This is a genomic window from Janthinobacterium silvisoli, from assembly GCF_014200725.1.
Classification (GTDB): Bacteria; Pseudomonadota; Gammaproteobacteria; order Burkholderiales; family Burkholderiaceae_D; genus Janthinobacterium.
Map to the genome: position 1 here is coordinate 515,413 of NZ_JACHCL010000002.1, position 55,811 is coordinate 571,223.

The 55,811-nt window shown below is 60.4% G+C and carries 58 protein-coding genes and 1 tRNA gene (2 of these 59 only partly in view); 19 read left to right on the plus strand and 40 right to left on the minus strand.

All coding sequences use genetic code 11. The annotated features are described in order from the left end of the window. The 5 genes from HDE75_RS12460 to HDE75_RS12480 form a co-directional block, all read right to left on the minus strand. Window positions 1-270, minus strand: the beginning of a protein-coding gene (locus HDE75_RS12460; protein WP_183677360.1) for an alpha/beta fold hydrolase. 783 nt of this gene lie to the left of the window's left edge; the window shows 270 of its 1,053 coding nt (coding positions 1-270); the start codon lies at window positions 268-270; its stop codon lies off the left edge, out of view. A 21-nt stretch (window positions 271-291) separates the two neighbouring features. Then, on the minus strand, window positions 292-711 hold the full coding sequence (locus tag HDE75_RS12465; RefSeq protein WP_183677359.1) for an organic hydroperoxide resistance protein: 420 nt from the start codon (window positions 709-711) through the stop codon (window positions 292-294). 156 nt (window positions 712-867) lie between these two features. Next, window positions 868-2,154, minus strand: a complete 1,287-nt coding sequence (locus HDE75_RS12470; RefSeq protein ID WP_260174003.1) for an ATP-binding protein — start codon at window positions 2,152-2,154, stop codon at window positions 868-870. Then, on the minus strand, window positions 2,151-2,891 hold the full coding sequence (locus HDE75_RS12475) for a response regulator (RefSeq protein WP_183677357.1): 741 nt from the start codon (window positions 2,889-2,891) through the stop codon (window positions 2,151-2,153). Before HDE75_RS12475 ends, HDE75_RS12470 begins: the two co-directional genes overlap by 4 nt. Continuing rightward, the gene (locus tag HDE75_RS12480) at window positions 2,884-3,027 is read right to left on the minus strand and encodes a hypothetical protein (protein ID WP_183677356.1); all 144 of its coding nucleotides are present in this window, start codon (window positions 3,025-3,027) and stop codon (window positions 2,884-2,886) included. The genes HDE75_RS12475 and HDE75_RS12480 overlap by 8 nt, the downstream gene beginning before the upstream one ends. Before the next feature lie 229 nt (window positions 3,028-3,256). Between HDE75_RS12480 and HDE75_RS12485 the strand changes: the two genes are divergently transcribed. The 3 genes from HDE75_RS12485 to HDE75_RS12495 all read left to right on the plus strand — a co-directional run bounded on the left by HDE75_RS12485 (window position 3,257) and on the right by HDE75_RS12495 (window position 4,637). Further along, complete coding sequence (locus tag HDE75_RS12485) at window positions 3,257-3,796, plus strand: thioredoxin family protein (protein WP_183677355.1); 540 nt, start codon at window positions 3,257-3,259, stop codon at window positions 3,794-3,796. A gap of 131 nt (window positions 3,797-3,927) precedes the next feature. Then, window positions 3,928-4,239: a type II toxin-antitoxin system MqsR family toxin gene (locus HDE75_RS12490; protein ID WP_183677354.1), complete on the plus strand. Its 312-nt coding sequence runs from the start codon at window positions 3,928-3,930 to the stop codon at window positions 4,237-4,239. Further along, complete coding sequence (locus HDE75_RS12495) at window positions 4,236-4,637, plus strand: type II toxin-antitoxin system MqsA family antitoxin (RefSeq protein ID WP_183677353.1); 402 nt, start codon at window positions 4,236-4,238, stop codon at window positions 4,635-4,637. The genes HDE75_RS12490 and HDE75_RS12495 overlap by 4 nt, the downstream gene beginning before the upstream one ends. Before the next feature lie 163 nt (window positions 4,638-4,800). Here HDE75_RS12495 and HDE75_RS12500 read toward each other — a convergent pair whose 3' ends face one another. After that, window positions 4,801-6,012 (minus strand): MFS transporter, encoded by a 1,212-nt coding sequence (locus tag HDE75_RS12500; protein WP_183677352.1) that lies wholly within the window; start codon window positions 6,010-6,012, stop codon window positions 4,801-4,803. 138 nt (window positions 6,013-6,150) lie between these two features. Between HDE75_RS12500 and HDE75_RS12505 the strand changes: the two genes are divergently transcribed. Both HDE75_RS12505 and HDE75_RS12510 read left to right on the plus strand, forming a co-directional pair. Further along, window positions 6,151-7,059, plus strand: a complete 909-nt coding sequence (locus tag HDE75_RS12505; protein WP_183677351.1) for a LysR family transcriptional regulator — start codon at window positions 6,151-6,153, stop codon at window positions 7,057-7,059. A 461-nt stretch (window positions 7,060-7,520) separates the two neighbouring features. After that, window positions 7,521-8,111: a VOC family protein gene (locus tag HDE75_RS12510; RefSeq protein WP_311735126.1), complete on the plus strand. Its 591-nt coding sequence runs from the start codon at window positions 7,521-7,523 to the stop codon at window positions 8,109-8,111. 66 nt (window positions 8,112-8,177) lie between these two features. On the opposite strand, the gene HDE75_RS12515 is transcribed toward HDE75_RS12510, so the two are convergent. Both HDE75_RS12515 and HDE75_RS12520 read right to left on the minus strand, forming a co-directional pair. Then, window positions 8,178-10,445 carry a carboxy terminal-processing peptidase gene (locus tag HDE75_RS12515; RefSeq protein WP_183677349.1) on the minus strand — a complete coding sequence of 756 codons (2,268 nt, stop codon included), beginning with the start codon at window positions 10,443-10,445 and terminating at the stop codon, window positions 8,178-8,180. Between the two features lie 332 nt (window positions 10,446-10,777). Then, window positions 10,778-11,683 (minus strand): LysR family transcriptional regulator, encoded by a 906-nt coding sequence (locus tag HDE75_RS12520; protein WP_183677348.1) that lies wholly within the window; start codon window positions 11,681-11,683, stop codon window positions 10,778-10,780. A gap of 181 nt (window positions 11,684-11,864) precedes the next feature. On the opposite strand from HDE75_RS12520, the gene HDE75_RS12525 reads away from it, so the two are divergent. Continuing rightward, window positions 11,865-12,515 carry a peroxiredoxin-like family protein gene (locus tag HDE75_RS12525; RefSeq protein ID WP_183677347.1) on the plus strand — a complete coding sequence of 217 codons (651 nt, stop codon included), beginning with the start codon at window positions 11,865-11,867 and terminating at the stop codon, window positions 12,513-12,515. On the opposite strand, the gene HDE75_RS12530 is transcribed toward HDE75_RS12525, so the two are convergent. Further along, window positions 12,516-13,100, minus strand: a complete 585-nt coding sequence (locus HDE75_RS12530) for a hypothetical protein (protein ID WP_260174004.1) — start codon at window positions 13,098-13,100, stop codon at window positions 12,516-12,518. A 117-nt stretch (window positions 13,101-13,217) separates the two neighbouring features. Between HDE75_RS12530 and HDE75_RS12535 the strand changes: the two genes are divergently transcribed. Beyond that, complete coding sequence (locus HDE75_RS12535) at window positions 13,218-13,496, plus strand: putative signal transducing protein (RefSeq protein ID WP_183677346.1); 279 nt, start codon at window positions 13,218-13,220, stop codon at window positions 13,494-13,496. 18 nt (window positions 13,497-13,514) lie between these two features. On the opposite strand, the gene HDE75_RS12540 is transcribed toward HDE75_RS12535, so the two are convergent. Then, the gene (locus HDE75_RS12540; protein ID WP_183677345.1) at window positions 13,515-14,066 is read right to left on the minus strand and encodes a thymidine kinase; all 552 of its coding nucleotides are present in this window, start codon (window positions 14,064-14,066) and stop codon (window positions 13,515-13,517) included. 319 nt (window positions 14,067-14,385) lie between these two features. On the opposite strand from HDE75_RS12540, the gene HDE75_RS12545 reads away from it, so the two are divergent. Together HDE75_RS12545 and HDE75_RS12550 are read left to right on the plus strand one after the other, a co-directional pair. After that, window positions 14,386-15,777, plus strand: coding sequence for a pyridoxal-phosphate dependent enzyme (locus HDE75_RS12545; RefSeq protein WP_409254911.1), 1,392 nt, complete (start codon window positions 14,386-14,388; stop codon window positions 15,775-15,777). Further along, window positions 15,774-16,955, plus strand: a complete 1,182-nt coding sequence (locus tag HDE75_RS12550) for a trans-sulfuration enzyme family protein (RefSeq protein ID WP_221291855.1) — start codon at window positions 15,774-15,776, stop codon at window positions 16,953-16,955. Before HDE75_RS12545 ends, HDE75_RS12550 begins: the two co-directional genes overlap by 4 nt. Before the next feature lie 58 nt (window positions 16,956-17,013). On the opposite strand, the gene HDE75_RS12555 is transcribed toward HDE75_RS12550, so the two are convergent. Continuing rightward, window positions 17,014-19,221, minus strand: coding sequence for an acylase (locus HDE75_RS12555; protein ID WP_183677344.1), 2,208 nt, complete (start codon window positions 19,219-19,221; stop codon window positions 17,014-17,016). A 39-nt stretch (window positions 19,222-19,260) separates the two neighbouring features. Further along, the gene (locus HDE75_RS12560) at window positions 19,261-20,097 is read right to left on the minus strand and encodes a hypothetical protein (RefSeq protein ID WP_183677343.1); all 837 of its coding nucleotides are present in this window, start codon (window positions 20,095-20,097) and stop codon (window positions 19,261-19,263) included. 123 nt (window positions 20,098-20,220) lie between these two features. On the opposite strand from HDE75_RS12560, the gene HDE75_RS12565 reads away from it, so the two are divergent. From HDE75_RS12565 to HDE75_RS12575, 3 genes are all read left to right on the plus strand, one after another. Next, window positions 20,221-20,664: a DUF2939 domain-containing protein gene (locus HDE75_RS12565; RefSeq protein ID WP_183677342.1), complete on the plus strand. Its 444-nt coding sequence runs from the start codon at window positions 20,221-20,223 to the stop codon at window positions 20,662-20,664. 140 nt (window positions 20,665-20,804) lie between these two features. Next, on the plus strand, window positions 20,805-21,320 hold the full coding sequence (locus tag HDE75_RS12570; RefSeq protein WP_183677341.1) for a DUF2939 domain-containing protein: 516 nt from the start codon (window positions 20,805-20,807) through the stop codon (window positions 21,318-21,320). A 53-nt stretch (window positions 21,321-21,373) separates the two neighbouring features. Beyond that, window positions 21,374-21,586: a hypothetical protein gene (locus tag HDE75_RS12575; RefSeq protein ID WP_183677340.1), complete on the plus strand. Its 213-nt coding sequence runs from the start codon at window positions 21,374-21,376 to the stop codon at window positions 21,584-21,586. Window positions 21,587-21,590: 4 nt separating this feature from the next. Here the strand turns inward: HDE75_RS12575 and HDE75_RS12580 are convergent, their stop codons facing one another. Continuing rightward, a complete protein-coding gene (locus HDE75_RS12580; RefSeq protein WP_183677339.1) occupies window positions 21,591-22,979 on the minus strand; it encodes an HD-GYP domain-containing protein in 1,389 nt (462 codons plus the stop codon). Window positions 22,980-23,458: 479 nt separating this feature from the next. On the opposite strand from HDE75_RS12580, the gene HDE75_RS12585 reads away from it, so the two are divergent. The 3 genes from HDE75_RS12585 (at window position 23,459) to HDE75_RS12595 (ending at window position 26,625) form a co-directional block, all read left to right on the plus strand. After that, window positions 23,459-25,765, plus strand: a complete 2,307-nt coding sequence (locus HDE75_RS12585; RefSeq protein WP_260174005.1) for a TonB-dependent receptor — start codon at window positions 23,459-23,461, stop codon at window positions 25,763-25,765. Window positions 25,766-26,083: 318 nt separating this feature from the next. Further along, window positions 26,084-26,356, plus strand: coding sequence for a type II toxin-antitoxin system Phd/YefM family antitoxin (locus HDE75_RS12590; protein WP_183677338.1), 273 nt, complete (start codon window positions 26,084-26,086; stop codon window positions 26,354-26,356). An 11-nt stretch (window positions 26,357-26,367) separates the two neighbouring features. Then, entirely contained in the window at window positions 26,368-26,625 is a 258-nt protein-coding gene (locus HDE75_RS12595; protein WP_183677337.1) for a Txe/YoeB family addiction module toxin, read from the plus strand. A 223-nt stretch (window positions 26,626-26,848) separates the two neighbouring features. On the opposite strand, the gene HDE75_RS12600 is transcribed toward HDE75_RS12595, so the two are convergent. The 12 genes from HDE75_RS12600 to HDE75_RS12655 all read right to left on the minus strand — a co-directional run bounded on the left by HDE75_RS12600 (window position 26,849) and on the right by HDE75_RS12655 (window position 35,937). Then, window positions 26,849-26,935: transfer RNA gene (locus HDE75_RS12600), tRNA-Leu, on the minus strand. Window positions 26,936-26,998: 63 nt separating this feature from the next. Next, window positions 26,999-27,244: a hypothetical protein gene (locus HDE75_RS12605; RefSeq protein ID WP_183677336.1), complete on the minus strand. Its 246-nt coding sequence runs from the start codon at window positions 27,242-27,244 to the stop codon at window positions 26,999-27,001. Further along, window positions 27,241-27,567 (minus strand): hypothetical protein, encoded by a 327-nt coding sequence (locus HDE75_RS12610; protein WP_183677335.1) that lies wholly within the window; start codon window positions 27,565-27,567, stop codon window positions 27,241-27,243. The genes HDE75_RS12605 and HDE75_RS12610 overlap by 4 nt, the downstream gene beginning before the upstream one ends. Beyond that, the gene (locus HDE75_RS12615) at window positions 27,564-28,079 is read right to left on the minus strand and encodes a glycoside hydrolase family 19 protein (protein WP_183677334.1); all 516 of its coding nucleotides are present in this window, start codon (window positions 28,077-28,079) and stop codon (window positions 27,564-27,566) included. Before HDE75_RS12615 ends, HDE75_RS12610 begins: the two co-directional genes overlap by 4 nt. Then, window positions 28,076-28,504, minus strand: a complete 429-nt coding sequence (locus HDE75_RS12620; protein WP_183677333.1) for a hypothetical protein — start codon at window positions 28,502-28,504, stop codon at window positions 28,076-28,078. The genes HDE75_RS12615 and HDE75_RS12620 overlap by 4 nt, the downstream gene beginning before the upstream one ends. 73 nt (window positions 28,505-28,577) lie before the next feature. After that, complete coding sequence (locus tag HDE75_RS12625) at window positions 28,578-30,425, minus strand: hypothetical protein (RefSeq protein WP_183677332.1); 1,848 nt, start codon at window positions 30,423-30,425, stop codon at window positions 28,578-28,580. Continuing rightward, window positions 30,425-31,255, minus strand: coding sequence for a hypothetical protein (locus HDE75_RS12630; RefSeq protein ID WP_183677331.1), 831 nt, complete (start codon window positions 31,253-31,255; stop codon window positions 30,425-30,427). The genes HDE75_RS12625 and HDE75_RS12630 overlap by 1 nt, the downstream gene beginning before the upstream one ends. A 159-nt stretch (window positions 31,256-31,414) precedes the next feature. Continuing rightward, entirely contained in the window at window positions 31,415-32,386 is a 972-nt protein-coding gene (locus HDE75_RS12635; protein WP_183677330.1) for a tail fiber domain-containing protein, read from the minus strand. Continuing rightward, the gene (locus HDE75_RS12640) at window positions 32,387-33,259 is read right to left on the minus strand and encodes a hypothetical protein (protein WP_183677329.1); all 873 of its coding nucleotides are present in this window, start codon (window positions 33,257-33,259) and stop codon (window positions 32,387-32,389) included. 7 nt (window positions 33,260-33,266) lie between these two features. Beyond that, on the minus strand, window positions 33,267-33,983 hold the full coding sequence (locus HDE75_RS12645; RefSeq protein WP_183677328.1) for a hypothetical protein: 717 nt from the start codon (window positions 33,981-33,983) through the stop codon (window positions 33,267-33,269). Next, the gene (locus tag HDE75_RS12650; protein ID WP_183677327.1) at window positions 33,980-34,264 is read right to left on the minus strand and encodes a hypothetical protein; all 285 of its coding nucleotides are present in this window, start codon (window positions 34,262-34,264) and stop codon (window positions 33,980-33,982) included. The genes HDE75_RS12645 and HDE75_RS12650 overlap by 4 nt, the downstream gene beginning before the upstream one ends. Continuing rightward, complete coding sequence (locus tag HDE75_RS12655; RefSeq protein WP_183677326.1) at window positions 34,261-35,937, minus strand: phage tail tip fiber protein; 1,677 nt, start codon at window positions 35,935-35,937, stop codon at window positions 34,261-34,263. Before HDE75_RS12655 ends, HDE75_RS12650 begins: the two co-directional genes overlap by 4 nt. On the opposite strand from HDE75_RS12655, the gene HDE75_RS12660 reads away from it, so the two are divergent. After that, window positions 35,918-36,121, plus strand: a complete 204-nt coding sequence (locus HDE75_RS12660; RefSeq protein ID WP_183677325.1) for a hypothetical protein — start codon at window positions 35,918-35,920, stop codon at window positions 36,119-36,121. The genes HDE75_RS12655 and HDE75_RS12660 overlap by 20 nt on opposite strands. Window positions 36,122-36,170: 49 nt before the next feature. Here HDE75_RS12660 and HDE75_RS12665 read toward each other — a convergent pair whose 3' ends face one another. From HDE75_RS12665 to HDE75_RS12695, 7 genes are all read right to left on the minus strand, one after another. After that, entirely contained in the window at window positions 36,171-37,640 is a 1,470-nt protein-coding gene (locus HDE75_RS12665; protein WP_183677324.1) for a hypothetical protein, read from the minus strand. Next, on the minus strand, window positions 37,637-40,927 hold the full coding sequence (locus HDE75_RS12670) for a hypothetical protein (RefSeq protein ID WP_183677323.1): 3,291 nt from the start codon (window positions 40,925-40,927) through the stop codon (window positions 37,637-37,639). The genes HDE75_RS12665 and HDE75_RS12670 overlap by 4 nt, the downstream gene beginning before the upstream one ends. Before the next feature lie 71 nt (window positions 40,928-40,998). Next, entirely contained in the window at window positions 40,999-41,409 is a 411-nt protein-coding gene (locus tag HDE75_RS27070; protein WP_465052546.1) for a phage tail assembly chaperone, read from the minus strand. Beyond that, on the minus strand, window positions 41,343-41,786 hold the full coding sequence (locus HDE75_RS12680; RefSeq protein ID WP_183677321.1) for a hypothetical protein: 444 nt from the start codon (window positions 41,784-41,786) through the stop codon (window positions 41,343-41,345). The genes HDE75_RS27070 and HDE75_RS12680 overlap by 67 nt, the downstream gene beginning before the upstream one ends. Before the next feature lie 76 nt (window positions 41,787-41,862). Next, window positions 41,863-43,068, minus strand: coding sequence for a phage tail tube protein (locus HDE75_RS12685; RefSeq protein ID WP_183677320.1), 1,206 nt, complete (start codon window positions 43,066-43,068; stop codon window positions 41,863-41,865). 319 nt (window positions 43,069-43,387) lie between these two features. Continuing rightward, a complete protein-coding gene (locus tag HDE75_RS12690) occupies window positions 43,388-43,921 on the minus strand; it encodes a hypothetical protein (protein WP_183677319.1) in 534 nt (177 codons plus the stop codon). A gap of 28 nt (window positions 43,922-43,949) precedes the next feature. Further along, window positions 43,950-44,378, minus strand: coding sequence for a MarR family transcriptional regulator (locus HDE75_RS12695; protein WP_183677318.1), 429 nt, complete (start codon window positions 44,376-44,378; stop codon window positions 43,950-43,952). A gap of 151 nt (window positions 44,379-44,529) precedes the next feature. Between HDE75_RS12695 and HDE75_RS12700 the strand changes: the two genes are divergently transcribed. Further along, a complete protein-coding gene (locus tag HDE75_RS12700; RefSeq protein WP_183677317.1) occupies window positions 44,530-45,252 on the plus strand; it encodes a S24 family peptidase in 723 nt (240 codons plus the stop codon). A 51-nt stretch (window positions 45,253-45,303) separates the two neighbouring features. Here the strand turns inward: HDE75_RS12700 and prpF are convergent, their stop codons facing one another. From prpF to HDE75_RS12730, 6 genes are all read right to left on the minus strand, one after another. Next, complete coding sequence (gene prpF, locus HDE75_RS12705; protein WP_183677316.1) at window positions 45,304-46,494, minus strand: 2-methylaconitate cis-trans isomerase PrpF; 1,191 nt, start codon at window positions 46,492-46,494, stop codon at window positions 45,304-45,306. A 96-nt stretch (window positions 46,495-46,590) separates the two neighbouring features. After that, a complete protein-coding gene (acnD, locus tag HDE75_RS12710; RefSeq protein ID WP_183677315.1) occupies window positions 46,591-49,185 on the minus strand; it encodes a Fe/S-dependent 2-methylisocitrate dehydratase AcnD in 2,595 nt (864 codons plus the stop codon). Between the two features lie 14 nt (window positions 49,186-49,199). Further along, window positions 49,200-50,354: a bifunctional 2-methylcitrate synthase/citrate synthase gene (gene prpC, locus HDE75_RS12715; RefSeq protein ID WP_183677314.1), complete on the minus strand. Its 1,155-nt coding sequence runs from the start codon at window positions 50,352-50,354 to the stop codon at window positions 49,200-49,202. A gap of 25 nt (window positions 50,355-50,379) precedes the next feature. Beyond that, window positions 50,380-51,267: a methylisocitrate lyase gene (gene prpB, locus HDE75_RS12720; protein ID WP_183677313.1), complete on the minus strand. Its 888-nt coding sequence runs from the start codon at window positions 51,265-51,267 to the stop codon at window positions 50,380-50,382. 360 nt (window positions 51,268-51,627) lie between these two features. Continuing rightward, a complete protein-coding gene (locus tag HDE75_RS12725; protein WP_183677312.1) occupies window positions 51,628-51,876 on the minus strand; it encodes a hypothetical protein in 249 nt (82 codons plus the stop codon). A 149-nt stretch (window positions 51,877-52,025) separates the two neighbouring features. Next, window positions 52,026-52,262: a hypothetical protein gene (locus HDE75_RS12730; protein ID WP_183677311.1), complete on the minus strand. Its 237-nt coding sequence runs from the start codon at window positions 52,260-52,262 to the stop codon at window positions 52,026-52,028. 190 nt (window positions 52,263-52,452) lie between these two features. Here HDE75_RS12730 and HDE75_RS12735 point away from each other — a divergent pair, with 190 nt between their 5' ends. Then, complete coding sequence (locus tag HDE75_RS12735) at window positions 52,453-53,310, plus strand: MBL fold metallo-hydrolase (protein WP_183677310.1); 858 nt, start codon at window positions 52,453-52,455, stop codon at window positions 53,308-53,310. 43 nt (window positions 53,311-53,353) lie between these two features. Here the strand turns inward: HDE75_RS12735 and HDE75_RS12740 are convergent, their stop codons facing one another. Continuing rightward, window positions 53,354-53,578 carry a hypothetical protein gene (locus HDE75_RS12740; protein ID WP_183677309.1) on the minus strand — a complete coding sequence of 75 codons (225 nt, stop codon included), beginning with the start codon at window positions 53,576-53,578 and terminating at the stop codon, window positions 53,354-53,356. An 89-nt stretch (window positions 53,579-53,667) separates the two neighbouring features. Continuing rightward, window positions 53,668-55,125: a M20/M25/M40 family metallo-hydrolase gene (locus tag HDE75_RS12745; RefSeq protein ID WP_183677308.1), complete on the minus strand. Its 1,458-nt coding sequence runs from the start codon at window positions 55,123-55,125 to the stop codon at window positions 53,668-53,670. 160 nt (window positions 55,126-55,285) lie between these two features. Here HDE75_RS12745 and HDE75_RS12750 point away from each other — a divergent pair, with 160 nt between their 5' ends. Further along, on the plus strand, window positions 55,286-55,811 hold the 5' portion of the coding sequence (locus HDE75_RS12750; protein ID WP_183677307.1) for a GNAT family N-acetyltransferase. Its footprint extends 17 nt past the window's final position; only the first 526 of its 543 coding nucleotides appear in the window; the start codon lies at window positions 55,286-55,288; its stop codon lies beyond the right edge, outside the window.

Here is a 55,811-nt window from a genome sequence, read left to right on the forward strand (position 1 = left end):
GATATCGTAGGGCCAGCCGTGCAGCAGGATCACGGGTTTTCCATCGCCAGGCCCCGCCTCGAAATAACCGACATCGAGTTCGCCGGCGCGTATCTGCTTGATGGGCGCCAGCGCTGGCGCCGGCAGCATGCGCCTGTCCACATCTGCACCTGCGGCCTGCGCCACCTGCATGAAAGGCAGTTGAGCCATCGACAGGCCAGCCGTCGCGGCGGCCCCTGTCAACAGATGACGGCGTTGATCATTAATCGCTTCAGACTGTTTCTTGAACATAGTTTGCTCCCGGCAGAAAAATCAGGCCAATAACTGCAATGTCACGTTGATATTACCGCGTGTCAGCTTGGAATACGGGCAGGTCTGGTGCGCGGCGTCGACCAGGGCCTGGGCCACATCAAGCGCCAGGCCGGGCAGGCGGATACCGAGCCGCGCCTGCAGCAGATAGGTCTCGCCCGTCATGCCCAGGTCCACTTCGGCATCGACCGACAGATCAGCCGGCAACGCGACTTTCAACTTGCCTGCCGCCTTGCCCAGCGCGCCGATAAAGCAGGCCGACCAGCCAGCGGCGAACAACTGTTCCGGGTTCGTGCCCAGTCCTGCACTACCGGGCGAAGACAGCTTGATATCGAGACGGCCATCATCGCTGCGCGATACCCCATCGCGTCCACCCGTGGTGTGGGTTTTACCGGTGTACAGAACTTGATCGACTTGATGCATGAGGGACTCCTGTTCAGAAAAAGGGCCGGCACGGATTGCCTGGCGCTGAGTCTTATTAGACGCCGCCCGTGTATCGGGGCTGTGTCACAACATGGAGCAAGTCGCGGGGAATGTATCTGGAGCGCAGCCAGATACAATCGGGTACAAAAGTCAGTGCTACGACAAGATCAAGCGCGCTTCCAGTCCACCATCGGGACGGTTGGCAAGACTGAGGCGCACATCGATGGCCTGCGCCAGCTGGCGCGCAATCGCCAGCCCCAGGCCCGTGCCGCCGCTGTCGCGGTTGCGCGATGTCTCCAGGCGGTAGAACGGCTGAAACACCGTTTCCAGCTTGTCCGGCGCGATGCCGGGGCCGCGATCGAGCACGCGTATCGTCACCACGCTGTCCGACGACTCCACGACCAGCTCGGCGCTGCCTGCGTATTTCAAGGCATTGTCGACCAGGTTGACCAGGATGCGCCGCAACGCCACCGGGCGCAGCAGCATGGGCGCGCCGATACGCCCGTTCAGGGTGACGTCCGCCGCCGCGTCGAGATAATCGCATAGCAGGCTGTCGAGCAGCGCATCGGGGTCGATGCGGCGCGGCTGCTCGGTGGCGCCATGCAGGGTGCGGGCATAGCTCACGCCTTCGCGCACCAGATGCTCCATCTCTTGCAAATTGCGCGTCAATGTGTCGCGCTGCTCGCCATCATCCATCAGGTCGGCCCGCAAACGCATGCGGGTGATCGGAGTCTGCAAATCGTGCGAAATGGCCGCCAGGATATGCATGCGCTCATGCATATAGGTGGCGATACGGTCCTGCATGGCATTGAAGGCAGTGGCCGCGCGCGCCACTTCCACCGGGCCATCTTCAGGCAGGCGCACGGCTTTCAAGTCTGGCCCCAGCGCATCGGCCGCGCGCGCAAGTTCAGCCAGCGGACGCGTGGCCAGGCGCACGCACCACCATGAAAACAGCGCCAGCAGCAGCAGTTGCAGCAGCAGCAGCGGAATCAGCCACGGAGAAACGGGCAAGCCCCGCGGCCGCAAATCGATGGTCAGCGGCGCGCCATCGCTGAGGCGCAAATGCACTTGCAAGTGTTCGCGCAAGCCCGGAATGGCGCTGGCCGTCAATGGATAATGCTGGCCGATGGAGCGCTCGATCGACGCCGCCAGCAATTCGGACAGATGCGCGTCAGGCGCCGCCCCCGGCAAGCCCGGCCCCAGCATGAAGCTGTAGGTGCGCCGCTCCAGGCGCGCCAGCCACTGCCCGCGCTCGCTGGCCGGCAGCCGGTCCAGCAAGGCCACCGAGCTGGCCACGTCCTGCTCCATATCGCCCAGCATCAAGGACCGCGTGGCCAGTGCGCGCTCGTAAAAAGTCACGCTAAAGGACAGGGCATAGGCCACGGCCAGGCCGCTCAAAGAAATCAGCATCAGGCGCGCAAACAGGCTGCGCGGCAGCCTCATGCCTCGCCCTCGCATACTTCCACGGTGCAGGTAAAAATATAGCCTTCGCTGCGCAGGGTCTTGATATAGCGCTGGCCACGCGCATCATCGCGCAGGCGCTGGCGCAAGCGGCTGACCAGCAAATCGATGGAGCGGTCGAACTGGTCCGTGTCGCGCCCCTGCGTCAGGTTCAGCAGCTGGTCGCGCGTCAGCACGCGCTGCGGGTGATCGAGGAATACCCGCAGCAGCCGGTATTCGGCACCGCTGAGCGCCACCATGGTGCCGTCGGCGTCGAGCAGGTGGCGGGCCGTGGTGTCGAGCTGCCAGTCGCCGAAACGCAGCAACTGCGTCACTTCCAGCGGCTTCATGCTGGGTGGCAGCATGCGCGTGCGCCGCAGCACGGCACGGATGCGGGCCACCAGTTCGCGCGAGGAAAACGGCTTGGCCACGTAATCGTCGGCGCCCATTTCCAGGCCGATGATGCGCTCCGTTTCTTCATCGAGCGCCGTCAGCATCAGTACGGGCACGCTGCGCCATTTGCCGGCGCGCAGCTCGCGGCATAGCACCAGGCCATCTTCGCCGGGCAGCATCAGGTCAAGGATCACCAGATCGACCGGCCCTTCTTCGAGCACGGTACGCATCTGGCGGCCATTCGCGGCAGCCGAGACCTGGAAACCGATCTTGCGCAAATAACTGCCCAGCAGGTCGCGGATTTCATGGTCGTCATCGACGATCAGGATGTGGTCGGGTTTATCCATCGCGGCGCTTGCCCGGCCGCAGGCGCGGCCCGCTGGCGTGGATGGTGGAGCAGTTGACGGGATGGCTCACTTCAAAACCGATACCGCCCAGCAGGAATACGGAAGTGGCGAAGATGCGCTTGACCGCACGTTTCAAAAAGCCTGCTTTATGTAGTGGCGGAGATGGAAGTTCTATATGCATGACGCGCTCTCTACGTTGGAAAGGCTACTTTATAGCGGAAGTCTAGCAAAGATTTATGTCCGACTGTATCTGCGGGCGCCGCCGATACAGTCCGCCGCATCGCCATGCACAGGGCGACACACGCCCGATACGTGGGACAGGCTCAATACGGTCATACATTCTTCCCCACTGAAAGGACTTGACCATGATCAGCGCCATCAAGAAATTGCTCATCGCCGCCAGCATCGTTGCCGGCAGCAGCCTCGCCATCACCGCCCACGTCACGCAGGCGGCGCCCCTGCAAGACCTGGGGCAAGCGCCCGCCCTGGCCGGCATCGAACACTGGATCAACAGCCCTCCGCTCAACATCGAACAATTGCGGGGCAAAGTGGTGCTGGTCGATTTCTGGACTTACACCTGCATCAACTGCGTCAACACCCTGCCCTACGTCCAGCAATGGCACGACAAATACAAGGGCCAGGGCCTGACCGTGATCGGCGTGCACACGCCGGAATTCCCATTCGAGCGCTCGACCAGCAATGTGGAAGCGGCCACCAAGCGCCTGGGCCTGACTTATCCTATCGCGCAAGACAACCGCTATGCCACCTGGCGCGCCTACCGCAACCAGTATTGGCCCGCGTTTTACCTGATCGATAAAAAAGGCCGCATCGTCTACCAGCACTTTGGCGAAGGTGATTATGCGGAAACGGAAAACACCATACGGGCTTTGCTGGCACAGCCTTGAGCGCTGTTTACCATCTGGCGCAAAGTGTGCCCCGCAGCAGGCGGCTACGCTAACTCATTATCCACATATTTTCATTAACCTACTTGCTAAATTTAACCAAGTAGGTTAAATTGATAAATAAGGAGCACCCCATGACCAGCTTCCTCAAAGCGACGCACAATCTGGCTGACATGCTGGTGTTGATACGACAGGGGCGCTACAAAACGACCAAAGTCGCCCGCGAAGGCGCTACCCGGCTGGGACTTGACCTGGACGGCATGATCGCCATCGTGCTCGATTTGCCCGATAGCGGCTGCTTTTATAAAACCATGGAATCGGAGAAAAATCCCGGCCACTGGATGGATGTGTATCACGCAGTCACACCGAACGATGAAGATGTGTATTTGAAATTAATGATACAGAATGGCGTATTGATTGTATCGTTCAAGGAGTTATCACCATGAAATGCGAAATCTGCGGTGCCGGCGAACTGGTGCAGGATGTACGGGACCTGCCCTACACCTACAAGGGCGAGACGACGGTGCTGCCGCACGTCGAAGGTGAATTTTGCACGGCTTGCGACGAATCCATCCTCGGGCCGCAGGAATCGCGCCGCACCATGGATCTGATGCTGGCCTTCAATAAGCAGGTCAATAGCGCCTCGGTCGATCCCCAGTTCATCCTCAGCGTGCGCAAGAAGCTGAATCTGGACCAGCGCCAGGCGGCGGAAATCTTTGGTGGCGGCGTGAATGCCTTCTCGCGCTATGAAAACGGCAAGACCAAGCCGCCACTGGCGACGGTCAAACTGTTGAAACTGCTCAACAATCATCCCGAGCTATTGCCTGAAGTCGTCGCTGCATAGAAATCAAGGCAAAAAAAAGCCCGCTACGGGAGCGGGCTGAATCTATTTCCTGTGAGGAAGTAGAGGAGACAGATGCATTATGCTGCGTTGCGCTATATCATTCCACTTTATCTTTATGATGATAGAAATACGGTCTGGTGATAATACTGGCGCATGCCGAATTTCAAGCCGTGCGGCGTGCGGTGAAGGGCAATAATTCTCCCAGCCAGTACAGCAGCGCCAGCCCAGGGAAAGCCATACCCATCAATAACGTTGCCTGCCATCCATAGCTGGCATAGACCCAGGCGCCCAGCGCCGAGCCGGCCGCACCGCCGGCAAAGAACAAGGCGAAATACAAACCGTTCAGACGGCCCCGCACTTCCGCGCCCAGGCTGAAGATGGCGCGCTGACCCAATACCAGATTGGCCGCCACGCCCATGTCAAGCACGATGGACGCGGCTACCAGCAAGCCCAGCGCCACATGCTTCGATGCGGGAACGAACATGGGCAATGCAAAGGCAGCGATCCCCAGCAGCAGAGCAATCGCCGTGGCCGGCAAGGTGTGGCCGGCGTCTGCCAGGCGGCCCGCGATGGGCGACGAGACGGCGCCCGCCATGCCGACCAGGGCAAAAATGGCGATACCTGTTTGCGACAAACCGAATGCAGGGCTGGCCAGCACCAGCGGCGTGACGGTCCAGAACAGGCTGAAGGCGCCAAACAGGCCCGCATGATACGCAGCGCGCCGGCGCAGCACAGGCGTGCCCAGCAGCAAATGCCACAGCGAGCCCATCAAAGCTGGATACGACATCGTGGAGACGGGTACCCGCAGCGGCAGCGCGCGCCGCAGCACGGCTGCCAGGACCAGCATCAGCACGGCGGCGCCGCCAAACACGAGGTGCCAGCTGGCATGCGCGGCGACCAGCGAGGCCACCGGGCGGGCCAGCATGATCCCCAGCAGCAAGCCACTGACGACCTTGCCCACGGTTTGCCCGCGCGTCGCTTCTTGCGACAGGTGCGCGGCGAATGGCACGATCACTTGCGCCGCCACCGAGCCCAAGCCGATGGCCAGCGCGGCGGCCAGAAAGACCACGGCGCCGGTGCTGAACGCAGCCACCGCCAGCGCCACGGCCGTTACCAGCAAGGCGGTGATGATCAGGCGGCGGTTTTCCAGCAAGTCGCCCAGCGGCACCACAAACAGCAAGCCCAGGGTGTAGCCCACTTGCGTCAGGGTGACGATCAGGCCGGCCGCCTTGGCCGACAAGCCCGTGGCGGCGCTGATGGGACCGACCAGGGTCTGGGCGTAATACAGGTTGGCGACGATCAGGCCGGAAGCGACTGCCAGCAGCAGCACCATGCCGGGCGAGATGTCCGATGTGTCTTGGGAGGCCTTGTTCATATTATTTCCTCGGTGAATATAGGTGAATAGCGATGAAGAACGATGACGCTATTGTAGGCAAACGCGCGGCAAAGATAATTAGGGCATAATGATCCTATACTTTTCACATTACATGAACAATCATCGGGAAACGCGGCAATGGACAAGATCAAGGCCATGCAAACCTTTGTGCGCATCGTCGAGGCCAACAGCTTTTCCAAGGCAGCCGAGACCCTGAACCTGCCCCGCGCCGCACTCACGGCTACCCTGCAGAAACTGGAAGCCTATCTGGGCACGCAGCTGCTGCAGCGCACCACCCGCAAGCTGTCGCTGACGCCCGACGGGGCCGAATATTTTCGCCATTGCACGGCCATCCTCGGCGCCGTCGATGCGTCGGAGCTGGCATTCCGGGGGCCGGAAGCGAATAAAGCCAGGGGCGTGCTGCGCATCAACTTGCCCAATACCGTGGGGCGCCGGCTGGTGTTGCCCCATATCGCGCAATTTCATGCCGCCTATCCAGACGTGGAACTGTTTCTGAGCCTGACGGACCGGCTGGTCGACCTGACACAGGAAGGTATCGATTGCGCGCTGCGCGTGGGAGACTTGCAAGATTCCGCGCTGATCGGCAAACAAGTGGGCACCATGCGCTTCGTCACCTGCGCCTCCCCCATCTATCTGGCGCACCACGGCACGCCGCACACCCTGGCCGACCTGGCTACGCATCAGGGCGTGATGCATTTTTCCGGCCGCACGGGGCGCGCCTTCGACTGGGATTTTGTGCAGGACGGCAAAGTGGTGCGCGTGCCGATGACGGGCGCCATCGCCGTCAATGACGCCGACGCCAGCCTTATCTGCGCTTTGCAGGGTCTGGGACTTTCCCAGTCTGGCCTGTACCAGGTGCGCCCCTACCTCGATAGCGGCGAGCTTGTAACCGTACTCGACGATTGTCCGCCTACGGCCATGCCGATCTCGCTGCTAACGCCCCAGGGACGCTTGAGCGCTCCCAAGGTGCAGGCTTTTGCCAACTGGATCAGCACCCTGTTTGCCGCCGATACGACTTTGCAATAGCGTGCAATAGTAAATACATACATTTCGGGCAAAAAAAAGCCCGCTGCGGGAGCGGGCTGAATCTATTTTCTTGGAGGAGAATAGAGGAGACAAGTCAATTATGCTGCATTGCCGCATACCGATCCAATTGATTGTTGGAATGATAGAAATACGCCTGACGCATAACTGGGCATAACTACCTTCAGTTCAGTTAATGCTTGACGCATTCCACGTCCTGGCACTAGACTTGACTCGTTGCATCAAGCAATCGTAAGCGTTTACGTCAACCAACGCGCAACCTGAATCAGCCGGCTTATTGCCAGGTTCATTCATAGCGCGTGGGAACGTTATGCTTGCCTCAATCGCCATCCATCGTGGCCATCCTCTGCTTGCGCGGAGACCAGACGCCTCTCCCTCCTGTGTTCCAGCCTGCGATGGCCATGCCATCGACTTGACCGTTGCCTGGCTGCAGCCGCTTGCACGTGCGCCTCCTGTCCTTCCCGCTGCGCATCACGACTACCGCCATGGCGCCGCCTGGCAAGTTCCACTACCTTCGACAGGAAAAAATCATGCATACCAACACCAAGCCAACATCGTCAGCCCAAGTGCCGCTCGGCATCAACCATCTGGTCCTCAACGTGCGCGACATCGACGAATCGCACGATTTCTGGTCCAATCTGCTGGGCTTTCGCCACGTCGGCACCTTTCGCCCGACGACGCCGGGCTCCACGCCACCGATGCGTTTCTACAGTGGCCAGCGCGACGGCAAGCTGCACCACCATGACATCGGTCTGTACCAGCCTCCCGGGTGGCAGGCCGGCGATGGACAATTGCTCAATCATATCGCCATCGAATACGCCAGCCGCACTGCCTGGCTGGCGCAGATCGATTTCCTGACGGCGCATGGCGTAAAACTGCATCGCCGCGTGGAGCGGGCCGCCACGCACAGCATTCATCTGTTCGACCCGAACGGCGTCGAGATAGAGCTGCTGTTCGAACTGCCGCGTGAACAGTGGGAAGCCGATATCGACGCGGCGCTCAATTTCCGTATCGAGAAACCGGTCACAGGTTAAAGCAGCCATAAAAAAACCTGGCTGACCCCATCGGGACAAGCCAGGTTCACGCTGCGTGTGCAGCGTTTACTTCGCCGTGGTAGCCGTTGCCGGCGCGCCCTTGGTATCGGTGGCGTATGGCAAGACCTTGGCGGCAAGGCGAGTATCGCCCTTGATCAGCGATACTTCATCGGCCAGGATGCGCGCCGTTTCGTTCAGCAGCACGTCCTTGGCGCTCTTCGCCGCCGTTTCCGCGTCGAGTTCGGTGCTCAGCGCACGCTCGTCACCCTGCAAGCCATCGTCCGTACGCAAGGCGCCCTTCACGGCAGCGATCTGCTGCTTGGCGGTCTTGCCGGCGGCTTTCTTGACGTCTTTCGGATCAGGAATCACCACCAGGTCATCGGCCGGATTGGAAATCTGCGCGATCAGGCGTTTTTCACGGGCCTTGGCGCGCGCATCCTGGGCATCGCGTTCCTTGCGGCGCACGGCTTCGTTCAGCGACAGCTGGTTATCCTTGCGCTGCTTGATGACCAGGGCAATATCATCCTGCAAGTACTGGAAGTCCTTGTCCTTGGCCACGCGCGCTTCATGCTTTTTATCGAGCAGCGGCACGATGTCCTTCAGGTCGCCCGTCGGCGTGTAGTTCGCCGGCTTGATGGACACCCAAGGCAAGGCATTGTCATAGCTCGACTCGCCAAAGTTTTCCGTATCCGACATGGCCGGCAGCTTGATGTCCGGCGTCACGCCGCGCAACTGCGTGGTGCCGCCATTGATGCGGAAGAATTGCGCCACCGTCATCTTCAACTCGCCGAAACGGGCCTTGTCGCTGCCGCCAAAACGGTTCAGGTCAATCAGGGTTTGCACGGTGCCCTTGCCGAAGCTGCCTTCACCGATCACCAGGCCACGGCCGTAGTCCTGGATGGCGGCGGCAAAAATCTCGGAAGCGGAAGCCGAACCGCGATTGATCAGCACGCCCATCGGGCCATCCCAGGCCAGGCCGGCGTTGGTGTCGCTCTCGGTATCGACCTTGCCTTCGGCATTGCGCTGCATTACCACCGGCCCCTTGTCGATGAACAAGCCCGTCAGGTCGACGGCTTCGTTGAGCGAACCGCCACCGTTGTTGCGCAAATCGATGAGGACGTTGTCAACCTTGTCTTTCTTCAGCTCGCCCAGCAGGCGGGACACGTCGCGCGTGGCGCTCTTGAAGTCCTTGTCGCCACGGCGGCGCGCATCGAAGTCCTGGTAGAAGGTCGGCAGCGAAATCACGCCGATGCGGCGCTTGATGCCATTTTCACGCACTTCGATCACGGATTTCTTCGCCGACTGCTCTTCCATGCTTATCTTCTTGCGCACCAGCGCCAGCACCGTGTGCTTGGCGTCCGGACCTGCATCGGCTGGCAGGATATCGAGGCGTACGGTGGAGTCCTTGGCACCGCGTATCAGCTGCACCACGTCGTCGATGCGCCAGCCCAGTACCTCGGTGATGGGGCCGCTATCGCCCTGCCCCACGCCGACGATGCGGTCGCCCACTTTCAGCTTGCCCGACAAACCAGCCGGACTACCGGGCACGATTTCGCGGATCACCGTGTATTCGTCGCGCGTTTGCAGTACGGCGCCGATACCTTCGAGCGACAACCGCATGGCGATATCAAAGTTTTCGGAAGCGCGCGGTCCCAGATAATTGGTATGCGGCTCGATCGACATGGCGTAGGCGTTCATGAAGATCTGGAACACATCTTCGCTATTGAGCTTGCGCGAACGCGTGACGTAGCTTTCATAGCGCTTGTCCAGGGTCTCGCGGATGGACTTGTCTTCCTTGCCTGCCAGTTTCAGGCGCAACCAGTCATTCTTGACGCGCTTGCGCCACAGGTCGCGCACTTCATCATCGTTCTTCGGCCAGGCGGCCTTTTCACGGTCCAGCTGATAGCTTTCGTCCTGCGTGAAATCAAATTTGGTCTTCAGCAGTTCGCGGGCATAAGCCATGCGTTCTTCAAAGCGCTGCTGGTACAGATTGTAGATGGCAAAAGGCGCGCTCAAGTCTTCACTATTGATGGCGTCATCGAGCTTGGAGCGCACAGGCGCAAAGCGGTCTATATCGGCCTGGACGAAGAATAGTTTTTCCGAATCAAGCGACTTGAAGTAGCGGTCGAAGATCTTTTCCGACATCGCATCGTCGAGCGGCATGGCCTTGTAATGGTAGCGCGACAGCACACGCGAGGCCCACAGGGCAGCCTGTGTTTGCTGGGCCAGCGGCTTCATCGGCGGCGGAGGAGCGGCACTCTTGTCCGTCTGCGCTGCGCCAACCTGGGCTGACAGGGCGAGCACCAGGGTGACCAGCATCATTTGCTTCTTCATCGGCTTCTCCGAAAATTATATAAATCAGTTGCCGCCAGCGCCGGGGAACCGGGCGCCAGCCAGCACAACACTAAGGGGACTCTATGACTGGTCTGAATATTATTCTACAGGGAACCACAGGGATCGTGTCCTATGCAGCCGCAGTTTCTGCCCGCCAGCTTAAGCGCTGATTAAAGAGCATGCCTGAAACTTTACAAAATAAAACATCGCTCAAGCTGGAAAAATAGCCGCATATGACTGACAGAGCCGATCTTCTTTTCGCCAAGCCATTGTATTAATTGATGTTTCCCTGCGCAAGCGAGACTTTCCAAAAAGAATGCCTTGCCACCGGTTCAGGCTGCAGCCCGCTGCGGCGGCGTCAACAGCAGTTGCTCGACAAATTCGATAAAGGCGCGCGCCTTGGCGCTGGCCATGCGTCCGCCCGGATACACCGCCCACAAATCCACCAGCGGCAAGTGCCAGTCATCGAGCACGCGGCACACCTGCCCGTCAAGCAATTCCGGGCTGAACATCCATTCCGATACGATAGTCAATCCCATGCCGGCCAGCACGGCGGCGCGCACTCCCTCGGCTGCGTTGACCCGAAACTTGCCAGTCAACGCCACCGATGCTTCTTCCTCGCCTTGCGTAAAAGTCCAGGCCGTGCCGCCACCGGGCTGGGCGTACACGATGGCCTGGTGCATCGCCAGATCAAACGGACTGGAAGGCACGCCGGCACGCGCAAAATAGGCATGCGTCCCCAGCACCACCCGGCGTGCCTGGGCGATGCGCCGCGCCGTCATGCCCGAATCGTTCAAACCACCCATGCGCAAGGCCACATCGATGCCATGTTCCAGCATATCGATATTGCGGTCGTCCAGCACCACATCGATGCTCACCTCTGGATGCCGGTCAAGGAATAAGGCCAGGTGCGGCAAGATGTGCAGCCGCGCAAACGTCACGCCGGCGCAGATGCGCAGCGGCCCGGACAGGCTGGCGCCGGCACCGCGCGCGGCCAGTTCCGCTGCATCGGCCTCGGCCACCGCGCGCCGCGCCCGTTCGTAAAAGCGCAGCCCTGCCTCGGTCGCCGTCAAACTCCGGCTCGACCTTAGCAACAACCGCACGCCCAGTTGCTGTTCCAGCTGGGCGATGGTTTTCGACACGGCCGGCTGGCCTATGCCGAGCAGCCGCGCCGCAGCCGAAAACGAACCGGCATCGACCACGGCGACAAAATTTTCCATTGCATTCAAGCGGTCCATACTGATCCTATTCCATATCGATATGAATCATAGCACTTGAGTGGAGTTAAATCGCCCATCCATTCCAACTAGGAATACTTACTAGTCCAGCCACCTGCCTGTTAAAGCCTGTTGCGCCATCGAATAATGACTGCAGCAGCACCACATCATTGATGAATTATTGATTAACAGGAGCAAGACCATGACACTGCAAGCCAAACTCGACGCATTCCGGGCCGACTTCATCGCCGGCAAACCGCCCTACAATACACCGCCGGAAATCCACCCGATTATGGCCCGCGCCACCGCGGAACTGATCGCCTCCGGCCTGGCCGGGCGTGCCTTGAAAGCCGGCGACCGGGCGCCTGCCTTCACCTTGAACGATAGCGAGGGCAAGCCGGTGTCATCAAATGACTTGCTGGCCCGCGGCCCGCTGATCATCACCTTTTATCGCGGCGTGTGGTGCCCGTACTGCAATATGGAGCTGCAAGCCCTGCAAGACGAGCTGCCAGCCTTCGTCGCCGCCGGCGCCAGCCTGATCGCCATTTCGCCGCAACTGGCAGCCAGCAGCCGCAAGTCGCAGCGCACCAATCACCTGACTTTCCCTATCTTGCATGACGCGGGCAACGAGGTCGCCGCCGCCTTCGGTGTACGCTACAGCTTGCCAGATTATCTGGTCGAACTGTACGCCTCACGCAAGAACGACTTGCCGGCCACCAATGGCGACGATAGCTGGAGCCTGCCGATGCCTTCGCGCTACGTGATCGCCCAGGATGGCACGATCGTCTACGCCGAAGTCAACCCGGACTACACACGCCGGCCGGAACCGCAAGACATGCTGGCAGTGTTGTAATCAGGCCGGCAGCAAGCGTGCCAGTTCCAGCCACTCGGGCCGGAACTGGCGCAGCAGCAAGAAAAGACCTGCGAACACAGGTATATACGGCCAGGAACGAACCGCGATCTTCCAGTCGATCAGGGATGGCCAGCAAGCCAGAAATTGCGGCGCCACCAAAAAGGCCAGCACGACATCGGTCAATTGAAAAGTCCAGCCCGGAGGCGTGCGCCACGCCGCCACGGCAAACGGCAGCGCCAGGATCAGGAATGGCGCCAGCGCAACAGGCGCCGCGTTATACCAGCGCACCCGGCGCAAGGTCACCGATCCCAGTTCCCAACCCTGCCCCACCCGGCGCGGCACAATGGTGAGCGATCGCGGTTGCGCCGCCGTCAGCAGGCCCATGCAGAAATGCGCCAGTTCATGGCACACGGTACCGGCCAGCGCGAAGACAAAAAAGAAACCATGGCGTGCCGACAGGAAGCGTATCAGCAGCGCCAGCAATAGCGACGGCGCCAGATAAATGCCAATATCGAGGTAATGGCATAGCAAGGGCGATAGCAGCGCATGGCAGTGGCTATGGAAGGTGCTTATCGTGGTGCTCATCCTGGAATCATACTGCGCCTGCCTGCCAGCAGCAGCACACAATCGATGGCGGCCCATGACAAGGCGCACGGGATGCTAATATAAGACTGCCCGGCCGGGCATGACCAGGGAGCAACAATGGATGAACAGAACGATTACTGCGTGATAGCCAGGCTGATGATACCCACCGACGCCCATGTCATACGGGGTTGCCTGGAAGCGGCCGGCATTCCCGTCATCCTCACGGACGACCAGCACATGCAGGCGAACCTGCTGCTGGCGCCCGCCATCGGCGGCGCGCGGATCATGGTGCGTGAAAGCGACCTGGCCAGGGCCAACGATATCCTGGCCGCCTACGAGCGGGGCGACCTGGCCTTGTCGGAAGATGCAGATGTGGGATTGCCCGCCGCAGAGTAAGCGGTCAGGCGAAGGAGCCTAGCGCGAATAAAAACAGCGCCCGCAAGCCTGGCGGTAAGCCTCGTTGCCGCCTATGCTGATCTGCTCGCCTTCGCGAATGCGGCGGCCCTGCTCGTCGACGCGGATATTCATGGTGGCTTTCTTGCCGCAGGTGCAGATGTTTTTCAGTTCTTCGATATCGTCGGCCAGCGCCAGCAGGTAGGCCGAGCCGGGGAACGGTTCACCCTTGAAGTCCGTACGCAAGCCATAGCAAATCACCGGCACACCCTTGACCTGCGCCAGCTGGTGCAATTGCTGCACTTGTCTGGTCGTGAGGAATTGCGCCTCATCGATCAGCAAACAAGCCACTTTCGGTATCTCGGCCAGGAAATCAGTGTCGGCATGAAAGATATCGACCTGGCGCTGCGGCCCCAGCCGCGAAGTGACCCGGCCCACGCCGTAGCGGCTATCGATGGCGGCCGTGTACAGGCGCACTTGCTGACCCTGTTCTTCATAGTTGTGCGCGACCTGCAGCAAGGCCGTCGACTTGCCCGCGTTCATCGCGGAATATCGGAAATAAAGTTTTGCCACCGTCGCCGCCCCGTCTGAATAATATTTGAATATTGTTTATTGCGTTTTTGAGGCGTAATTATAAATGGCAATGGCCTGCTTGAGACAGCGCAATTGCACGTCCAAGGCAGCGCAAGCCGCGCGGCAAGCCCCTGCGAAACGGTGCATACTGGCACGGCGAAACCCGCCCACCCACTGTGAGTTGATATGCACAAAATGTATAAGCAAGCACATAAACATTCGTTCGCGCAAGCTACCGACGCGCCTACACTCCGCCCTTTTGCGCGAAAAGCGGCCCGGGACATAATCCTGCGCGGCTGTTTCGATGACAGGAGCCACCATGAATGACCGTATGCCCTCCCCTGCCGAACCGGCAGCACTGTTCAAATTGATCGGCAATACCCCGCTGGTCGAAGTGACTAGGCTCGACACGGGTCCGTGCCAGCTGTTCCTGAAACTGGAATCACAAAATCCGGGCGGCTCCATCAAGGACCGTGTCGGCCTGTCCATCATCGAAGCGGCCGAAGCCGATGGCCGCTTGCAGCCTGGCGGCGTCATCATCGAAGCGACGGCCGGCAATACCGGCATCGGCTTGGCTTTAGTCGGCCGTATCAAGGGCTACCGCGTGATCCTGGTCGTGCCCGACAAAATGTCGACGGAAAAAGTACTGCACCTGAAAGCGCTGGGCGCCGAAGTGCACACCACGCGCTCGGACGTGGGCAAGGGCCATCCCGAGTACTACCAGGACTACGCGGCGCGCCTGGCGCGTGAGCTGCCTGGCGCCTTCTTCGCCGACCAGTTCAACAATCCTGCCAATCCGCTGGCGCACGAAACCACCACCGGCCCCGAAATTTGGGAGCAAAGCGGCCATGACGTGGACGCCATCGTGGTTGGCGTCGGTTCGTCCGGCACCCTGACGGGCCTGACCCGCTACTTCCGCAAGGCGCAGCCGAAGCTGGAATTCGTGCTGGCCGACCCGAAAGGCTCCATCCTCACCGAATACATCGAGTCGGGCAAGGTGTCCGACACCAGCGGCTCGTGGGCGGTGGAAGGCATCGGCGAAGATTTCATCCCCTCGATCGCCGACATGGGCGGCGTGCGCCGCGCCTACACCATCAGCGACCAGGAAAGCTTCGACTCCGCACGCGCCCTGCTGCGCGCCGAAGGTATCCTGGGCGGCTCGTCGACCGGCACCTTGCTGGCCGCCGCCCTGAAATACTGCCGCGAACAGACCACCCCAAAACGTGTCGTCACCTTCGTGTGCGACACCGGTACGCGCTATTTGTCGAAAGTCTATAACGATGGCTGGATGCGCGACCAGGGCTTGCTGCAACGGGCCGTTTCGGGCGACTTGCGCGATCTGATCGGCCGCCGCTACGACGAAGGCGACGTGGTCAGCGTGGCGCCCGGCGACACCCTGCTCACGGCCTTCAACCGCATGCGTTCGAGCGACCTGGCGCAACTGCCCGTGATAGCCGAGGGCAAGCTGGTGGGCATCATCGACGAATCGGACCTGCTGCTGCAAGTGTCGGGCGACGCCGCGCATTTTGCTTCGCTGGTAGGCGCCACCATGACCACCCAGCTCGAAACCCTGGCGCCGTCAAGCGGCCTGCCCGCCTTGCGTGCCACGCTGGACCGCGGCCTGACTGCCGTGGTGGCCGACGATGCCGTATTCTATGGCCTGATCACGCGTTTCGACCTACTCAACCACTTACGCAGGACACTATCTTGAGCAATTCACCTTCCCGCAAGAGCCAACTTGCCACCCGCGTCATCCATGCCGGCCAGTCGCCCGATCCATCGACGGGCGCCATCATGCCGCCGATTTACGCCACCTCCACCTTTGTGCAGGAAAGCCCCGGCGTGCACAAGGGACTGGACTATGGCCGCTCGCATAATCCCACGCGCTGGGCGCTGGAGCGCTGCGTGGCCGACCTCGAAGGCGGCAGCGCAGCGTTTGCCTTCGCCTCGGGCCTGGCGGCCATTTCCAGCGTGCTCGAATTGCTGGACGCGGGCGCGCACATCATCGCCGGCGACGATATGTATGGCGGCACCTACCGTTTGTTTGAGCGCGTGCGCCGCCGTTCGGCCGGCCACCAGTTCACCTATGTCGACCTGACGAATCCGGAAAACCTGCTGGCCGCCATCCGCCCTGAAACGAAGATGGTGTGGGTGGAAACGCCGACCAATCCGATGCTCAAGCTGGCCGACCTGCGCGCGATTGCCGACATCTGCCGCGAACGCGGCATCATCGCCGTGGCCGACAATACCTTCGCCAGCCCGCTGGTGCAACGTCCGCTGGAACATGGTTTCGATATCGTGGTCCATTCGACCACCAAGTACCTGAACGGCCATTCGGACATCATCGGCGGCATCGCCATCGTCGGCGCCGAAGAACGCCAGGCGGAATGGCGCGAGCAGCTGGGCTTCTTGCAAAACTCGGTGGGTGCGATTGCCGGCCCGTTCGACAGCTTCCTGGCACTGCGCGGCGTGAAAACCCTGGCCATCCGCATGCAGCGCCACTGCCAGAGCGCCCTGGCGCTGGCGCAATGGCTGGAACAGCAAAAAGAAGTGCGCAAGGTGTTTTATCCAGGCCTGGAATCGCATCCGCAACACGCGCTGGCCAAGCGCCAGATGGATGGCTTCGGCGGCATCATCTCGATCGACCTCGATACCGACCTGGCTGGCGCCCGCCGTTTCCTGGAACGCTGTGAAGTGTTTGCGCTGGCTGAAAGCCTGGGCGGCGTGGAAAGCCTGATCGAACACCCGGCCCTGATGACGCATGCCAGCATCCCGGCAGAACAGCGCGCCAAGCTGGGCATCGGCGACGGCTTGATACGCCTGTCAGTCGGCATCGAAGACATCGAAGACCTGCGCCACGACCTGCGTACGGCGCTCGACGCGATTTAAACGGGCGGTACCGGATTACTCGGCATGCCGCCGCTGATCCGGCACTGCGCTGGCCTGATCATTCCCCTGGCCGGTACCTGCGTTCCAGGTGCCGGTCCACCTCTTCCGGATAAAACAGCACGTCCTTGAATTGCCCGCGCGCATACATCGCCGCCTGGTCGCTGAAGTGCGGCGACTTGGGGTCGCCACTCTGGCCGCCCGCGAGGATGCTTTTTGCCTTGATGCGGGGGCCAAACTCCACTACCGCCACAAAACTGTTACCGCGCTCGCCATAAATCCTGCGCGTGCTGCTCTTGCTGCTCTGGCCATACGCGGCCAGCGCGCCCCAGTTACCCGACGCATAAGGCACGGGCAAGCTGGGCTTCGCATCATCGAATGGCTGCACCACCTCGCCCGTCAGGCGCTGGAAGCGGTTGATCTGGCCCCACGGCGTTTGCCAGCTGCCGAAATCGCGCTGCAATTTATCCGATGCGCTGGCTAATGCCGCCAGCCGCTGCCCGGCACTGACCTGCTCCGTCGCCATGAATTCGACTACCGGCACCTCCTGCTCGCGCGCCTGCCTGCCGGCGATATCGGCCAGCTCCTGGCCCCAGAATATGGCCAATGACGTGGCCGTGGACGTAAGCGAATAGCGCCAGTCCCAGGTCCGCAGCAGCGCGATCTTGCCGGCCAGCGCCAGCTTCTGCGCATCACCGGCTGGCAACGCATCCCAGGCGGCGAACAGCGGCGGCAACAGCGATTCAAACGCCGTCAGTTCACTGTCGTAAGCAGCGGCGATCAGGCTGTCCAGAGTAAAACCGGTCTTGTTCTGGAAGACTTTCACGGCATGCAAGCCGCGCGCATTTTCGCCATACACGGACATATAGGCTGGATAATCCTGCTGGCGCGGGCTATTTGCGCCCGCCGCCGAAAACGGCCAGTTGTTGGTATTTTGTATCCAGCCATTCTTGGGATTGAACAGGGTGATGGTTTGCGCCACCGTATGCAAGCCTTTCCACTCGGTGGCCGGGTCGCTGCCGTCGACCGGCTGCTTCCAGTTGAAACGCGGATCGCGCACGGGGATGAAATTGCCGTGGAAATAGGCGATATTGCCATCCGCATCCGCGTACACGGTATTGTTCGATGAATTGGTGCGCAGCTCCATGGTCTTGTAGAACGCCGCGTAGTCGCGCGCCTTGGTGCGCGTATACGATTGCGTCAAGGCTTTCAACGGTTCATTCATCAGGCGCACAGCCACCCATTTGCCATCGTGCGCACGCACGATGGGGCCGTGGTGGCTGTAGTATACCGTGATGGTTTTCGTCCCCATGCCGCCGCTGGCCAGCTTATACGGCAAGCTAATGGGTACGGCCTTCAAGGGACGCAAGGCGCCGTCATAGCGGTAGGACCAGGCGCCGTCCTTGTCGACGATGCTTTCCAGGTACTCGTCGATAACGTCGCCGCCGCCCGACGTATGCATCCAGCCGAGACGCTCATTGAAACCCTGGTAGACAAAGAACTGGCCCCAGGTGACGGCGCCATACGCATTCAAGCCTTCGCCACTGCTGACCTGCACTTCGGGGCGGAAGTAGAACGACGTATGCGGATTGATCATCAGCAGCGCGTGGCCGTTCTGCGTGATGGCGGGCGCGATGGCGAAACCGTTCGAGCCGCTCGGCTCGGGGTCCAGGCCGGTCTCCGCGCTGGCCAGCGCCACGGTGGCAGGCCTGGCCTGCTGGCCATAGAAGGACTCGAGCTGGGCCAGGTCGACCGATTCGATGTCGCCACCGATGCTGCCCTCGCTGAAACTGAGGGCCATCCATGGCTCGAAATACGTGATCAGACTTGGCTTGACCTGCGGGTGGGTAGCCAGGTAAAAATTGAGGCCATCGGCAAACGCCGTCATCAATTTTTGTAGCCAGAGCGGACTGGCGCGGTACTGCGCCTGCAAATCCCCGGGATTGATGAAGAGCTTCATGCGCAGGTCGCGATACAGTTCCTGCTCGCCCTCCACCTCCGCCAGGCGTCCCATGGCGTTGATGTAGTTACGTTCGATACGCGGAAAATCGTCTTCCGCCTGCGCATACATCAGGCCAAACACCGCATCCGCATCGCTCTTGCCCGTCACATGCGGCACGCCCCAGGTATCGCGCGCGATGCTGACATTGGCGGCCTGCGCCTGCCAGCGCGCCATCTCGGTTGCAGAAGCGGGGGCAGCGGCCAGCGTGGGGGCACTGGCAACAACGCCGCAGGCGATGGCGGCAAACAAGGCACGGCGAGCTGGCATTCAATACTCCCTCTCAGGTCACATCATCAAGTCACATCGTCAGGACGCATCGATCAGCGCCGCAATGCGCTGGTTCAGTTCCGCATTTTCCGCCTGCAGCTGCGCGTAACGCTGTTTCAGGCTGGCGATCTCGCCGCGCAGGCGCTCCACTTCGGAAGGTGTTTGGGCCGCGTTGTCCGCCCACGGCTCATTGCCCGTCTCTGGCGTATCCTGAGATACATGGACCTTCGGCTCGCGCGGTGGACGGGTCGCGGCGCGCTGTTCGCGGATTTCCTTGGCCGCCTGACGCAACAGCTTCTTGCCGCCAGCAACGGCCGCCACCTGCTCGGCCTGGGGCAAGGACGCCACGGTGGCCGCCGCGTTGATGGAAATCGTGCCCGAACGGACCGCTTCCACCAGTTCCGGCGTGGCCGCCTTCTGGATCTTTTCGATCTGGCTGATCTGGTTGCTGCTCAGGCGCGCCGCCTTGGCCACTTCTTCGCGCGTGCTCATGGCTGGTTTCGGCAGGCTTTCGCCTTCCGCGGCATCGGCGGCATTGACGGGCGCCGGGCTGCGCGCGGCGACGATTTCCTTCTTGCGCAAGGCCAGCACACCGCGCTGGAAATCCGACACGCTGCGCCGCGCCAGATGATTGTCTATCATCCACAGCATTACATCGTCGATCGATTCGAAGCTGGTATTCTGGATGGTCTTGAATGGAATGTCGTGCTTGCGGCAGATGGCGTAGCGATTGTGCCCGTCGATCAGCACATCGTTCCACAGCACCAGCGCGTCGCGGCAGCCTTCATTGAGCAGGCTGCGCTCGAGCGCCGCGTATTCGCTGTCGGTGAGCGGATCGATATAAGCCTGCAGCACGGCATTGATAGTGATATTCATGGTTGTCCTCTGTATTGCGTATGGCGGCGCGATCTGGCGCGCCGGCACGCATGCTACACCATCTGGTAGCGCTAGCCGGGTAAAATCACGGCGAACAGAGATAGATGTTAAACAATAGAGACCATGAAAAGAAAACACGCCGTCGCCGCCATTTTTTGCGTTGCCGCCATCGGCTTTACCTGGGTCAGCCCCTACATCGCCATGTACCGCATCAGCATGGCTGCCCGCTCGGTCAGGATGACGGGACTGGAACAGCAAGCCGACCTGGCTGCCGTGCGTGCTTCAGTGATGCAGCAACTGCAAACGGGCGGCCACGCGCATGATGCAGAAGAACTGGCGGCCATGGTCGACACCATCGTCTCGCCGCCCGGCCTGACGGCGCTGATCATGCGCGGCAAGGAAGGGGCCGATGGCAAGCGTCACGACTTCGGCATGTCTTACCGTTCATGGTCGGATGTGGTGCTACGCCGCGATGGCGGCCAGGATACGAGCCAGTTCCTGCTGAAACGCCATGGTGTGTGGGATTGGAAACTCATCGCTGTCACCCTGCCAGCCGATTTACTCTAAGCTTGCCAGGAAAGCAAACCTAAAGGCCAAATATTTGATCTACGGCAATTATTGCATAAAATTCTATATTGTTTTGAGGCAATAATCTGTAAGATGCCAAGATTTCCGGCGCATCTGGCGCCAGCTTTTCAAGAGGTCGCATGATGAAAAGAGGCATCTTTTTTGCGGTGGCTGCAGTGCTCGCGCTGGCCGGCTTGTTCTATGGCAGTCCGTATCTCGCCATGCAGCAGATACGCGCAGCCCTCAAGGCGCAAGACAGCGCTGAACTTTCCACACACATTGATCTCGCCCTGTTGCGCGGCAGCCTGGACCAGCAACTGCACGCCCTGTTTGCGGCGCCCGAAGTGGCGGCCGATATCAGCCCGACCGTCATCGCGCCCCTGCTCGACACCATGCTCATGCCGGAAGGACTGCTCTCCCTGGTGCAACTGAACGCCCACTATGAAAGCCCGCTCTCCAAGGTCAGCGATGTCAGCGGCCGCCAGCGCAACGGCGAGGCCGACTATACGCTGCACTACACTTCGTGGGATAGCGTGGTGGTCCAGCGCGCCCACAGCAAGAGCCGCATCGGCGAGCTGACCTTGAGCCGCGACGGCCTGTGGCGCTGGAAACTGACGTCGGTCGCGCTGCCGAGGAATCTCCTGACTGATACCTGAACCGGTTTGTTCGCCTGCTATGATTCAGCCATCAATCTATCAACGGAGGCAATATGGCAGACCTGGTACAACAAGCACTGGCCCACGCAGGCAAATCGGCCACCACGCCATGGGTCGTGACCCTGGTCAATGGTGAAAAATTGACCGGTCCCATCTCGCCGCTCAGCGACGGCGCCTACGCCATCGGCCTGGGGCAGATCAAGTATTTTTCCAGCGACAAGGTTGCCTCGATGAATGTGTCGGGCGCGGGCGCGTTTCCAATCTAAACGTTCAGGCAGCCAGCGGCTGCTGATCCAGCTCCGGCAAGCGCGCCAGCGCCGCCTTGAGCGCCTCGAAACACTGCGCATCGATGGCCGTGCCCACCGTTTCGGCCATGATATCGAGCGCTTTCGGGATCGGGATCGGGCCACGGTAGGGGCGGTCGGCCGTGATGGCGTCAAAGATGTCGGCCGTGGTGATGATGCGCGTTTCCAGGCTGATGCCGTCGGCCGTCAAGCCGCGCGGATAACCCTTGCCATCGAGCCGTTCATGGTGGGCGGCGGCCACGATGGCCAGCTCCGCAAACGCGTCGATGCGCGATAAAATCGTTTCCGTGTACTGGGCATGCAATTGCACGGCTTGCCATTCGTCGGCATCGAGCTTGCCTGCCTTGTCCAGCACGCTATTGCTGACGCCCAGCTTACCCACGTCGTGCAGCAAGGCGCCCCGCTTGAGCCAGCGCCGCCGCTCGGGCGACACACCCATGGCTTCGGCGATCATGTCCGTGTACAAGGCCACGCGGGCGCTATGGCCACTGGTGTACGGGCTTTTTGAATCGACCACCTGGCCGAACGCCTCGGCGATATCGTCCAGGTAATCTTCATCGACGGGCACCACCTTGTTGGCCGGCTCCAGCGCCGCGACGGCCGCGACTATCTCTTGCGAGCGCAGCATGGACCAGAAAGCGCCCGACTCGGCCACGCGCTCGAAGGCTTGCACCAGTTGCGGATCGAACCAGGTGCCGGCGCGCTGGCGCACCTCGGTCCGTGCTGCCCGCGCACCATCGGCCGTATGGAAAACGTCGATCACCTGCGCCATCAGGGCGATGCGCGCAAACAGGGGAATCGCCTCGCCGGCCAGCTTTTCCGGCTTGCCCTGCCCGTTGAAATGCTCATCGAGGCTGTAGATGCCGGCCGCCACTTCCTCAGGAAAACGTAGCAGGCGGGCAATATCGGCGCCTCGCTGGCAACGCGTGGCGATCAAGTCCTGTGCAATTTGCGGGCCGTCGCGCAAGATCGTCATGACGGCGCGGAAACGTTCGGCCAAGCCCGCTTTCAGCCCTGTGTGCTTGAGCACGAATTTGAGCACCTGCGGCAAGCTGTCGCCCACCGTCTTGAAGCCTTGCTTGAAAGCCAGGTCGTCCGTCAGGTACAGCTCGCAAATGCGCGCTGCATTGCTGCTGCAACCTAAATCCTTGAGCAGCAAGGTGTAATACAGATTCCACAAATCCTCGTCCGCCATGCCGATCTCGCGGCCCACGTGCATGCCTATCCAGCAACAGCGTATGCAATGGCCTTCGGGTTGGCCCTCGGTGATGTCGAGCGCCTGGCTCAATGCGGCGATCAGTTCAGACAGGCGAATGCCGGTGGTGCAAGATACCGTTGATGAGGATGTTATCATGGTAGAAATACAAATTTCCAATATGTAATGGTTTGTATTCTACGCGATACGGTGGATCATGGGCCGGAGAAATGGCGGGGGCAGCATTGACGCCATCGACAATCCTTGTCGCATTGTGACAACAAGGCGCTGGAGAAAATAGACCAGATCGTATGTTGCTTTTTGCCGACAGGCGTCGGCAGCCATATCGGGAAGTGAAGACAAAACGCGCTCTGCAAGCGCCCTGGACCGGCCGCCGCCACAGTAATAAACGCATGCGCTCTTCCACTATGCATCGCCATCAGACTAGCGGCAAATACGATTTTGTTTGGCTATTTAGTCGAAATAAAAATGAATGGCACGTCTGATGAAATGCCATTTCGGCCAGAAATTTACGTGCTAGCATGACTTTTCGTCTGGCAGACAAGCGTGCAACTGCCGCAAACGCAGGGCGAAAACCAGAACCCATTTCCCATAATGAAAACCAATAGGAGCCGTTCATGATGACACTGCATGCTGGTATGGTGCGCCGCACATTGATTGCCCTGGCAGTGACTGCCGCATTCCCGCTACAGGCGATGGCGGACAACCCTGCCCCGGCGCCCGATGCGCCAGCCGCAACCCAAGCTGATACACCAGCCGCCGCCCCGGCTGCCACCGGTCCGGGCCAGCTGGAAACAGTGATCGTCACGGCGCAGCGCCGCGCTGAAAACATCAAGGACGTACCCATGTCGATCGCTACCCTGAAAGGCGAAAAGCTGGACGTGCTGACGGCCGGCGGCCAGGATATCCGCTTCCTCAGCGGCCGCTCACCCAGCGTCTCGGTGGAATCCGACTACGGCCGCACCTTCCCGCGCTTTTATATCCGCGGCCTGGGCAATACAGACTTCGACCTGAACGCCTCGCAACCGGTGGGCCTGGTGATGGATGACGTGGTGCAGGAAAACGCCATGCTGAAGGGTTTTCCCGTATTCGACGTGGACCAGGTGGAAGTGCTGCGCGGCCCGCAAGGCACCTTGTTCGGCCGCAACTCGCCGGCTGGCGTGATCAAGTTTGACTCAGCCAAACCCGTGTTCAATACGGAAGGTTATTTAAGTGGCGGCTTCGGCAAGGATGGCGTGAAAAACCTCGAAGGAGTGTTCAACGTCCCGCTCAGCGACACCGTCGCCCTGCGCTTTTCGGGCCAGACCCAGCGCCGCGACAACCGCGTGCACAACCCCCGGCCGACCGGCACGCGCGACTTCGAAGGCTATGAAGACAATGCCGCGCGCATCCAATTGCTGGTCAAACCCTCGCGCGACTTCAGCGCCCTGTTCAATGTGCATGCCCGCGACCTCGATGGCACGGCCACCCTGTTCCGCGCGAATATCCTGAAACAGGGCACGAATGACCTGGTCGACAATTTCGATTACGGCTCCTACCCCACCGACGGCATCAACCGCCAGCACCTGAAAACCAAGGGCGGCAGCATGCGCCTGAAATGGGATCTCGATGGCGTGACCGTGAACTCGATCACCGGCTACGAAAAACTCGATTTTTACAGCCGCGCCGACGTCGATGGCGGCTATGGCGCCGTGTACGCGCCACCGATGGGTCCAGGCTTCATCCCCTTCGTGGTCGAAACGGCCGACGTGATCCCGAACCACAAGCAGATTTCGCAGGAATTGCGCGCCGAGTCGAACAGCAAGGGGCCATGGCAATGGATCGCCGGCCTGTTCTACTTCAAGGAAGACATCCAGATCGACAGCATCAGCTTTGACAGCCTGTCGCCCGGTAATCCGCAAAATCCGTTTTATTCGACGCAGAACCAGAGCTCCACTTCCTATGCCGCTTTCGGCTCGCTGAACTACACGGTTTCCGACGCCTTGAAGCTGCGCGGCGGCCTGCGCTACACCAGCGACAAGAAGGACTTCTCGGCCAAGCGCGTGGAACTGACCACCGCCGGACCGTTCAACATCGACAATACCTCGCATAACATCAGCTGGGATTTGAGCGGCACCTATATCCTGACGCCGGCGACGAACGTCTACGCGCGCGTCGCCACAGGCTACCGCGCGCCATCGATGCAGGGCCGCTTGAATGGCTTGAGTGACCGCCCTTCATTTGCCGGCGCTGAAAAAGCGCTGTCAGTCGAAGCGGGCATCAAGCAGGATTTGTTCGACAAGCGCGCCCGCCTGAGCCTGGCCGTATTCCAGTACCGCGTCAAAGACAAGCAGCTGACGGCCGGCAGCGGCGCCGTCAACATGAACCAGTTGATCAACGCCGACAAAGTCACCGGCCAGGGCGTGGAGCTGGACTTCCAGGCCAACCTGAGCGACTCGGTCAGCATGACCCTGGGCGGCAGCTACAACCACACCGAGATCCAGGATAAAAACCTGTTCGTGCAAAGCTGCGGCAATGCGTTGAACAACCCGGCCAGCGGCTGTACCGTCACCAACCCGGTCGGCCCCTTCACCGGCACCGCCTACATCAATGGCAACCCGCTGCCGCGCGCGCCCGAATGGCAAGGCAACTTCACGCTGAAATACAGCATCCCCGTCGCCAACGGCGAATTCTTCGCCTACACCGACTGGTCCTACCGTACCAGCTACAACTTCTTCCTGTACGAAGCGAAGGAATACAAGGCCAAGCCGCTGCTCGAAGGCGGCTTGCGCGCCGGCTACAAATGGGACAAATACGAAATCGCCGCCTACAGCCGCAACATCACCAACCGCATCCAGGCCGTGGGCGCGATCGACTTCGACAACCTGACAGGGATCCTCAACGAACCGCGTACTTATGGGGTGCAGTTCAAGGCGACGTTTTAAGATGCAGTGAATGTTGGTGAGATGGAACACTATTCATACAAGAAACATCTTCTGCAGGCAGTTGACCAATAGCGTAGGAAGGTCGCATGGCAAGCCATCCGATCTGCCTACGCCCTATTTTTAGCCTGGCCGATCTCAAGTTGGCGTCAGGCGTCATCATGACCAAAACAGCAGGTCACCAGTTACACAATCGACTTGTACAACTTATTGAACAGGTATAGAATTGACTTGTACAACTTATCGCACATATATTTATATAAATATTTTAATATTCATACTTTTTTAAGTCGGTTAAAGAATTAAGTAACGGAGTGAAAAATGAGAATCATCAATTTTTCCGATGCCCGAAATAGCTTGCGGTCAGTCATAGATCAAGTAGTAGAAGACGCTGATGTCACAGTCATTTCGCGCCGCGATGCGCCTGATGCCGTCGTTATGTCATTTGATCAATACAGCAGCTTGATTGAAACGGTTCATCTGCTCAGCTCGCCTGCTAACGCGGCGCACCTGGCAAGGTCGATCGCCCAGTCACGTGCAGGCAAAACGCAGCATCGGGAGTTAATCGAAGTGTCCGAAGCTGAGGAAAGCTAAGGAAGTACTTGATGAAGAACGTGAAATTTACGGACGAGTGCTTTGATGACTACGTCTACTGGCAGGGGCAGGACAAAAAAACCTTAAAGAGGATCAACGTGCTGATCAAGGACGCACAACGGTCCCCTTTCGAGGGCATCGGCAAGCCTGAGCCACTCAAGGGAAATTTGTCGGGATTTTGGTCACGCCGCATTGATGAAGTCAACAGATTGGTCTACGCCGTTCAAGACGACGAGTTAGAAATAATTTCTTGTCGCTATCATTACTAACAAACAGGGCCTCGTTCGCGAGGCTTTTTTGCGTCTCTTGTTATGCTAGTGCATGAACCAGGTCAGCGGTGCCTTTGGAGTACTACGCTGGGATCGTTGATGGTGATGCCGGTGACGCCTCAAAACAATTACCGGTAACTTTATGCGGAATCAATGCAGTTTTGCGGAACTGGAAAAGATTGAAAAGATAGTGAGCACTATCTCTGTAAAAAGCATCTGCGCTTGGTGCCCGGAGCCGGAATCGAACCGGCACGCCCTTGCAGGCGGGAGATTTTAAGTCTCCAGTGTCTACCAGTTTCACCATCCGGGCAGCGCGGCAAGATTCTAGCACAGGTGATGCACATTACACCACCTCGCTATTGTTTGATCTCCCTCAAGATGGTCCCGCCACGCAAGCGTCGAGCAGCGCTTCCAGTTCCCGCTCATAGGCGGCGCGCAGTTTTTCGCGGGCCAGCAAAGCTTGCGCCTGGGGATAGATGCCGGAAGGCGGCACTGCCGGCAGCGATGGCGCGGTGGGACGGCTGCTGATGCATGGCACGGCCAGCGGCAGCATTTCAGTCATTGGAACATGCGCCGCGCAGCCTGACAGCATGCAAGCCAACAACAGCGCCGCCCTCATGGCATCTCCCTGGCGATCAATGCCTCAGCCGCACGGCAAGCATCGCCGTCGGGCTGCAGCGCCAGGATGCGGGCGGCGGACTGCTCGCTGGCAGCCCTTCCCTCTCGGGCGCCAGCCAGCGCCTGCTTTGCCTGCGCGGAACGGCGTGCGCCCTCTTCCCGCATCAGTGTCAATGCCTGATCCTGACGCCGCAGCGCGCCTTGGGCCTCTGCCAACTGGAGGCTGCAGGCGGCGCGGCCCGTTTCCCTGCCCCAGCGCTGGGCGCAAAACAGGGCTGCACCGAGCAGCAGCAAGCCAGCCAATACCGCCATTGACGGCTTCATGCCAGCACCTTGCGCGCCTTCTGATACAAGGCCAGGCGATCGGCCAGGCCATTCAAGCCGCCATTGACGCGGCGCGTGACTCTTTCCTGGTCGCCCGCATCAGCCAGGGCGTTCAAGCCGCGCGACTGCCAGAACCAGCCAGCCGAACGGCAGGCGTGGAGGGTTTGCTCCAGCAGTTCGGGCCTGGACAGCAAATCGAGGCGCAGCGCCACTCCGCAGGCGGCATAGTTGGCGCGCCCCGTTACCTGCAGCAAGCCGCGTCCCTTGAAGCGCACGCCATCGCCGGCAATCACGTTGCCCAGATCGGCCCGCCCTTCGTAGGCTACGCCACTGGCCAGTTCGCGCGCATAGCGCAACTGGCCGGATTCATGCCCCACCTGCGCCAGGAACGCCGCCTGGCGCAGCGGCGTATCAATGCCGAATTCCGCCATCGCAGCATTCAGGGGCGCCAGAAACAAGGCGGCGCGCTGACCGGCGTACGGCATGATGGCCATCAATTGGACCAGCGTCATAAGCCGCCCCGCACATCCTTGACGACGGCAGCCGCATCGAGCGCCAGTTCGCCGATATCCTTGCCGCGGCGCTTGTCGAACCAGCGCACGCAGGCGCCCAGCACCCACCAGGCGGGCAAGCCGGCCGCCACCATCAGGGGCGCGGCGATAAACAGAAAGCCGGTGGCCGGGTCGCCACCATACAGGCTGGCCACGACTTTTGCGCTGTCGAACAGGCTGGGCCACCACGACAGCACGGCCGCCACCAGCAGCGGGCCGAGAAAGGTGGAAATGATGATGCTCGAGCAAAAGCGGATGAATGCCTCGCGGGTGGAACGGGGCCACATGAACATGAAGCCCAGCGAAGTGGCGGCGGCGCCGGCCAGCACGGGCACGCCAAACAGTTTGATCAATGCGCCGCCGGCGGCGGTGGTTTCAATGGCCATGATTGCCTTTCTGTTGGAGAAATAAAAAAACCCGCCGTGGCGGGTTTGGAGAAGGACTGCTGCATGACGACAGCTACACGGACTTGACCATCACATAGGCGCGGCCATCCGCTTCGATAGCAATCACGCGCCCGACGGCGCGCAGGTACTGCTTCATGCTCAGGTCATCTTCGTGCACGGCGATACCCTTGATACCGGCGCCGTCCTGCACCGGGACGATGTAGTCGCCAGGCTGGGCGCCCAGCACATTGACGGGTACGCGGCCGGCGATGGCGATGCGGTCGACTTTCTGGCGTGCGGCTTCCAGCGCAGCGTCGAAGGCGGCCATGGCGTCGGTATCTTGCTGCGCGGCGATGTTATAAGCCGTAAGTGCGGTGACGAAGCTGGCCTGTTTTTGCATCCATTCGTCGTCGGTTTCTCCTGGACTAGTCACTATCTGCTCGACTTCCTGCGGCTTGGTACCAGGGACAACCTGACTTTCCATCACATCCTCACGACGAACTGGCTTGACAGGTTCCATTCCGGCTTTTGGTACAGGACGCAGGCCCAGGCATGATGCCCAGCCATCACCACCAACAAAAGATGGTGCTGTGGATTTGACAGCAAACATGACAGAGCCATCCCACTCATCCGTGATTTTATTTTGAGCGGTAATACCTATAATTTGCCCAGCAGAGACATCTGCACAACTCATACACTTGGAAATGTACTCGGCATAGTCATTACCCTGCGTACTTATCGTTCCACCAGTTGAGACGCTTCGTCCCGTAACTGAATTTTTACCGACATAGAGAACTGAGTTTGCGGTATTCCAGTCATACAAACCAGCAGCGGCTACTGCCAAGCTCGGCGCTAACGCTTTATCAACTCCGACATAGAGAATCGCTTTCGCTTCTGCAACTGCCATGCGGATATCGTGCTGAATCGTAGATATGTCGCTACTTCCTGCCTTCAGGATTGGAATGCCGACTTTTCCATCCCCGTAAATTGACAACAGATTGCCCGTCCAGCCACCAGAACCTACGTCATAAGCTTGAATAGCTAATGTATATCCCTGTTTAAACAGAGAGGCGCCAGGGTTCGTGACAAATCCAAACCTGCCTGGATAGGCTGTTCCGCCAACCCCATAAACCCCCAAGCCCAACGCCTCAAGATTGCCAATGCTGCCGTTTGGCAGGCTTGAAATAGTTGTACCGGCTAAGAACGAATCTCCGCTGCTGCCTACACCAGTGAGTATCTGCGCGGGAAATCGAGTCTTCAAACTGTTTCCGTTTTCGTAAACACCTTGCCAGCGCGGAGCAATATACATGGACTGCCCCGGCACTGCTGACGTGTCGAACACTATAGTACCTGCAGGTTCCCCACCAACCACAGGTTCTGAAACGGCGTAGGTCGCTGTATTAACTCCTGTAATATCAAATGATGCATTTGCAAAACCATCGAGAAAAGCGTACACACCATAAGTCAAATCTGGATGCTTATAGACTATGACGCGAGCCCTTACCCTTGGCACCCCTTCAAGGTGCCATTCCACATAAAATCCATTCCTGACGCCCATCAGAAGAGTAACCGCCGACGTCTGTGCGGAAAGCCATCCGTCATTTAGCGTACCGCGTATGAGAAGATTTTCTTGCGTTCCTGCGTCATCCGGTGCAAACGTTGCGAGTTTGTACCAGTTGCGCCGCCCGACAGAGCTCGTAAATTGATAGCCGTACTTGGCTGTCGACCCCGAACAAATCCTGGCGTTTGATTGAATCGGCAAGTTTGGATCCAGCCACGCCGGCGTAATGCATCCATTCACCCCACCCAACGGCGACATGCCCACCTTGGGCGTAGTCGATGCCACTACCGCGCCGCGCCCTGCCAGCTCGTTCAAACGCTGGATCGTGTCCTTCTGGCCATAGTAAAAAAATTCACTCATTACAACTCCTCTACTTCAATGTTGGTGGCATAGGCCTGGAAAGATGGGGTGGTGATGGCTGCCAAATTAGCCAGGCGTCCATACACCTGGTGCGCCTGCTCCAGTTCGACGTCGTCGTTATCCGGATACAGGCTGACGAAAAGCGGACGCGACAGGCCGCTGCCGTGCACAATGCGCCACAGTTCCGCACGGTCCAGCGGCGTCATATGATCGAGCGACAGCGACAGCTTGCGATACACCGAACCGCGCGCTACTTTTTGCCCGCCAGCGTCGCTGCGGTACTGGCTGCTGCTATCAACCGGCGTGACACCGGCGCCGTACGAGGCATTCTGCTCAGGATTCCAGTAAGCGCCAGCCACCAGGCGTGTCGCTTCAATGCAAGCAGCCGGGTTGTCAGGATCCGCCAGGTCGATCACGAGCTTTTTGATACTGCGCATGGGGACCCAGCAACGGGCGTAGGTGCCGCCGCCATAGCTGAAGGCATTCACTCCCAACGAGATCGCTCCCCAGTCCCACATGCCCAGGCGCGCGTACTCGCACGCCGGCACGATGCCGCTATCGAACGCAGCTACAGCGTCGAATGGCTCGATGTAGCCGCGCACGCGCATCAGTGCCAATGGCGTCAGATTGCAAAATGGCAGCGCCACGCCGCCGATGATTTCTGGTGTAGGCCAGACGGCGGTGATAGTCAAATCCGTGCCAACGGAGCGCAGCAGAGACGATTTCCCGTCGCGCTGCAAGTTGGCCGGCCCGAGCGCGCCAGCCTGGCTCGATGCGCTCAGCACCGCGCGGTCGGCCGCGTTGTCGTAAATGATGCGTAGGTTGGGCATGTGCTCCTCTGAGTATTCGCTGTCAAAAGACAGGTTCGATAGTGCGGCAGCGGATGCGGGATCTCAGGCTCCGCCGCCAACACTGCCTGGCCTACCGCATATTGCTGAAATAAAAAAACCCGCCGAAGCGGGTTGATCGATGGCGCCATAAACTTGCGATCAGGCAGCCGCTTCCAGTGCCGTCAGCCGGGCCTCCTGGCCAGCCGCAATAAACATGGCCAGTTCGTCGTAGCGGAAGGCGTAGCGGTCGCCGGCTTCCAGGGTCACTTCTGTGTAGGCTGCACGCGCTTCGATGGCAGGGTAGCCTGCGCTGGCGGGCTGAGCTGGCGTCACGACATTGCCAAGCGCATCCACCACCTCCGGTAGTGCCTCGGTCGCCGGCACGGCCGGCCGCGCCTCAACGGCCGCATGCTCGATGACCTCCCGCGCCCACTCGTCGTAGCAAATAAACCCGTAATTGAAAGGATCCAGGCCGTGCGATCGCATGATCTCGATGGCGCGTTGCACGGTCGGCCCGATGTGCTCGCGCGCGTCCGCCCCCTTGCTATGGACCGCATCACGCCAGCGATAGACGCCGATGGCGCGGGCCAAGTCCTTGGCAGCAGCTATCTCTGCAGCGTTCAGATCACGGAAATTACACTTCAGGCGGACATCGGAGGTGTTGATGGCACCGGTGCGGGCATACACTACGTTATACGCCAGCGGCGCAGAGCCGAGAGAATATGCGTTATCCGTGCGTGGGAGCAGGTTTCTTGCCGTGCTCACCTTTTCCCCGTCGATCAGGAACGCGGAAGTGAATCCGCCCCCACCTCCACTGTAAAATTTTATGGAATTGTTCACTGAGTCGAGTACCAAATCGTTCGCATTTCCACCTCGTAGGCCGCTCTCGTTACCAATGAAATACGTTTGAACATCCCCACGATAGCCCAATATTGCCGTCCCGTACGAGGGAACATTGGAACCTAACAGCGCGAATATTGCGGTTCCCGAACGTTGGTCAATCGTCAATTGCCCAGTGAGCGTTCCGCCCACCAACGGCAGCGCGTTATACGGGCCAGCCGCAAATGCGCCATACAATTGATTCAACCGTTCATTGACATTCGGCATGCCATCATAAAATGCATCAGCCATTTAAATTCCTTCGATTTGTAGTGGTGCGGAATAGGTTTCAAAGTACGGCGTGGCCACCGCGTCGATATTGCTGGCTTTGCCATACAGCATGTGGTCTTGCTCCAGCAGCGGGTCAGGGTCTTCCGGAAACAGGCTGAACAACATGGCCTTGCCCTTGCCGTTTTCGCGCAGGATGCGCATCAGGCGGGCACGGTCCATCGGCGTCAGATGGGCCAGGGTGATGCTCAGCTTGTCGCTAGTGCTGCCCCTTGCGGTTTTCAGGTCGCCGGCGGCCGTGCGGTAATCTTCGCTGCTGTCCTGCACCAGTAATTGGGCGCCGTAGTCGGCGTTGTATTCGGGCGACCAGTAATTGCCGGCCACCAGGCGCGATATCTCCAGGTAGCCTTCAGGGCTTTGCGGGGACCAGACATCAATCACCAGCTTGCGCACGCGCACCGGAGCGAACCAGGCCACACCATCAGAGCCACCACCATGCCCCCAGGTGTTCACCCCACCTGTCTTGTAAGCGTTCCAGCCCAGTGGCAGCACGCCCCAGGGGAAGGTACCGTGCACGGCAGCGCGGCATGGAAAGGTATTTTCGGTATTTCCGGTATTTCCGGTGTCGAGCACAGGATTGGTGTCGCCAGGCTGGGCATAGCCGCGCACCCGCATACGGGCGCTGCTCGTCATATTGGTGAAGATCAGCGCCACGCAGGCAATCGACTCCTGTGTCGGCCAACTAGCGGTGATGGTTTGTCCGATGCCGGTGGCACGCAGCACGGCGCTCTTGCTATCGCGCTGCAGGTTGGCCGGACCCAGCGTACCGACCTGGCTTGATGCGGCAAGCACGGCGCGGTCGGCGGCGTTATCATGCAAAATTCGGAGATTGTTCATTGCGCCTCTATGGAAGAAATTGGCCATCGACCACAAAATACGGTGATGGGTCGGTGAGCGTTGATCCCTGCGGCGGGTTACCGTGCATCGCCCCGGAGCGGTAAATAAGTCCCGGCGAATACGCGACGCTGTTGTCGGGCGCGCGCAGCAGGAATTGGCGCCGGTCGGTTTTGAAATAATTCACCTCGTCGCTTTCGTACTGAACGTCGTAAAACGGGCTGCTGCCGATGGCCACGGGGCGAACGATCGCCGGCAACTGCGCCGGAGTGGTTAAGTCGCCGGCAGCAAGTGGCAGCGTGATGTTGGGCACCGAAAAATCGTGCGACAAAACACCGCTGCTATTGCGCAGGCGTAGGCCTCCCCCTGCGCCGACGGTATCGGGAGCCAGAGTGGAAAATGCCCACACGTCTACGGCGAATTGCTGATCGAATCCCTGCACATCTGGGTTGGCACCGCAGTAGACGCCGATCGTGTTAATGCCATTGGCGTAACCAGTACTGACCACGCCGACTCGGCGCCCCACCGGCAGATCGAACGCCCATAGGATAGGCCGATCCGAAGCGAAGCGGTAGGAGGAATAGCCAGCTACGCGCGAGCCGCCCAAGGTAGACGAGGGCTGCACCAGCTGGGTAAACGCTGCCCGGCCGATACATTGCGTGCCCAGGGAATCGCGGTGCACCACCAGCTCGCCGTGCTGGTTGCGGAGAATGAAACCTCGGCTCATTTCAGGTAGACCCCCACAGTGTAGTTTGCGCTGGCCGACATCGCCACGGCTGGAAAAACAAATCGCGGGTAGCCCATGACTTCGTCATACAGCCAGTTGCTGTGCATGGAGCCATCGCTGTACACGACGATGGGCGTGCGGCCGCGCGGCATGTGCGGGAACGACAACACGGTCTGAGCGCCAGGCACGCGAAACATGCCTAGGCAAACGCCGCCGGCGGCGCGCCGCGAGTTGAACACCACCACCCCGCCATGCCGGATTATCAGGCCACGGTCGGTCACAGATAATCTCCCAGTTCAATGTAGGGAAGCGCATTTTGGCCATCGTAAAAATACAGCCCCGCGCCAATTAGGTCATATCCTGCTCCGGCGCCCGAGTTGCCAGCCGGGCCAGACCGCGAGGGGCTGCGCACCAGTTGGAACGTGCCAGTAGCGCCGGAAAGCTCCCCGTAGAACGTCGCCTTGCCCCCTGCGCTTTGGAATTGCGGCGTATAAATATCGCCATTGGCATTCATTTGGACATATTTCCCTGTTCCGTAATTACCCAATCGCAGCCCTTCTGGCCCCAGGTAAAATCCACTCTGCCCCACAGACGGCCACTGATAGCTGTCGTACCCGCCGCCAGCAACACTGCCACGTAGCCGCACATTGTTGGCATAAAAATCACCAGTGCGCTGCAGGTACCAGCCACTGACCCCGGCCGCGTAATTGCTGGACCAAATATCCCCGCCAATTTTGGCATTGGTGATCGAGGCATTCTGGATAAACGCATCGGATATATATACGCCGATGGGTATGGTGACGCCCCCGATCACGGTTTCGGTCGCACGGACAATGAAGGGAATCGCCGATGGGATGCTGCTGCCGAGCGGCGCCGCGATAGAAAACGTAGTGGCGCGTACGCCAAAGCTCACCTGGCGCCCGCCACCTATCACCTCGAAGCCGCCGGATACGCCGTCCGCATCCACCTGCACGCCGTACTTTGCCACCACCCCTTTCACCGAATCCGCCGTAGCATCCGCCTGCACCTTAACGGCCGCATATTTATCCACCAGGCCTGTAATCGGGTCTGTCAAGATGGCCTGCGCCTGCTGCAGGAACTGCGCCGATGCTTCGGCGCTGCCCTTGGCGTTGTTGGCTGCGCTCGATGCGTTTTGGCTGCTAATTACAGCAGACTGAGCACTTTGGCCTGCGGTATTTGCTGACTGCGCCGCTACGATGGCGGAATTTTCCGCTGCGGCCGCCGAACCCTTGGCGTTCGTGGCGGATTGGGCAGACTCCCCGGAGAATGAGCTCGCGCGCGCCGCCTCCGTTTCCGCCTTCGCTGCTGAACTGGCAGAACTCACCTCATACTGTCCTGCCCGGCCCACAGCCTTATCCGCGGCAGCTTCGGATAGCGCGGCAGCAGCGGCAGATGCCGCCGCCGAGGCAGTATCTCCGTACGTTTCCTCCAATTTTTCAATCAGATCAATTTTGCTGCTCAAGCTTGAAGCTAGCTGATCCTCGGTCAGCTTCTCTGTCAGCACGCCCAGCAAGTGCTCAACCTCGGAATTGGATGCGCCAACAGTGCCACTGCTGTTGTTGTAGGGACCCGGAATCGATGCACGCGAAATGTAGCGTATCCAGTAGTAGCGAAACACGCCCGCTCCTACCGGGTCCGTAAACTCACGACCGTCAGCACGCCCGACCAGCGCCGCTTTGCTGAAATCATTCACCGTCGCACGCCACACCTCGGTGTGTGACAGGTTGTTGTAGTTGACAGGAGGCGCGGCCCAGGTCAGGGAAATCGTCGCAGGATGGCCGGTGGCGGCCAGCCCGGCCGGCGCAGGTGGCGGGCGCAGGTCCAGCATCTGCTGCTTGGCAAGCGTCTGGCGGGCGTAATAGGTCAGACCATCGATCACCGTGGAAGCCAATACCGTCACGATACTGCTGCTCATGTCTTCGAATTTGAGCACGGCGCTCCCATTGGCTACCGTCAGTGGCACGGGTGGCTCGCTGGAAAAGCTGATCTCGCCTACCGCGCCCAGCATCAGCGCCGACAAGGTAATGGCCGATGGCGTGGGCACACCTGCCGCCGACACTTCAAACATCGTGGCGCTGGCTGTCAGCAGTAGCGCACGGTCGATGGGGGCCGCATAGCGCGGCACCGTATTCATGATGAGCGTATCACGCTCTCCAATAATCGCGCTCATACCAGCACCCCCACCGTCACGCGGCCCGTCAGCCAGAAGCGTGACAGCAGCACCACTACGCCGGGCACGCCATCCTGCAGGCCGAAGCGTTCATTGCGCAGCCACACGGGCTGCCCCAGTTCCAGCATCATCATCTCGGGCTCTCCATCGAATTCATAAATCGTGCGCGGCACCTGGTTCAAGGCCAGGCGCCGCGCCGCTTCCGCCCTGGCGTCGGCACGCGTCTTGAGGCAGGTTTCAATCTGCACCGGGTCCACGTTCAAGCGGTGACGCGCACGCACCGCCTCGTCAGCCACTGTTTCGGTCAACCACTCGGTGGCGTACAAGTCCGCATGCGCCGGCGGAATGCTGGTCGTCAGGCCGGCTTGCACGGTCCAGTTGCGGTCGAAGGCGATCTTCACGGCGGCCACCACCGGCAGGCGCGCACCGGGATGCAGCGACCGCTCCTTCATCTGCTCGGGGCCGATCTCCACCGGCACGCCGGGGGCCGGCAGCGCAATCTGCACCAGGCGCAGCTTGCCAGTGCGCGACATCAGCGCCTGGGCGCCCACGCTGGCCGCCAGTTGCTGGATCGCTTGCGCCTGGTTCGTGCGGTCGGCTACATACAGGCCCACCGGTTGCGGGTGGGCGGCGTCGAAGGCTGCCAGGTTGGCCAGATCGAGGTCCGCTTCCGTAAAGCGGTCCTCGGCCTTGCCGTAAGCGGTGGCAATGCGCCGCACCAGCGGTGCGATACGCGGTGCATAGCCACTCCCTTTATCGCCCTGCACGCTGGCCGTGATCGTGGTGGAAAACGGATCGGTGGTCAGATTGAAGCGGCCCGCCTGCTCATTCAAAGCCACAGCAATCGGCTTGCCATTGGTGCGCACCTCGAAAATAGATTCCACCGCGCCCAGAAAACCATATTCCAGCGTGGCGGGGTTGGTCAGCAGCGGCGCCACGTTATGGCATTCGCCAAACGGAACCGGCAGGATCGCGTCCTTGTTTTGCGTCGCGCCCCCCAGCTTTGCTTCGCTGATCGGCGTGTTCAGGCGCTGAAGCTTGTCGCGCAATACCAGGTTGACCGACTCGCGGCCCGGGCTGGCCACGTCGGCAATCACGCCATCGAAAACCAGCTGAAAATCGGTGCGCGGCCAGGCCGGATCGCCCACCCATACGCGGATAGCCCGGTTCATCCAGACATCGTCCAGCCAGCCATCGAGCGCGCCATCGGCGTTATCGAGTTCGATATCGCCGCCCGACAGGCCCGCCTCGCCCGTCAGGCTGACCTGCTCGGTGAAGGCCAGGCCGCCGGTGGCCAGCGGCAGGTACTCGGTATTGGCCGGTACTTCCTGCGCACCGGTGACATACGGCCGCGAAGCGATATAGCGCGTTAGCTCGCTGCCGGCCACGTTCACCTGCGCCTCGATCAGCACCATGCGGATGGCCGATGAACTTTGCAGCCATGAGATCCATTGTTCATCGTTCATGCGTACTCTCCTTTCACTGTATTGGCCCAGGCCGAAGCCCTGGCCGATTGGTCGACACCGTCGACCACCATGCGCGCGGCATTGGTATTCGATTCGATCGTGGCCTGGATGGTGGCGCCCGTCTGCGCCCGCTGATCGGCACGCAAGCCTTCCAGCTCTTCACGCATGGCCTGGTTGTCCTGGCGCAGGCCGCGAATCTCGGCCACCAGGGCGTCGGAACCCAGGTTGACCGCCGCCGAGTAGCGACCTGCGTCGAACACCACTGGCGTGGCAGGACCGGCCAAGGCAGCCAGCGCCGAACCGGCAGGTGGATGACTGAACTGCACACCCAGACCGGACGCACCACCCATCGCTGCCTGCAAGTTGGCGATGGCCTGGGCCACCGTCAGCACACTGTCGTTGACGGTGATCAGACCGGACACCTGGGCATTGAGCGCATCGAGGCTGGCCTGCTGCACGTCGACTTGCGCCGAAGCCCATTTCAACGCCTCGCTGTTGGCCGCCATCACGCGGGCATAATCGGCCGCGTACCTGGCGTCCGATGCATTGACCACTTGCGACGCCGTCAGGAAAGCCTGCTCGGCGGCAGACAAGCCCGATTGCGCCGTGGTGTCGCCGGCATTGGCCGCAGCCAGCGTCTTCTCGAACTGCGCGCGCGCTTCGGCGTACTTTTGCTCCGGTGTCAGCGTGGACTGGGCACCCAGCACCATGCTGGAATTCAAGCCATTCAGGGTCGCCACCCAGGATTTGGATTTTTCCAGCGCCGACTTGGCCGCTGCCGATTCAGTTTCATAAGCCTTGGACAGCGCATCCTTGGCATTGGTGACCGCCTTGGCAGCCTGCACCTGGTCGAACAAGGACTTGTTGACGTCGGCAATACCCGCACGCTGGCTAGCCAGCAGCTCGGCAGAACTCTTTGTCAGTTCGTTCAATTGCTGCTGCAGGTCCTTGTGTTCGCTGGCGATTTCACTGGCGGTTTTACTGACTACAGCCAGATCGCCCGTGGCGGCAGCCAGATCCGCTGCATAATCGGCAGCCATCTTGAACGGTTCGGCCAGCGCCAGTAACGATGCGTACAGCTCCGCCGCGCCTTCCCGGCCCGTCGCCACGCCATCGGCGGCTGACAGGACAGCAGCCTTGAAGCCATCCATCGTCGTCACGCCAGCCAGGTTCAACTTGCCCATGGCGTCGTGGACCGACTTGGTAATCGGCGCCATGCGTTCGGCTTCGGTAAGGAAGTTCTGCACGAAAAAGCCGGTACCGCTGGTCAGCTTGTCGACACCGCCAGCGACGTCAATCAGGTGCTCGCTCAATTTCACCGCGCCCAGGCCAGTCGCATTGAACGACTTGCCCAGCACTGCCAGCACATCCGTCACCTGCATATAGTTATTGGCAACCCGGGCCAGCGTTTCCAGGTAGCCTTCGCCCACCTTCTGGTACGTCTCCAGGCCGCCCACGCCAAACTTGGCCATATCATCGCCCAGCTTGGAGAATGCGGCTTCCAGCGCTTTCTGGATTTCGTCGCCTTTCAGGTCTTTCAGCGAGATCTTGCCCAGGTCGACCACGAAGGTCTTCAGCCGCGCATTGAATGCATCGCCGCCTAAACCCAGCATGCCGGCCGCAGCGCCAACGGTCTCGGACAGGCCAAGTATGACTTTGGTGAACTGGTCATTCGCCTCGCGGTCCAGACCGTTCAAGGCCGTGAGTCTCTTATCGCCGGAAAACCAGCCGCCCGATGTTTTGGTATCCGTGTATTGACTGGCCAATACACCGCCGGTTTCAATACCTCCCAGCGTCGCCTTGTTCAATATCAGACCGGTATCGGTCGTGGTGGTTTTGCCGCCAAAGATGGAGCCCAGCACGCCGCCCGTGATTTTCCCAATCAAGCCGCCCGTCAGCTTATCGATTGCCAGACCGATGACGCCACCTGCGACTGCAACAACCAGCGCCGAAGAGCCAAATGTCGCCGCACCTCCCTTGCTATCGGGAGCCGTGGCGCCGGTTACGCCAGAATTACGCACCAACAATCCGCCCAAGCCACCAATGCCTGCCACCACCTGGCGCAGCGAATTGGCCATCGACGCGGAGTAGGCCAGGCCCAGGCCGGAATTTTTCTCCATGATTTCCAGCGAGTTCGCGATCGAATTGCTCTTGGCATTCGAGTCGCCCAGCACCGTGCCGGTGCCGGTTGCAGCCTGGCGATCCTTGGCGGTGGTATCGGCGCCACCACCGCCACCGGAAACAGCGACCCCGATGGCCAGCAGCATGCCGGCCACCATCGCAAACGCACCTATATTGGCAGGGAATGGGGCCGTCAAGGCCGATGCCAGGGCTGACACGCCATAGGCGCTGGACTTGGCCGTTTCCGCGGCAGTGACAGGCCCGACCGATGCGACCGCACCGGCAACCTCTGTTGTTGTCGCTGCTGTTTTCGCCGCCGTCACCAAAGTAATATTCGTCAGCTTTTCAAACAGGGACTTGGCATTCATGGCAAATTCGTATGCACGAAATCCCCTTTCCACCTTTTCCATCAGCTCATAGCCGGTGGAATGCGCGGTGAAAAATCCTTTTGCGGCTGTTGCCATGTCGTGATACTGCTTGACCGTCGACATATGCCTTTTATCTTCTGCTTTCTTCTTGGCATCCGGATCATCCTTTGCATCAACCATGTCCTTGGCAAAAGTGAAATTGATATCATCCTGCGCCTTGCGAAAGCCCAGCAAGGCGGTAGTCACCTTACCGATCGTGCTGCCGACATTGCCGAATGCCTGCTCAAGCTTCTTGCCAAATACGACGGCAAACTCGGCCGCCTCCTTCCATTCCGCTTCGCTGTACTTGCGCTTGGGCGCTGCCGGGGCGGCTTTTTCCTTGGCCTTGGCGTCTGCTGCCGCCTTACCCGCCGTCTCAAGATTGGCATCGCTCTGCTCTTCCGATACGAAAGCGCCATACTTTGCTCCCGCACCGGCTGCAGCGGGAGCGCCGGCGGCGCGCAGGGCCGCGAGCCGCGTGTAAGCATTGCCCAGGCCGCTGACCAGCTTGAAGGCGTCGGCCATCGACTTCGCCTCGTTTGCATTGAATGTCCCCAGCGCCTTTGCGGCAGCAGTCGCATCGCGCGCCTGCTCTGCCTGGGCGCGCAGCAGCAGTGCCGACGATTCCGCCTCCGAATTGGCTGCCTTGAGGCCCTCGGCGGCAACCAGACTGGCTTCGCTCAGTGCTTTCAGCACTTGTACCGCATCGACTCCCTTGCTCAAGTCGAGGCTAAGTTTTAATTCTGTTATCTCTGGCATGGTTGGCCCATAAAAAAGCCGCGCATGGCGGCCTGGTTGGAAAGTGCCAGCATGGACGCTGGCGGCGTGCGCTAGGCTTTGGCATGCTGGTGCGACAAAAACAGTGCATCGAGCCGATCCAGCAACTGGTGCTCGAAAGGCTCGATGGCGATGCCGTGGCGCGCCTGCCAGGCGAGAATCTCAGTACTCGCGATAGGGTTGACGGCCATGCCGTTCTGGCGCTTGCCATTGAGCTGGGCAAACCACTCCCACACGTGGACCAGTTCGAACGGCAGTGATGGCGCCGCCTCTTCGGGCGGCGGGCGGTATAGCGGATGGCGCCGGGCGGCATCGATATGCTCACCCTTGGCATGGCCGTCGGCCGCGCGCGCGCCGCGCTCGAACTGATGGCCCGCGTAGCGCAGCAGGCTGGCCGTCAGAGTTTCAAAAAATTCGACTCGTTTTCCAGCGCGTTGGTGACTTTTTCCTGCCAGGTCGGGTATTTTTCAAACGCCGCTTCCAGCAGCGCAGCATCGAGCGGCACCGGTGCGCCATTGCTGGTAAAACCGTACCAACCCGTCACCACGGCCAGCGCCAGACGTTTCTGGTTGCCGTCGATGGCTTGCACCAGCAGCTCGGCGCCTTCGTCGGTCGAGGCATCGATGGCCGTCTTGCGGCGTGCCGATTTCTTGTAGCCTTCGGCACGCACGGCGTTGTTCGCCACGCGATACTGCTCGCTGTTCTTTCCGACGATGGTCAGGCCGGCAACCGCTTCGCCGTCGGCGTCGAAAATGACGGGTACGTCGAAGGTGACAGGAGCGGCCACCGCATTGATGTTGCCGATGTCGAAGCCTGCCTGGATTTTTTGTGCGTTGTTCATGTGGTGTGATGCTTTCTGATGAAGTGAAAATAAAAAGGCCGCCACGCGGGCGGCCATGGAGCCAAGCGTCAGCCGCTTACAGTGCGCTGTCCTGGATGGTCAGGGTGGTCGCTTCGTGCTGCGCATCGGCACCCTGGTAGCGCAGGACGTCGAAGGCGCAGGTGACGATCTTGTTTTTCTCGCCGTCGTCGATCTTGGCCGAGGTGACCTTGATACGGCCCATGGCCAGCGCCAGCACGTCGGCGTTAGCTGCAGTGCCCGACGCCATGGCGTAGGCCAGCGGGATCTCCGTCTCGGACTTGAAGTAGTCGAGATAGGTGGCGTCCTGCAGCAGCACCGTGAATTGGCCCGAGCCCAGCACCTTGCCACGCGAGGCGGCCGTGGCGTACTTGGAGCCGATCACCGGATCGACCTTGACCTGGCCGTCCAGCGACACCGACATGCCGGTGCAAATCTGCGATGGAATGCCGTTGACCGACAGCAGAGACGTGGCACCCGAGAACTTGCCGGCGCCCGGCGCGGCCACTGGCGTGGGGAAGTACGGTACGGCCGTGGTCGGGCCTTCCGCCTTGCCCATCAGGGTGAAGTCCACGCTGGTGATGCCGTTTGGTTGCACCGCAATATCCATCTTGCTGACCAGCTGGTCGACGAAGCTGCGGTGCACGCCGACGCCCGGGTCCTGCACTTCGACCGTGAACCAGTCGGTGGTGTGGCCTTTCAGTGGAGTGAAGCTGCGCTTGCCGACGGCAGCCACGCCGACCGAATCGCCAGCCGCCTTGACCACGATGGCCGAACCGTCCATGAACTGGCCATTCAGGTTGGTGGCCGTCACGGAAGTCACAAAAAAGTTTTTCGCGTTGTTGACGGTAGCCGGCGCTGTCATGCCGCTGATGCGCACCACGCTGCCGGCGCGGAAGCCGTCGGCCAGCCAGGAGCCGGCGCTGCGGGTCAGGCCGGTAGCACCAGCGGCGATGGTAGTTTGCGCGGCGGTGACGCCGCCCGCCGTGAAGTCGCGGCGCAGCAGCGCAGCCATCAGCGGTGCGTAGGTGCCGCAAGCCGCTTCGGCCTTGATCGCGCCCGAGGTACGGAAATTGCCCAGGCGGGTATCGCCCTGCTGCTGGCTGGCGTCGATTTCAGCGCTCGCATATTTGTCTGCTTCGGTGTCGAAGGTGGCCGTGACGCGGGGGTAAATCTGGCCGCCGCCGGCAGCGGCTTTGCTGCCTTCTGCTGCCTGTTTGCTGATAACGATCAAGCTGTCAATGCCGTTTGCTGTCGATGCCATAGGTAGTGCCTTTCATGGGATGAAAAAAAGACCGCCGGGGCGGTCTTGGGGTGGAACTGCAAAAGTGAAGGAGAAAAGAAAAAGCCCGCGCACGGTGAGGTGGCGGGCTGGTGTCTGGTTCCAGGGCGTGCGAAAACCCTGTGGGACTATTTGCTGAATCAGGTTCTCTTATCGGTGTCGCGCCGGAAGCACGTCTATTACGAGTGGAGAAGCATGTGGTGTTGCGTTGCGAATGTGCTGCTGTGTTTAAGTTATTGCGTTATCGAGGCTCCATTATGGGACTGTTTTTTTCCTGTCACGGCATATTGCAAAAACTTTTTCAGCGTCCCAGCCGGCGCATGGCGCGGGCGCCGTGGGACTGGAAAATACTTTCCAGTTCGCTGACCATATCCTTGATGCGCTCCAGTTCAAAACCGCCGGAGCAGCTGATAACTGCCTCGCCGCTGCCACTACAAGCCTTGCAAATGCCGTGCACGCCAGTTGCTTCGACGCCGGTGCCACGGCAAGCCTTGCATTTGCTGTCCAGCCAGTGCGCCAGCGAGGCTTCGGCCACGCGGCGGTACAGGGTGTTGGCTGCCTGAGCATCCCAGGCCGTATTGGCCTTGACCCAGCGCCGCGCACGGCCTTTTTCGCTGACGGCTGCGGTCCAGGTGCGCAGCAGCTGCGCCAGGTTGGCGGCATTGCCTTCGAACAGACGGCTGATGCTGCCATCCGCATATTTCACGCGGCACAGCAAGGCGCCCATGTCGCCAGCCAGCGCCGCGGCCGCGATCACGTCCAGGCTGTGGTGGTGGGCATCGCCGCGCAGATTCTGCGATGACAGCGATGCGATGTAGTGTTCAGCAAACCCCATGATTTCTCCTCGTTGATTCTTTATTCTGTTACTGCCGGTTGTGCTTGCGCGCCGGCCCGAACAGCGCTTCCACCAGCGGATCACGACCTGCTGCACCGTGTGTCCAGCTTGATGTGTGGCGCACCTGGGGTGGCAGTTCAGCCCAGCCGTCGCCTTCGTCGTCGAGCGCGCCCGGCCCATACAATGCGGGCCGCTGGCGCCCAGGTTCGGTGCAATGGCGCTGCGCCAGATGGATCATGCCGCTGCCGCACATATGGCGCAGGTAGCGGCTCATGGTGCCCGCGTCCAATCCCAATAAACTGGCCAGCTGGGCGGCGCTGGCCTGGCCGTGTTCGGCGATGTATTGCACGATGCGGGCGATATGCAGCTGCGATTTCTTGCTGCGCCCCTTCAATTCACGTGGCCCCTGCGGCGCCGCCCGCCCCCGCGCTCCCTGACTGTTACTCGTAATCAACATGCTAGACCTCCCCCTTGTACTTGCCCGGCGTAAGACGCTGTTGTGCGAATTTGCGGCAGGCAACAAGTAGACTTTATCAATCGCTAATGTTAAAGTCAAGCATTTGGTAATTTATCAAACGGTAAATTTAAGGTCTAATATGGAGATGAATATGTATCAATACAGACGCGATCGCCTCCTGATGCTGATCGGGGAACGCTACGACAACACGCGCAAGAAAATTTCCGACGCCAGCGGCTGGAGCGAGGCACGCATTTCGCAAATCCTCTCGCCCACTTATCGCGACGGACGCGCCTTCAGCGAAAAGATCGCCCGCAAGCTGGAGGCAGACCTGCAGCTAGCCAGCATGTACTTCGACCAGGGCGCCGCGCCCGACCAGGAAACCCTGGCGGCGCGTGCGCTGGCCGGTGGACAAGCGGTGGTGGTGGCTGGCGGAACGGATGAGGAAGACGAACGGTTTTACGCCATCCGCAAGGTGAAATTGCGCCTGTCGGCCGGCATCACGGGTTTTGCAATCGAGCCGGAAACGCATGACGGCAGCACCATCAGCGTGCCGCGCGGCTGGGTCGAACGCAATGGCTACCACCCGGACAAACTGGTAGCCATCAAGGTCAAGGGCGAGAGCATGGAACCGGCCCTGTACGAAGACGATGTGGTGATCATCAACACGGCCGACAACCGGCCTGTCGATGGCGTTGTGTTTGCCGTCAACTATGAAGGCGAACCCGTGGTCAAGCGACTGGCGCGCGATATCGGTGAGTGGTGGCTGACCTCGGACAATCCCGACCAGCGCAAATACCACCGCAAGATGTGCCGTGGCAATGAGTGTCTGATCGTTGGCCGGGTCGTGCGCAAGGAAAGCGAACGCATATAAAAACGGAGTTCATCGTTCGATAAACTCCGCTAAAGTACTTACTCGTCTGCTCTACAAGACGTCTCCTGGTATGCGCACCATACCTTCCATCAGCACGCGCGCGCTGCGGCTCATGATGGCTTTCGTCACGCTCCAGTTTCCATCGACCTGTGCCGCTTCCGCGCCCACCATCAAGGTGCCGGACGGATGGCCGAAGCGCACACTATTGCGCTCACCGCCGCCCGCGGCCAGATTCACCAGCGTGCCAGGGATGGCAGCTGCCGTGCCGATGGCCACTGCCGCAGTACCCATCATGGCGTGGTGCAGCTTACCCATCGACATGGCGCGCACCAGCAAGTCGATATCGCCCGCCGCTACCGGCTTGCCGCTGGACGACACATAACTGGCCGGCCTGGCGACGAAAGCCACCTTCGGCGTATGCTGGCGCGTGGCTGCCTGTTCCAGATTGGTGATCAAGCCCATGCGCAGAGCGCCGTGCGCGCGTATGGTTTCAAAACGGGCCAGCGCCTGCGGGTCGCCATTGATGGCGTCCTGCAGCTCCGTACCCGTATAGCCTATGGCATCGGCATCGACAAAGATGGTGGGAATGCCGGCATTGATCATCGTGACTTTCAAAGTGCCTATGCCGGGCACTTCCAGCTGATCGACCAGATTCCCGGTCGGGAACATGGAGCCACCTGCGCCCTCTTCTTCAGCAGCTGGGTCAAGAAATTCCAGTTTGACTTCGGCGGCCGGAAAGGTCACGCCATCGAGTTCAAAGTCACCCGTTTCCTGCACTTCGCCATTCGTGATGGGCACGTGGGCAATGATGGTCTTGCCGATATTGGCTTGCCAGACGCGTACCGTGGCCACGCCATTGTGCGGAATGCGCTCGGGCGCTACCAGGCCACCGCTGATCGCAAACGAGCCGACGGCCGCCGACAGGTTGCCGCAATTGCCGCTCCAGTCGACAAAGGGCTTGTCAATTGAGACCTGGCCGAACAGGTAATCGACATCGTGGCCAGGCCGGCTGCTTTTGGACAGGATCACCGTCTTGCTGGTGCTGGAGGTGGCGGCGCCCATGCCGTCGATCTGCTTGCCATACGGGTCGGGACTGCCGATCACGCGCAGCAGCAGTGCATCGCGCGCCGCACCGGGCACTTGCGCACTGGCCGGCAAATCCTGCAGACGAAAGAAGACGCCCTTGCTGGTGCCGCCACGCATATAGGTGGCGGGAATTTTGATTTGGGGTTGGTGGGTCATGTTAGGTTCCGCAGAGGTTCTTTGCCTGCACTGCGAGGACGGTAGCATCCCCGCAGCAGAAAGCTGGGGTCAGACCCGGCGGATCTGACCCCTGGTTTACGCTGCCTTGGCCGACTCAAGGAAATCTTGAGCGAAGCGCTGCAAGACGCCACCGGCCTCGTAGATCGACACTTCTTCCGCCGTATCCAGGCGGCAGGTGACGGGCACTTCGACTGTCTCGCCGTTCTTGCGATGGATGACCAGCGTCAGGGTGGAGCGCGGTGTGCGCTCGCCCAACACGTCGTAGGTTTCACTACCATCCAGGTCCAGGGTCTTGCGGTTCACACCCGGCAAAAACTCGAGTGGCAAGACACCCATGCCCACCAGGTTGGTGCGGTGGATACGCTCGAACCCTTCGGCCACGATCGCTTCCACGCCAGCCAGGCGCACGCCCTTGGCCGCCCAATCGCGTGAAGAACCCTGACCGTAGTCAGCGCCAGCGATGATGATCAGGGGCTGCTTGCGCTCCATATAGACCTCGATGGCTTCCCACATGCGCGAGATTTTGCCTTCCGGCTCGATACGCGTCAGCGAACCCGCTTTCACCTTGCCGTCTTCGATCACCATTTCATTTTTCAGGGTCGGATTGGCGAAAGTGGCGCGCTGCGCCGTCAAATGGTCGCCACGGTGGGTGGCGTAGGAATTGAAGTCCTCCTCGGGCAAACCCATTTTGGCCAGGTATTCACCGGCTGCGCTATCGAGCATAATCGCGTTCGAAGGCGACAGATGGTCGGTGGTGATATTGTCGCCCAGGACAGCCAAAGGACGCATGCCTTTCAAGGGGCGCGCGCCAGCCAGCGCGCCTTCCCAGTATGGCGGCCGGCGGATATAGGTCGTTTGCGGGCGCCAGTCGTACAGCGGGCTGACCTTGATACCATCGTCCTGCTGCGCGGCGAACATGGGGATATACACCTTGCGGTACTGCTCCGGCTTGACGCTGGACGCAACGATGGCGTCGATTTCTTCGTCGGACGGCCAGATATCCTTGAGCAGGATAGGCTTGCCGTAAGGGTCGTGGCCCAGCATGTCTTTTTCGATATCGAAGCGGATGGTGCCCGCGATCGCATACGCGACCACCAGCGGCGGCGAGGCGAGGAAAGCCTGCTTCGCATACGGGTGGATGCGGCCATCGAAGTTGCGGTTGCCCGACAAGACCGCCGTAGCGTACAGGTCGCGCGACACCACTTCGTCCTGGATCACCGGGTCGAGCGCGCCCGACATGCCGTTGCACGAAGTGCAGGCGAAAGCGACGACGCCAAAGCCCAGTGTTTCGAGCTCCGGCATCAGACCAGCTTCCTGCAGATACAGTTCCACCGTTTTCGAGCCTGGCGCCAGGGATGATTTCACCCACGGTTTGCGCGTCAAACCCAGGCGGTTTGCGTTGCGGGCGATCAGGCCGGCCGCGATCATATTGCGCGGATTGTTCGTGTTGGTGCAGCTGGTAATGGCGGCGATGATGACGGCGCCGTCCGGCATCTTGCCCGGCTCGTTTTCCACCACACCCGAAATGCCGCGCGCGGCCAGTTCCGAGGTCGGCACGCGGTTGTGCGGGTTCGACGGGCCGGCGATATTGCGCACCACGGATGACAGGTCGAAGCTCAAGACGCGCTCGTACTCGGCGTCTTTCAGGCTGTCGGCCCACAAGCCTGTTTCTTTCGCATACAGTTCGACCAGTTTTACCAGTTCATCATCGCGGCCCGTCAGTTTCAGATACTTGATGGTTTGCTCGTCGATGTAAAACATGGCGGCCGTGGCGCCAAATTCCGGCGCCATATTGGAAATCGTCGCGCGGTCGCCCAGGGTCAGGTGCGAAGCGCCCTCGCCAAAGAATTCCAGGTAGGACGAGACGACTTTCTGCTTGCGCAAAAATTCCGTCAGCGCCAGCACCGTGTCGGTCGCCGTAATGCCAGGCTGCGGCTTACCGGTCAGCTTGACGCCAATAATGTCGGGCAAACGCATCCACGAGGCGCGGCCCAGCATCACGCTTTCCGCTTCCAGGCCGCCCACGCCGATGGCGATCACGCCCAGCGCATCGACCATCGGCGTATGCGAATCGGTGCCAACCAAAGTGTCTGGATAAGCCACGCCATTTTGCACCTGAATCACGGGCGACATGCGCTCAAGATTGATCTGGTGCAGGATGCCGTTCCCCGGCGGGATCACGTCAACGTTTTTAAACGCTTTCTTGGTCCAGTCGATGAAGTCGAAGCGGTCTTCGTTGCGGCGGTCTTCGATAGCGCGGTTCTTGGCAAAGGCGTCGGGGTCGAAACCGCCGCATTCGACGGCCAGCGAATGGTCGACCACCAGCTGCGTCGGCACGACGGGATTGACCAGGGCCGGATCACCGCCCTGGGCTGCAATAGCGTCGCGCAAGCCGGCAAGGTCGACCAGGGCCGTCTGGCCCAGGATGTCGTGGCAGACCACGCGGGCCGGGAACCATGGGAAATCGAGGTCGCGGCGGCGTTCGATGAACTGGCTCAGCGAGGCGTTCAAGGTCGCAGGATCGCAGCGGCGCACCAGGTTTTCAGCCAGCACGCGCGAGGTGTAGGGCAAGGTGGCGTAGGCGCCTGGCTGGATGGCATCGACCGCGGCACGCGTGTCGAAGTAGTCTAGCTGGGTGCCCGGCAAAGGTTTGCGGTGCAAGGTGTTCATGATGTTGATGCCCATTATTTGCGGTCTTTGATCGGTACGAATGCCAGGTCTTCAGGACCGACATAATTGGCGCTCGGGCGGATGATCTTGTTGTCGATGCGCTGCTCGATGATGTGGGCGGCCCAGCCCGAAGTGCGCGAAATGACGAACAGCGGCGTAAACATCGCCGTCGGCACGCCCATCATGTGGTACGAAACGGCCGAGAACCAGTCCAGGTTCGGGAACATATTCTTGATTTCCCACATCACCGATTCCAGGCGCTCGGCGATGTCGAACATCTTGGTGGAACCAGCTTCCAGCGACAGATTGCGCGCCACTTCCTTGATGACTTTATTGCGCGGATCGGAGATCGTGTACACAGGGTGGCCGAAACCGATCACCACTTCCTTGTTGGCGACGCGCTCGCGGATGTCCGCTTCTGCTTCGTCAGCGTTGTCATAGCGTTTTTGAATATCCAGCGCCACTTCGTTTGCGCCGCCGTGTTTCGGACCGCGCAAGGCGCCGATAGCGCCCGTGATGGCCGAATGAATGTCAGAACCCGTGCCGGCGATTACGCGGCTGGTAAAGGTGGAGGCATTGAATTCGTGTTCCGCGTACAGGATCAAGGACGTGTGCATGGCTTTTTCCCACGATGCCGACGGCTTTACACCATGCAGCAGGTGCAGGAAATGGCCGCCGATCGAGTCGTCGTCCGTTTCTACTTCGATGCGCTTGCCGTTATGGCTGTAGTGGTACCAGTACAGCAGCATGGAGCCGAACGACGCCATCAGGCGGTCGGCGATATCGCGCGCACCCGGTGCATTATGGTCGTCCTTTTCAGGCAGGGTGCAGCCCAAAACCGACACGCCGGTGCGCATCACGTCCATCGGATGGGCGCCAGCCGGCAAGGCTTCCAGCGCCTGTTTGACGGCCGACGGCAAGCCGCGCAAGGATTTCAGCTTGGCTTTGTAGCCTTTCAGTTCAGCGGCGGTCGGCAGCTTGCCATGCACCAGCAGGTAGGCGATTTCTTCGAACTCGCAGCTGTCGGCCACGTCCAGGATATCGTAGCCGCGGTAATGCAAATCGTTGCCGGTCTTGCCTACCGAGCACAGGGCCGTGTTACCGGCGGTGACGCCGGACAGGGCGACGGATTTTTTAGGCTTGAAAGTGGCGGCTTGTGGTGCGGTCATAGTCTTCTCCAAAATATAGTAATGATTACTTTTTCTGCGCAGCGAATAATGCGTCCAGCTTTTGCTCGAATTCGTGGTAATTGATCGACTCATACAGCTCCATGCGCGTCTGCATGGTATCGAGCACGTTCTTTTGCGTGCCGTCGCGGCGCAGCGAGGTGTAGACGTTTTCGGCCGCCTTGTTCATGGCGCGGAAGGCCGACAAAGGATACAAGGCCAGGCCCACGTGGGCGCTGCGCAGTTCGTCCAGCGTGAACAGCGGCGTGGCGCCGAATTCGGTGATATTGGCCAAAATCGGCACGTTGACAGCCTTGGCGAAGGTGGCGTACATATCGAGATCGGTGATCGCTTCCGGGAAGATCATGTCGGCGCCCGCTTCGACGCAGGCGACGGCGCGTTCCAGCGCGGCATCGAGGCCATCGACGGCCAGCGCATCGGTGCGCGCCATGATGACGAAGTTCGGGTCGGTGCGCGCATCGACGGCGGCCTTGATACGGTCGACCATTTCTTCCTTGCTCACGATTTCCTTGCCCGGGCGATGACCGCAGCGCTTGGCGCCCACCTGGTCTTCGATATGCAGGGCGGCCGCGCCGAACTTGATCATCGATTTCACCGTGCGCGCCACGTTGAAGGCGGACGAACCGAAGCCCGTGTCGGCGTCGACCAGCAGCGGCAAGTCGCATACGTCGGTAATGCGGCGGATATCGGTCAGCACGTCATCCAGGCTGGAAATGCCCAGGTCGGGCAAGCCCAGCGAGCCGGCCGCGACGCCGCCACCGGACAGATAAATGGCCTTGAAGCCGGCGCGCTTGGCCAGCAAGGCGTGGTTGGCGTTGATGGCGCCGACCACTTGCAACGGGGATTCTTCCTGGACGGCCTTGCGGAACGCTGCACCTGCGGAGTATAGACTCATGTGTTCACCTATGGAATGTCGAATGTTTCATGGACTTGCTATGTGGCATAGTAGTGCAATTGCCGTGCCAGCCACTTGACCGATCACTACGCAAGTAATGTCACAGAGGGAGAATAGCGCCAGCACGCACAAATACAAGGGATAGAGGCGAGATAAGTGCACACGGGCGATGTGACAATTCCATCGTCATGCGTTTCAAAAATGTTTCACCGTGAAACATTGAAACACCTTGAAACGTCGATTGAAATTAAACAGGAAACGCAGATGGCAGCGCGGCCAGCAAAGTGCTGGCCGCGCAGGATGGCAGACAGGCGGTAGACAGGCGGCAAGTGCCGGCTGCCCCGGAGTCACTGAACCGTATCAGGCCAGCCGCACCAGCGGATTGGCGATGATATTGTCGACCTGGCGGATCGCTTCGTCGCAGGCAGCAGCGATGGCCTCGTCTTCATCGTCGCGCACGAATTGCATGGTCGAGCCTTCGAACACTTCCACCCCGTCGGGGCCGGCGCGTTCTATGTCGCAACTGGCCGACCATTTGCCGTCACCGGTCGGCACGGCCAAAGGAACGATCTCCCAGCCTTTATAGTGAATTTTGGAACTGTTGCTCATGGGGGCCTCCTTGCGGGTGAATGACTTGAACTGGCTGGTCTTGCTGATTTAGCTGATTTAGCTGGCTATGGAAATCCTAGCATGAAGCACGGCCTGCCGCGACGTGTTTCAACGGGACCGTGCCTTCAAGCTAAACAATTTACGCAGGCTCAAGGGCGCAGCAGATTGTCCACTTCGATTTTCGCCACTTCAAAACCAGCCACATACGCCGCTTCGGGGTCAGTATGGCCGCCCAGGGTGCGCCTGCGGCTCACTTCCAGCGCATCCGATTGTCCGTCTCGCTGCAAGCGGTAGCTGAAGTCCCATAAGTCGTCATTGTCCTTTTGCGGTGTCACCGAAATCGTAAAACCGCGGTACTGTGCGCTACGTGCTGTGGTGTCTGACATGGCTTTCCTCTTTCTCTTGATCTGGTACAGACGAGATTAGCACGCAGCGCGGATCAGGGTGCGCACGACAGCTGGCGGTCCACTTATTTGCTTTTCGCATATCAAGTGCGCATTTTTAGCATTTTCTTATCTGGCTCTGGCGATATAATGGCCATCCCTGTCACGGACCCAGCTTCTCCCTGCCGCCACGATGAATCCACAAATCCAAGCTTTCTTCGACCCTGCCACCGCCACCGTGACCTATGTCGTGTATGCGGCCGATGGCGGGGAATGCGCGATCATCGATTCCGTGCTCGACTACGATCCCAAGGCGGGCCGCACATCGACCAGCTCGGCCGACAAGGTGATCGCCTTCGTGCGCGAACATGGCTTGCAATGCCGCTGGCTGCTGGAAACCCATGCACATGCCGACCACCTGTCGGCGGCGCCCTATCTGCAGCAGCAGCTGGGCGGCGACGTCGCCATCGGTGCCGCCATCCAGACAGTGCAGCAAGCGTTTGCCCAGGTCTATCACCAGGATGGCGCGCAGGCCGACGGCTCGCAGTTTGATCAATTATTTGCGCCCGATCAGGTTTTCAATATCGGCCCGCTGGAAGTGCGCGCACTGCACGTGCCTGGCCATACGCCAGCCGACCTGGCTTATCAGATCGGCGACGCTGTCTTCGTGGGCGACACCCTGTTCATGCCCGACGTGGGCTCGGCCCGCTGCGATTTTCCCGGCGGTTCGGCGACCCTGCTCTACCGCTCCGTGCAGCGCTTGCTGTCGCTGCCGCCGCAAACGCGGCTGTTCATGTGCCACGACTATCCGCCCAACGGCCGCCCGCCGCGCTGGGAAGTGACGGTCGCCGAACAGCGGGCCAGCAATATCCACCTGCACGACGGGGTTACGGAAGCGCAATTCGTGGCCATGCGCACGGCGCGCGACCAGACGCTGGACATGCCGACCCTGATCCTGCCCGCCATCCAGGTCAATATCAACGCCGGCAAGCTGCCCGAGCCGGAAGAAAATGGCGTGCGCTATTTGAAAATACCGCTGAACGCGATCTAGGCAAGGGAGCGCCCGCACGCTTGCAGCCACAGGCGGTGCAGCGCTATGCCTGCTGCGCGCGCCGCCACAACTGGCGCTGGCCGATGATCACCCTTTCCATCTCGCCGGCGGCCAGCAGCCGTTCCAGCGCGGCGGCAATCACCGGCGGTGGAAAACTGCCATCGAGCCACCACTGCGCCACGCCTTCGAGCGTGTCGGCGCCGTGCGGATACGCGGCCAGGTGGGAACGGATCATACCGATGGCGATCTCGATGTCGTCTTGTGTCATATCCGTAAGATCATTGTTTGTTGGAAAAATGGCGAGGCTGCCCGCAGGCGGCGGGCCACGCCGGCCAGGCGGTGGCCCGTGCTGCAGTCTTACTCGTCCTGCGCCGGCGCGCGGCCGATTTCGCCATCGATATTGGCCAGGAACCAGGCCAGCGACGACATCAGCGCCACGTTGCGCTTGAGGTTTTCAGGGTCGACCTTGTCCAGCGTATCGGCTGGCGTATGGTGGTAATGGAAGTAGCTATGGCTGTCGACCAGCGGCTCGAAGCTCGGTACGCCACCTTTTTCCAGGCGGTGCAAGTCGCCCGTTTCCAGCGCATCGCGGCGCGTAAAGGCATTCGCGCCGATCGGCTGCAGCGATGCCAGCAAGGGCGCGAACAGTTTTTCCGCTTTCGGGCCCACGCTGGCCTTGATGCCGAACGGGCGGCCGGCGCCACTGTCCATCTCGATCGCCGCATACTGCTTGAGCAGGGTATTTTTATTCGCATCAAAATACGCCTGGCCGCCACGGCCGCCGTTTTCCTCATTCATCCAGGCGATCACACGTATCGTGCGGCGCGGATGGTAATCGAGCTTTTTCAGGGTTTCCAGCACGCCCATCGCAGCCATGATACCGGCGCCATCGTCATTGGCGCCGGTCGCCAGGTCCCAGGAATCGAGGTGGCCCGAGACCACCACCACTTCATCGGCCTTGTCGGTGCCAGGCCAGTCGGCGATCACATTGTAGCTGTCGGCGTCAGGCAAGGTTTGCGGCGTCAGGGTCAGGTGCATTTTCATCGGACCGCGCGCAGCCAGGCGGCCAATCAGCAAAGCGTCTTCGACGGTGACGGCGGCAGCCGGAATGCGCTTGCCATCTTCCAGTCCCGTGGCGCCCGTGTGCGGAATACGGAAGTTGGCCCCGCCGATCGAGCGCACCAGCGCGGCGGCGGCGCCCAGTTCAGCGGCCGCTTTCGGACCATTGAAACGGAAGCGCGAACCCTGGCCATAGCTGACGCCAGCCAGGCCACGTTCCGCCATCTCCTGGTCGAACGGCGTATCGATCAGGACAATGGCGCCCTTCACTTCGGCCGCGCGTGCCTTGAGTTCCTCAAAACTTTTGACGATCACCAGTGGCGCCGTCAGGCCAGCTGCCGGCGTGGCGCCCGAACCGCCCAGGGCCGTCAAGACCACGCGCTGGCTGAGACCTTGCGGGCGGCCAGCGTAATCGACGATTTCCGCCGTTTCCACGCCGCGCACCCAGTGCGGTACCTTGACCGGCTGCAGGGTGACGGTGGCGCCCAACTTGCGCATGGTGTCGGCCACTTGCTGCACGGCCGCGGCCGCGCCGGCGGAACCGGACAGGCGCGGGCCGATCAGGTCCGTCAGGTCGCTCAGCTGCGTATAAGCCCAGTCGCTTTGCAGGGCGGTGTCGCGGATTTTTGCCAGCGCTTGCGGATCATTGCCGGGCGTTGCAGCAAAAGCGCTGGCGCTGACCATGCAGCCGAAGACGATGGTGGAAATAGAGCGGGACAGGATGGAGCGCGGCGCGCCAGTCAAGACGGTATGCATAAAGATAGGGTTCCAGTATCGAAGGGGAAACAATTGCGGTGCAGCCTGTCACGATAGCGTATTTATTCTGTCACTGCAGCAACTTTTAGACAGCATCTTCATTGCTTGCCACATCTTGATTGGATTACCATGAAGTTCGTCTTCGCCACCGGAAACAGCCATGCTCAAAGGAACACTTTGCACCGTCCGGCATCTGCTCGCCGCCGACCTCAATGACTATATCGCCAAGGTCAATGACCTGCCCTCGCGCGGAGAGTTCTTTTCCATGCAGTTCAAGTCGCCCGAAGCGATGCGGCGCGAATTCCTGCAAACGGGCCTGGTCAGCGAAGACAGCGAGCTGTTTTTGATCGAGGACTTGCACCAGAACATCATCGGTACCATCACCCACTTTAAAAGCCGCACGCCGGCCGGGCGCGAAATCGGCTACCGCCTGTTCGACCCGCAGCGCAGCGGACGCGGCTACACCACCGAAGCGACGCGCCTGCTGGTCAATTACCTGTTCATGGCCTATCCCTACCATCGGCTGGAATTGCTGATGGATCCGTTCAACACGGCGTCCGAACGCATCGCACAGAAATGCGGTTTTACCCAGGAAGGCTTGATGCGGCAGGCGTTCTTCATCAATGGCGCGATGCACGATGTCAAGATGTACAGCCTGTTGCGGCATGAGTGGCAAGCCAATTTAG

Coding starts and splice junctions, on each gene's coding strand:
- HDE75_RS12735 (WP_183677310.1), top strand. CDS start 52,453: ATGAATCCACAAATCCAAGCTTTCTTCGACCCTGCCACCGCCACCGTG.
- prpF (WP_183677316.1), bottom strand. CDS start 46,494: ATGACCCACCAACCCCAAATCAAAATTCCCGCCACCTATATGCGTGGC.
- HDE75_RS12745 (WP_183677308.1), bottom strand. CDS start 55,125: ATGCATACCGTCTTGACTGGCGCGCCGCGCTCCATCCTGTCCCGCTCT.
- HDE75_RS12605 (WP_183677336.1), bottom strand. CDS start 27,244: ATGAGGGCGGCGCTGTTGTTGGCTTGCATGCTGTCAGGCTGCGCGGCG.
- HDE75_RS12580 (WP_183677339.1), bottom strand. CDS start 22,979: ATGATAACATCCTCATCAACGGTATCTTGCACCACCGGCATTCGCCTG.
- HDE75_RS12700 (WP_183677317.1), top strand. CDS start 44,530: ATGTATCAATACAGACGCGATCGCCTCCTGATGCTGATCGGGGAACGC.
- HDE75_RS12545 (WP_409254911.1), top strand. CDS start 14,386: ATGAATGACCGTATGCCCTCCCCTGCCGAACCGGCAGCACTGTTCAAA.
- HDE75_RS12570 (WP_183677341.1), top strand. CDS start 20,805: ATGATGAAAAGAGGCATCTTTTTTGCGGTGGCTGCAGTGCTCGCGCTG.
- HDE75_RS12685 (WP_183677320.1), bottom strand. CDS start 43,068: ATGGCATCGACAGCAAACGGCATTGACAGCTTGATCGTTATCAGCAAA.
- HDE75_RS12555 (WP_183677344.1), bottom strand. CDS start 19,221: ATGCCAGCTCGCCGTGCCTTGTTTGCCGCCATCGCCTGCGGCGTTGTT.
- HDE75_RS12530 (WP_260174004.1), bottom strand. CDS start 13,100: ATGAGCACCACGATAAGCACCTTCCATAGCCACTGCCATGCGCTGCTA.
- HDE75_RS12560 (WP_183677343.1), bottom strand. CDS start 20,097: ATGAATATCACTATCAATGCCGTGCTGCAGGCTTATATCGATCCGCTC.
- HDE75_RS12740 (WP_183677309.1), bottom strand. CDS start 53,578: ATGACACAAGACGACATCGAGATCGCCATCGGTATGATCCGTTCCCAC.
- HDE75_RS12640 (WP_183677329.1), bottom strand. CDS start 33,259: ATGAACAATCTCCGAATTTTGCATGATAACGCCGCCGACCGCGCCGTG.
- HDE75_RS12515 (WP_183677349.1), bottom strand. CDS start 10,445: ATGAAGAAGCAAATGATGCTGGTCACCCTGGTGCTCGCCCTGTCAGCC.
- HDE75_RS12505 (WP_183677351.1), top strand. CDS start 6,151: ATGGACAAGATCAAGGCCATGCAAACCTTTGTGCGCATCGTCGAGGCC.
- HDE75_RS12695 (WP_183677318.1), bottom strand. CDS start 44,378: ATGTTGATTACGAGTAACAGTCAGGGAGCGCGGGGGCGGGCGGCGCCG.
- HDE75_RS12660 (WP_183677325.1), top strand. CDS start 35,918: ATGTCTTCGAATTTGAGCACGGCGCTCCCATTGGCTACCGTCAGTGGC.
- acnD (WP_183677315.1), bottom strand. CDS start 49,185: ATGAACACCTTGCACCGCAAACCTTTGCCGGGCACCCAGCTAGACTAC.
- HDE75_RS12485 (WP_183677355.1), top strand. CDS start 3,257: ATGATCAGCGCCATCAAGAAATTGCTCATCGCCGCCAGCATCGTTGCC.
- HDE75_RS12590 (WP_183677338.1), top strand. CDS start 26,084: ATGAGAATCATCAATTTTTCCGATGCCCGAAATAGCTTGCGGTCAGTC.
- prpB (WP_183677313.1), bottom strand. CDS start 51,267: ATGAGTCTATACTCCGCAGGTGCAGCGTTCCGCAAGGCCGTCCAGGAA.
- HDE75_RS12585 (WP_260174005.1), top strand. CDS start 23,459: ATGATGACACTGCATGCTGGTATGGTGCGCCGCACATTGATTGCCCTG.
- HDE75_RS12575 (WP_183677340.1), top strand. CDS start 21,374: ATGGCAGACCTGGTACAACAAGCACTGGCCCACGCAGGCAAATCGGCC.
- HDE75_RS12610 (WP_183677335.1), bottom strand. CDS start 27,567: ATGAAGCCGTCAATGGCGGTATTGGCTGGCTTGCTGCTGCTCGGTGCA.
- HDE75_RS12470 (WP_260174003.1), bottom strand. CDS start 2,154: ATGAGGCTGCCGCGCAGCCTGTTTGCGCGCCTGATGCTGATTTCTTTG.
- HDE75_RS12670 (WP_183677323.1), bottom strand. CDS start 40,927: ATGCCAGAGATAACAGAATTAAAACTTAGCCTCGACTTGAGCAAGGGA.
- HDE75_RS12630 (WP_183677331.1), bottom strand. CDS start 31,255: ATGCCCAACCTACGCATCATTTACGACAACGCGGCCGACCGCGCGGTG.
- HDE75_RS12595 (WP_183677337.1), top strand. CDS start 26,368: ATGAAGAACGTGAAATTTACGGACGAGTGCTTTGATGACTACGTCTAC.
- HDE75_RS12495 (WP_183677353.1), top strand. CDS start 4,236: ATGAAATGCGAAATCTGCGGTGCCGGCGAACTGGTGCAGGATGTACGG.
- HDE75_RS12645 (WP_183677328.1), bottom strand. CDS start 33,983: ATGAGCCGAGGTTTCATTCTCCGCAACCAGCACGGCGAGCTGGTGGTG.
- HDE75_RS12535 (WP_183677346.1), top strand. CDS start 13,218: ATGGATGAACAGAACGATTACTGCGTGATAGCCAGGCTGATGATACCC.
- HDE75_RS12680 (WP_183677321.1), bottom strand. CDS start 41,786: ATGAACAACGCACAAAAAATCCAGGCAGGCTTCGACATCGGCAACATC.
- HDE75_RS12525 (WP_183677347.1), top strand. CDS start 11,865: ATGACACTGCAAGCCAAACTCGACGCATTCCGGGCCGACTTCATCGCC.
- HDE75_RS12465 (WP_183677359.1), bottom strand. CDS start 711: ATGCATCAAGTCGATCAAGTTCTGTACACCGGTAAAACCCACACCACG.
- HDE75_RS12500 (WP_183677352.1), bottom strand. CDS start 6,012: ATGAACAAGGCCTCCCAAGACACATCGGACATCTCGCCCGGCATGGTG.
- HDE75_RS12725 (WP_183677312.1), bottom strand. CDS start 51,876: ATGAGCAACAGTTCCAAAATTCACTATAAAGGCTGGGAGATCGTTCCT.
- HDE75_RS12665 (WP_183677324.1), bottom strand. CDS start 37,640: ATGAACGATGAACAATGGATCTCATGGCTGCAAAGTTCATCGGCCATC.
- HDE75_RS12520 (WP_183677348.1), bottom strand. CDS start 11,683: ATGGACCGCTTGAATGCAATGGAAAATTTTGTCGCCGTGGTCGATGCC.
- HDE75_RS12625 (WP_183677332.1), bottom strand. CDS start 30,425: ATGAGTGAATTTTTTTACTATGGCCAGAAGGACACGATCCAGCGTTTG.
- HDE75_RS12475 (WP_183677357.1), bottom strand. CDS start 2,891: ATGGATAAACCCGACCACATCCTGATCGTCGATGACGACCATGAAATC.
- HDE75_RS12615 (WP_183677334.1), bottom strand. CDS start 28,079: ATGACGCTGGTCCAATTGATGGCCATCATGCCGTACGCCGGTCAGCGC.
- HDE75_RS12620 (WP_183677333.1), bottom strand. CDS start 28,504: ATGGCCATTGAAACCACCGCCGCCGGCGGCGCATTGATCAAACTGTTT.
- HDE75_RS12565 (WP_183677342.1), top strand. CDS start 20,221: ATGAAAAGAAAACACGCCGTCGCCGCCATTTTTTGCGTTGCCGCCATC.
- HDE75_RS12490 (WP_183677354.1), top strand. CDS start 3,928: ATGACCAGCTTCCTCAAAGCGACGCACAATCTGGCTGACATGCTGGTG.
- HDE75_RS12690 (WP_183677319.1), bottom strand. CDS start 43,921: ATGGGGTTTGCTGAACACTACATCGCATCGCTGTCATCGCAGAATCTG.
- HDE75_RS12730 (WP_183677311.1), bottom strand. CDS start 52,262: ATGTCAGACACCACAGCACGTAGCGCACAGTACCGCGGTTTTACGATT.
- prpC (WP_183677314.1), bottom strand. CDS start 50,354: ATGACCGCACCACAAGCCGCCACTTTCAAGCCTAAAAAATCCGTCGCC.
- HDE75_RS12635 (WP_183677330.1), bottom strand. CDS start 32,386: ATGGCTGATGCATTTTATGATGGCATGCCGAATGTCAATGAACGGTTG.